Below are 57,248 nucleotides of genomic sequence, written 5' to 3'. Positions count from 1 at the left end.
TCACCCACATCCACATGTCGGTGCTGCCGATCCTGGCCGGCCAGGGCATGATCTTCCTCGACTCGCAGGCCCACAAGACCATCTACGACGGCGCGGTCTACGCCCGCGGGATGGGCGCGACCCTGCAGCGCTTCCGCAGCGGCGACGCCGAGCAGCTCGCCGAGCTGCTGCGGGCCGCGCCGGCCGGCATGAGCCGGCTGGTCTGCATGGACGGCGTCAACAGCATGACCGGCAACGCGCCCGACCTGGCGACCTTCGCCCGCATCTGCCGGGAGAACGACGCGCTGCTGTACGTCGACGACGCCCACGGCTTTGGCGTGCTGGGCGAGCGCGCGGCCAACGAGACCTCCCCGTACGGCATCAAGGGCAACGCGATCGTCAAGTACGCCGGCGAGACCTACGACAACATCGTGCTGGTCGGCGGCTTCTCCAAGTCGTACTCGTCGCTGCTGGCCTTCCTGGCCCTGCCGACCTGGCTGAAGAACCACCTCAAGGTCTCCGCGCCGCCGTACCTGTACTCGGGCCCGGCGCCGACCGCCTCGCTGGCCACCGTCCTGTCCGGCCTGTCGGTCAACGCCAAGCGCGGCGACGCCATCCGGGCCGACCTGTACCGCAAGAGCATGAAGGTGCTCGACCACGTGCGCGCGCTCGGCGTCTTCACCCCGAACGTGGGCAACACCCCGGTCATCGAGCTGCCGCTGGCCGAGGGCGAGGACATCGACGTGGTCGGCAAGCTGCTCTGGGAGCGCGGCATCTACGTGACGCTGGCCGCGTACCCGCTGGTCCCGCGCGACCAGGTCGGCTTCCGGGCCCAGGTCACCGCGGCCAACACCGACGCGGAGATCGACGAGCTCAACGCCGTCATCACCGAGCTGGCCGCGGCCGGGCGGCTGCGCAAGGCCGGCTGACGTGGGCGCCCTCGCCCCGCTGCGGAACCGCGAGTTCCGTCTGCTGTGGACGGGCATGACCACGTCGCTGATCGGCAACGGCATCCTGCTGGTGGCGCTGGCCTGGCAGGTCTACGACCTGTCGGGCCTGCCCGCCGCCATGTCCGCGGTCGGCGTGGCGCTGTCGCTGCCCCAGGTGGTGACCCTGCTGATCGGCGGGGTGGTCAGTGACCGCTTCGACCCGCGGCACGTCATGCTGCTGTCGGACCTGGTCCGGGCCGCGGTGATGGCGACCCTGGCCGCGCTGGCCCTCACCGGCGCGATCCGGCTCTGGCAGATCATCGGGCTCACCGCGGTCTACGGCGCGGCGGCCGGCTTCTTCGGGCCGGCGTTCGACGCGCTCGTGCCCCGGATCGTCGCCGAGGAGGACCTGGTCAAGGCGAACGCCCTGGACCAGTTCATCCGCCCGGCCGGCATGCAGATCTTCGGCCCGATGCTGGGCGGCGCCTTCATCGCCCTCGGCGGCGCGGGCTGGGCCTTCGCCGCCGACGCGGGCACGTTCGTGGTGTCGGTGGCCTGCCTGCTGGCCATGCGCCGCATCGCCGCGCCGGTGGCCGGGCCGGCCCCGGACGAGGAACCCGCCGCGTCGTTCTGGCAGGAGCTGCGCGAGGGCGTCGCGTACGTGCGCAGCCAGGTCTGGCTGTGGGGCACGTTCCTGTCCGCGACGTTCACCTACCTGCTGTTCGTCGGCCCGACCGAGGTGCTGCTGCCGTACGTGGTCAAGACCGAGCTGGGCGGCAGCGCCACCGCGCTCGGCCTGGTCCTGACCTCCGGCGGGCTGGGCGCGATCGTGGCGGCCCTCGCGGTCGGCTGGACCGGCATCCCGCGCCGGTTCATGACCTTCATGTACGGGACCTGGGCGGTCGCCACGCTGGCGGTGGCCGGCTACGGGCTGGCCACGGCGACCTGGCAGCTCGCGGCGGCCTGCGTGCTGGTCAACGGCCTGGAGGCGGCGGGCACGGTGGCCTGGGCCACGGCCAAGCAGCGGCTGGTGCCCGGCCGGTTGCTCGGCCGGGTCTCCAGCGTCGACTGGTTCGTCTCGACGGCGCTGCTGCCGCTGTCGTACGCCCTGGTCGCGCCGGTCGCCCACGGGATCGGCGTCCGCAACACCCTGCTCGGCGCGGGTGTGCTCGGCGCGGTCGTCACGTTCGGCTTCCTGTTCCTGCCCGGCATGCGCGCCCCCGAGCGGCCGGCCCCGGCGGCGCCGGCCGGCCGGCACCGGGCGACGGTCGGAGCGGCGGCGTGAACCCGGTCCTGGCTGCGGCGGCGCAACTCAGCGCGGCCTTCGCGGCCCGCGACGCCGCCGCGGCGCTGGCCTGCTTCGTGACCGGCGACGACATCGCGTACGTCGGCTCGGAGCACGCGGAGTCGGCGACCGGCCGGGAAGCGGTCGCGGCGCTGTTCGCGGACGTCTTCGGCCGGGACGAGGCGTACTCGTGGGAGGTGACCACGGCCGCGGTCCGCGAGTACGGGGACTGCGCCTACGTGATCGCCGAGGCGGACGCGTACGCGCACCCCGACGCCGGTGGCGTCGTGCCGTTCGCGTACCGGATCTCGGGCCTGCTCGAACCCACCGGGACCGGCTGGCGCTGGCGCTACTGCCACGGTTGCGAGCCCGCCCCGGGCTGAGCGGCCGGTGGGTCAGCGCTCGGTGAGGGCGGTCAGCACGGCCGGGTCGAGCGGCTGGTCGCTGTAGAGCAGCCGGACCGCGCCGGCGTCGGGGTTGCCGGCGTCCGGGCCCCGCCAGACCCGGCTCAGCCCGGTCCGCTCGACCGCCCGCAACGACCGGTCGTTGCCCTCCAGCAGGTACGCCGTGACGGCAAGCTCGGGGCGGCGCCGGCGTGCGGCGGCGCTGGCCGCGGCGCTCAGCTCCTGGGCGTACCCCCGTCTCCAGCAGGCCGGCCGCAGCCGGAAGCCGAGGTTCCAGGCCACGCCGTAGCGCACGAAGCAGCCGCCGATGCCGACGAACTCGTCGCCGTTCCAGGCGGTCCACATGCCCAGGCCGTCGCGCTCCCACGCGGCCCGCCAGGCGCCGATCATCCGCCGGGTCTGCGCCGGGTCCTCGTGCCGGGACAGCGGGTCCGGCGCCCACACCTGCGGGTCCGAGTAGAGGCCGAACAGCCGCTCGAGGTCGGCGGGGACCGGGACACGCAGCAGCAGCCGCTCGGTCGAGCCGACCGGGGGCGCCTCGGGATCGATCACGGAGACGATGATGCGCGACGGGGAGCCGGTCGGCACGCGGTTTTCCGCGCCGGTCTTGCCTGACGCGTAACCCAGTGGTTACGCTTCCGCCCGTGGACGAGGTGGCCGGCGCGATCGCCGATCCGGTGCGGCGGGAGATCCTGCTGCTGCTGCGCGACGAGCCGCTCTCCGCCGGCCAGCTCGCCGGCCGGTTCCCGATCAGCCGGCCGGCGGTCAGCCGCCACCTGCGCGTGCTGCGCGAGGCCGGCCTGGTGCGCGACACCGCCGAGGGCCGCCGCCGGGTCTACACCCTGGTCACCGCGCCGCTCGATGAGCTGGCCGGCTGGCTGGGCCGGCTGCGGCGCCCGGCCGGCTGGCAACACCGCCTGGACGCGCTGGAGACCGAGGTCTACCGCACCCGCCGCGAGCGGCACACCGCCGACCGGCAGCACCCACCCCAGAAGGAGACCGCATGAGCCCGACACCCACCGGCCGGCTGTTCGGCGACGACCTCGTGCTGACCCGCACGTTCCGCGCGCCCCGGGCCGACGTCTGGGCGAGCCTGACCGACCCGGCGCGCACGGCGCGCTGGTTCGGGCCGTGGGAGGGCGACGCGGCGCCGGGCGGCACCGTCAAGGTGCAGATGGCGTACGAGGAGGGCGAGCCGTGGATGGACATGACCATCGACGCGTGCGAGCCTCCCCGCCGGCTGGCGATCTCCAACGTGGGCGAGCACGGCAGCTGGCACCTGGAGCTGGTGCTGACCGAGAGCGCGGGCGTGACCGAGTTGCGGTTCACGCAGCACCTGGCCGGCACCGAGGGCGTCGGCGAGGTCGGGCCGGGCTGGGAGTACTACCTGGACGCGCTGGTGGCGGCGCGCGAGGACCGGCCGATGCCGGACTTCGACGACTACTACCCGTCGATGAAGGAGCACTACGAGGCGCAACGATGAGCACGGCGACCGCACCCGGCGGGACGTCGCGCGGCCGGCCTCAGGGAATGCTCCCTCAGGCAGCCATCACGTACTGCACCGGCGGATCGGCCGGCTTCAGCGCGGCCGGGGCGGGTTCCGCGGGCGCTTCGGCGACGACGGCGTTGTGCGCTCGGGCCCAATCGGCGACGAAGTCCTGCGTCTCGGCGGGGCTCGTGTGGGCCAGCAGCGCGGTCAGCGCGTCACGCAGCGCCCGTACGCCGGCGGTGGTCATCGCCAGGGTGGTCGTGGCGTAGTCGCCGATCTCCAGCGCGTACGGGTACACCGGGTCCGCGGTCGGCTCGACCCGGATCGGCGGGTGGCCGCCCTGCTGCCAGGGCCGGGTGGGGCTCGGCTGGGCCGGACGCTCGAGTGGTACGGCGGTGGCGGGCTGGTCGGTCATGACAGTTCCTCGGGACCTGAGAGCGGTTCTCTTGCCGAGGACCATCGTTCGGGCGGTTCGGAGCGGGCGCCGGTGCGTGCGGGGAGCGGTGCGGTAGCAGACGAGGGTGGCCGGTCTTCCCCGCAATTTCACTGGTCTGCTCACTATTTGCCTGATTCGTCCTAAGGTCGATGAGGGAAAGCTCGCCACCCCTGAAGGTCACCAGGAGGGTTCCATGGCACAGGCCATGTCCCCAGCGTCCGCCCCGGCGGTTCGCTCGGCCCGGATCGCTCGCCTGCTCGCGCTCGTGCTCGTGGCCGCGGGCGCTGTCATGGTCGTCGCCGGTGCGGTGACGTGGACCATGGTCAGCAGCAAGCTCGCCGAGGAGAAGATCACCGTGGCCGACGACGCCAAGTGGTTCGCCGGCGACGAGGTGGACGGCCCGCTGACCGCCTATTCGCAGGCTGACATCATCGATCACCACTCGCGCGCCATCAGCGGCGGAAAGACCTACGCTGAACTGGCGAAGGACGACCCGGTCCGCGCCACCATGATGAACGCCTCTTTCCTGCGCGCGTCGTTGTTCACCTCCGTGCTGTCGTTCGGTGTCTCCGCGATGGCCATCGGCCTGGGTCTGCTGACCGCGCTGATCGGCTACGCGCTGCTGGTGATCGGCAGAGGCGTGGCCGCTCCCGCAACGGGACGTGCGCCCACGGACGGTTGATCTCGCGGCGGCGCTCGTGAGCCTCGCCGACGATCACCGCGGGAGCGGCGGGGCGGCGGGCTGGTCCTGTGCCACGTGCGTTGGTCACCGCGGCGGCCGCCCTCTATCCTGCCCATGCCATGAGCGACGACTCCCTGATCACCAGTCTCACCGGCGCCATCGAGGCGCGGCCCGACGATCTGACGCTGCGCCTGCACCTGGGCGGCCTGCTGGTGGACGCCGGCCGGGCCGTCGAGGCGGTCGCGCAGGCCGGGCTGGTCCTGGCCCGCGACCCGGGCAACACCGCCGCGCAGGCCCTGATGCAGCGGGCGCTCGCCGCGGCCGCGCCGGGGGCCGCGGTCGCCGGTCCGGAGGCGGGCGCGCCGGCCACCGGCCCCGGTGCGGAGCCGCCGGACGACGGCGACCCGCTGGCCGCCTACGAGCAGGAGCTGGCCCCGGTGGTGCCGCCCCGCTACGTCTCCTCCGAGCAGGCGCCCGGCCCGCTGCCGGCCGGCGGCCCGCCCGAGCCGGTCCGGGGCGGGGAGGACCGGGCGTTCGACGTCGAGTCGTCGGGCGTGCGGCTGGCCGACGTCGGGGGCATGACCGAGGTCAAGGAGCGCCTCGAGCTCGCGTTCCTGGGCCCGATGCGCAACCCCGAACTGCGCAAGCTGTACGGCAAGAGCCTGCGGGGCGGCCTCATGCTGTACGGCCCGCCGGGCTGCGGCAAGACGTTCATCGCCCGGGCGGTGGCCGGGGAGATGGGCGCCCGGTTCATGTCCCTGTCGATCGTGGACGTGCTCGACATGTGGCTCGGCAACTCGGAGCGCAACCTGCACGAGCTGTTCCAGACGGCCCGCCGGAACGCACCCTGCGTGCTGTTCCTCGACGAGATCGACGCGCTCGGCCAGAAGCGCTCCCACCTGCACTCCCAGTCGATGCGGACGGTGGCCAACCAGCTGCTCGCCGAGCTGGACGGCGTGGACACCGACAACGAGGGCGTGTTCGTGCTGGCCGCGACCAACACCCCGTGGCAGGTCGACCCGGCCCTGCGCCGCCCGGGACGGCTCGACCGGATGGTGCTGGTGCTGCCGCCCGACGCCGAGGCGCGCCGGGCGATCATCGAGCGGAACCTGCGCGACCGGCCGATCGCCGGCATCGACCTGCCCCGGATCGTCGCGGCGACCGAGGACTTCTCCGGCGCCGATCTCACCCACCTGTGCGAGTCGGCGGCCGAGTACGCGATGGCCGACTCGGTCCGCAGCGGCAAGATCCGCATGATCGAGCAACGCGACGTGCTGCGGGCGCTGAAGGAGGTACGGCCGTCCACCGGCCCCTGGTTCGCCACCGCCCGCAACGTCGCGATGTTCGCCAACGAGGGCGGGGCGTACGACGACCTCGTCGCGTACCTGAAGAAGCGGAAGCTGCTCCGGTGACCGCGGCCGGACCGGCGGACGACCTCGACGCCCGGATCCACCACCTGCTGGCCGCAGGGCGGCCGGACGACGCCGCCCGGATGGCCGAGCGGAAGCTGGTCGACGACCCGGACGACGTCACCGCGCTCGTGCTCCTCGCCGCCTGCCGGCAGGCCGCCGGCCGCTACGACGACGCGCTGGCGGCGGCCAACCGGGCCCTGGCCGTGGCTCCGGAGCTGGCCGTGGCCCACCGGCAGGCCGCCGCGGCGCTGTTGCGCAGCGGGCGGGCCGGGGAGGCGATCCAAGCCGCCCGGGCCGCCCGGGATCTGGCGCCGGTCGATCAGCACGGCGAGCTGATCCTGGCCTACGCGCTGCTGGAGGCGGGCGGGACCGGCAACATCGTCGCCGCCCTGGAGGCCGCCCAGCGGGCCCGGCGCCTCGCCCCGGACGACCCGATGGTCCACGTGGCGGAGGGTGACGCGCTGCGGCGGACGGCCCGCTTCGACGCGGCCCGGGAGGCGTACGAGCGGGCCCTGGCCCTGGCCCCCGACGATGCCGTCGCGTTGTACTCGCTGGCGGAGCTGGACGCCGGGCGGGGGCGGGCGCTGAGCGCGGCGCCGGCCCTGGCCGCCGTCCTGGCCGCCGAGCCGGCCGACGCCACGGTCCTCCGCGTCGCGACCCGCAGCGCCCGCGGAGCGCTGTGGCTGGTCACCGACGTGGCGAGCCTGCTGCTGGTGATCGCGTCGGTGGCCACCAGCCTGCTGCGGCTGGGCGTCGACGGCCCGGCCGGCTCCGCGGCCGGCGTGGCGACGGCCGTCGGCGGCATCGGGTGCGCCGCGGCGTTCCTGCGGTGGCGGCTGCGGGCGCTGTCCCGGCCGACCCTGACGCTGATCCGGCAGCACCTGCGCCGTCCCACCTTCGCCGTGGCCGTGCTGCGGCTGGTCGCCACGGCGGTCGCCGCGCTGCTGTTCGCCGTCGACCCGGACCCCGGCGGCTCGGGCGGGCTCAAGGTGTTCGCCATGCCGGCGACGTCGCTGCCGTTCATCCTGCTCCTGCTGCGGGCCCGGAACTGGTTCGCCCGCGAGGTCAGCTGGCTGCTCCGGCGCGGCTGGTTCGGCGTGGCCCGCGGCGCCGGCCGGCCGCGACCCTGACCGCACCAGCCCGCGGGCGGCCCCGGCGTGACACGGGCGGACGCCGTGTCCGGGGTCGTGTCAGCGCCATGGCGGAGGGGTGACAGGCCGGCCGCCGATCGTGGTGGCATGAGAACGACAGCGATTGAGGTCTCCGGGCTGCGCAAGGCCTTCGGGGACCGGACCGTGCTCGACGGCATCGACCTGACCGTGCCCGCCGGCACGGTCTTCTCCCTGCTCGGGCCGAACGGTGCGGGCAAGACCACAGCGGTCAACGTGCTGACCACGTTGATGAGGGCGGACGGCGGGACGGTACGCGTCGCCGGGCACGACGTCGCCTCCGAGGCCAAGGCGGTGCGCGCGGCGATCGGGGTCACCGGCCAGTTCGCCGCGGTGGACGAGCTGCTGACCGGGCGGGAGAACCTCCAGCTGATGGTGGATCTCCACCGGGTGGGCGCCGGACCGGGCCGGCGGATCATCGCCGAGCTGCTGGAACGCTTCGAGCTGGCGGAGTCGGCGCAGCGGCGGGTGGCCACCTGGTCCGGCGGCATGCGCCGCAAGCTGGACCTGGCCATGACGCTCGTCGGCGACCCGCGGATCATCTTCCTGGACGAGCCCACGACCGGCCTGGACCCGCGCAGCCGCCGCACCATGTGGGCCATCATCCGGGACCTGGTGGCCGGCGGCGTGACCGTCTTCCTGACCACCCAGTACCTCGAGGAGGCCGACCAACTGGCCGACCGGATCGCGGTCCTCGACCACGGCAAGCTGGTCGCCCAGGGCACCCCCGACGAGCTCAAGCGCCGCATCCCCGGCGGTCACGTCCGGCTGCGGTTCGCCGACCCCGGCGACCTCGACGCGGCCGCGCGGATCCTGGCCGGCGCCACCCGCGACGACGAGGAGCTGAGCCTGAAGGTGCCCGGCGACGGCGGGACGGAACCGGTGCGGGTCCTGCTGAACCGGCTGCACGACCAGGCGATCCACGCCGCGGAGTTCTCCGTGCACACCCCCGACCTCGATGACGTCTTCCTCGCCCTGACCAGCCACCCGAGCACGGAGGTACCGGCGCCATGACCACCCCTGCCACCCCGCTGGGCGACGCGGCGATCATGCTGCGCCGCAACTTCCGGCACACCGTCCGGAACCCGACCTCGGTGTTCAACGCGGTCCTGTTCCCGATCGTCATCATGCTGATGTTCGTGTACCTGCTCGGCGGCGCCTTCGACGTCGGGGAGAAGTACGTCGACTACGCCACCCCCGGGATGATCCTGCTGGCCATCTGTTACGGGCTGAGCGCCACCTCGACGGCCGTGAACTCCGACATGACCAAGGGCATCATCAACCGCTTCAAGGTCATGGACGTCTCCCGCGGCGCGCTGCTGAACGGGTACGTGGCCACCACCGTCGTCACCAACCTGATCGCCGTGGCGGCCGTCGTCGCGACGGCCCTGCTGCTGGGCTTCCGCTCGCCCGCGGGGCCGCTCGACTGGCTCGGCGTGCTCGGCCTCGTGCTGCTCACCGCGCTCGCCACCGGCTGGCTCACGGTCGCCCTGGGCCTGGCCGCCAAGACCCCGGAGGGGGCGGGCATGGCCACCGTGCCGCTGATCATGCTGCCGTTCTTCAGCAGCGCGATCGTGCCGGCCGAGAAGATGGGGCCCGGCGTCCGGCAGTTCGCCGAGTACCAGCCCTTCACCCCGATCATCGAGACCCTGCGCGGGCTGCTGGCCGGCGCCCCGTCGGCCGGCGACGCGATCACCGCGGTCGCGTGGTGCGCCGGGATCGCCCTGGTCGGCTACGGGTGGGCGCTCGCCTCCTTCAGGAAGCGAGCGTGACCGCGATCAGCTGATCCCAGCTCGTCCGGGCGCCGTCCCGGGCCGCCTCGGCGAACCGCGCGTCGCCGAGGCGGCGCCGCGCGTCCCGCTCGACCCGGGCCACATCCGGGTGGGAACGGGCCGGCAACCCGCGGACGCCGTCGCTCGCCGCGAGCAGCCGCGCGGCCTGCTCGTCCTGCCCCCGGCGCAGGGCCAGGTCCGCGGCCCCCACCAGCACCTGCGCGACCAGCAGGGGGAATCCGCTCTCGACGGCCGCGGCAAAGGCCGCGGCGTGGTGCTCGCGGGCCGCGCCCGGGTCTTCGGCCAGGTAGCCGAGCAGGGTCCGGATCGTCGCTCGGGTGTGCGGCCGTTCGGCGCCGCCGCCCAGCAGGGTGGTCGCGACGCCGAGCTGCCGGCGGGCCTGGCCGGGGTCGCCGGCCCAGCGGGCCAGCTCCGCCCGCGCCAGGGCGAGCTCGGCCAGCGCGTCCGGCCAGGTGACCCGTTCCGCGAGCCGCTGCGCCTCGGCGATCGCCGCCGCGCCGCCCGTCCGGTCGCCCCGCATCCAGCAGAGCTGCGCCAGCCGCGACCGCAGGACGATGACGTCCTCGACCGCGCCGACCTCGGTGAGGATCGCGATCGCCTCCTCGTAGTGCGCGCAGGCGGCGGCCAGCCGGCCGCGCATGGCGATGCGGTCGGCCAGCTCGGTCAGGGCGAACGAGGTTCCCAGCCGCTCGCCGAGCGCCCGGAACTCGGCCAGCGCCCGCTCCACGTCCGCGTCGGCGTCCCGGCCGCCGTGGCCCGCGTTGATCAGTGTCTTGCCGAGTAGCAGCCGGGTCTGGGCGCGGACCCAGGGATCGTCGTCGTCCAGCAGCGGCTCGAAGGCGGTCTTGAACGCCGCCGGCTCCCGCAGGACCCGTTCCAGCGGGGCGACAAAGCTCATCAGCGGGTGGCCGGGCCGGCTGCGCCGGTGGAACCGGTACGCCTTCTCGATCCACTCGCCGGCGTCGCGTTCATCGCCCCGGCCGGAGGTCAGGAAGAGCACCACGAAGGCGTACACGGTGGCCCGGATGTCGTCGGCCGCCGCGCCGGGCAGCGCGGTCGCCGCCGTGATCAGCTCGAGGCCCTCGGCCTTGTGCCCGCCCAGCCACCAGTACCAGCCGGCCGCCGCGGCCAGGCGCATCGCCGCGGGCGCCTCGCCGGCCGCGAGCGCGCCCCGCATCGCGGCGCCGATGTTGTCGTGCTCCGCCCGCAGCGTGGCCAGCCAGACCAGCTGTTCGGCCCGGCGCAGCTGCGGCTCCGCGGTCTCGGCCAGCCCGGTGAAGTGATCCAGATGCGCCCGGCGGGCCCGCTCCGACTCCCCGGCCTCGGCGAGCCGGTTCCCGGCGTACTCCCTGATCGTGCCCAGCATCCGGTAGCGCGGCGCGCCGCCGCCCCGGGTGAGCAGCAGCGACTTCTCGGCCAGCGAGGTGAGCACCTCGAGCACCTGCTCCGGCGCGACGCCGCTGCCGGCGCAGACCCGCTCGGCCGCCTCCAGGCTCGCCCCGCCGGAGAACACCGAGAGCCGGCGCAGCACCGTCCGCTCGGCGTCGGTGAGCAGCTCCCAGCTCCAGTCGATGACCGCGCGCAGCGTGCGGTGCCGCGGCAACGCGGTGCGGCTGCCGTTGGTCAGCAGGCGGAACCGGTCGTCGAGGCGGTCGGCGAGCTGATCGAGGGACATGGTGCGGAACCGGGCCGCGGCCAGCTCGATCGCCAGCGGCATCCCGTCCAGCGCCCGGCAGACGCGCGCCATGGTGGACAGCGTGGCCGCGTCGATCGCGAGGTCGGGGCGGACCGCGCCGGCCCGGTCGCGCAGCAGCTGGACGGCCGGGGAGGACTTGATCTCGCCCGGGTCGGCGTCGCGCTCCGGCAGGCCCAGCGGCTCGACCAGCCACAACGCCTCGCCGGTGATGCCCAGCGGCTCGCGGCTGGTGGCCAGGATCCGCAGCCGCCGGCACTCCCCGAGCAGCCGGTGGGCGAAGGCCGCCGCCGCCTCGACGACGTGCTCGCAGTTGTCCAGGATCAGCAGCGCCTCCCGGTCGCGGATGGCGGCGACGAGCCGGTCGGCCGGATCCGCGTCGGGCGCCCCGCCGAGCAGCGCGTCGCGCAGCCCCAGCCCGGCGAGCGTCGCCTGCGCCACGTCACCGTCGGCGCCGATGGCGGCCAGCTCCACCAGCCAGGCGCCGTCGGGCAGCTCGGCCAGCAGCGCGCGCCCGGTCTCGCAGGCCAGCCTGGTCTTGCCCGAGCCGCCGGGCCCGATCAGGGTGGTGAGCCGGTGCCCGGCGACGAGGTCGCCGACCGCGGTGATGTCCTCGCCGCCGACGAAGCTGGTCAGCTCGGCCCGCAGGTTGGTCCGCCGCTCCCGCTCCCGCTCCCGGCGCCCGGCGTCGCCGCGCAGCAGGGCGACGTGCAGGGCGGACAGCTCGGGGGAGGGGTCGGCGCCCAGCGCGTCGGCCAGGGCCTCGCGGGTGCGCTGGTAGACCAGCAGCGCCTCGCTGGCCCGATCGGCCGCGGCCAGGGCCCGCATCAGCGCCGCGGCGAGGCGTTCCCGCACCGGGTGCGCGGCCACCAGGTCGGTGAGCTCGGCGATCAGCTCCGGGCCGGGGCGGACGGCGGCCTCCGCGTCGAGGCGGTCCTCCAGGGCGGTCAGGCGTAACCGCTCGAGCCGGGCCACCGCCGCACCCACCGCCGGGCTGTCCGCCAGGCCGACGTCCTGCAGGGCGGCGCCGCGCCACAGGGCCAGGGCCTCGCGCAGCAGTTCGGCGCGCCGGGGGGCGTCGTCGCGGACCCGGGCCGCGGTCACGAGGCGTTCGAACCGTACGGCGTCGACGGCGTCGGGCGCCACGGTCAGCCGGTAGCCGTCCGGCTGCCCCTCGACGGCTCCCTCCGGCACCACCTTGCGCAGCCGGGAAACGAGGCGGTGCAGGGCGTTGGTCGCGTCGGCGGGCGGTTGTCCACCCCAGATCCAGTCGATGAGCGCGGACTTCGGGACCACGTGGCCGGCCTCGAGCGCGAGGGCGGCCAGCAGTCCGCGCAGCCGGGCGCCCGGCACGTCGGCGACGGCGCCGTCGTTTCCGCGTACCTCGAACGATCCGAGCAGCCCGATCCGCACCGGCAGATTGTGCCACGGGCGCGGGGTTGCATCCGGTACCCAGGTACAGGCTTATCGTCGAGCGGACGGCGCCGACGGCGCCCGTTCCGAAGGAGGCCAGCCATGTCGTTCCCGGCACCGGACGCCTGCACGCTGCCGACGGCGGACCAGCCGTTGCGGCTGGCGGAGTTCGACGACCTGTTCGCCACCGCCGTCCGGCAGGTGGACCGGGCCGGCGCGACCCGCGCCCGGTTGCACCTGGCCGGTCGGGCCGGGCTGGCCGCCCGGGTGCGGGATCTGGCCGCGCGGGAGACCGCGTGCTGCTCGTTCTTCCGCTTCACCGCCACCGCGCGGGCGGCGACCGGCGGCGAGGCGGTGATCCTCGACATCGAGGTGCCGGCCGCGCACGCCGACGTGCTCGCCGCCCTGGTCGGGCGGGCCAGTGAGCTGTCCGCCGGGGCGAGGCCGTGACCGGCGGCGGCGTGCGGGACGGCCTGCGCACCGGCGAGGTCGCCGAACGGGCCGGCGTCAACATCCAGACCCTGCGCTACTACGAGCGTCGCGGCCTGCTCGCGGCGCCGGGCCGGTCGAACGGCGGGCACCGCCTCTACCCGCCCGGCACGGTCGCCCTGCTCGCGGTCATCAAGGCGGCGCAGCGGCTCGGCTTCACCCTCGACGAGGTCGCCGAGTTGCTGGCTGCCGGTAGCCGCCGGCACCCGCCGCCGGACCTGCGGCAGCGCGCCGTCGACAAGATCACCGAGATCGACCGGAAGATCGCCGACCTGACGGCGATCCGCGCCACGCTCGCCGAGGTGGTCGACGCCCGCTGCGACAGCCTCACCAACTGCACCTGCGCCGACTGCCCGCTCCCGTACCTGACCATCGGCTCCGCGCCACGACCCTGGGGAGACCCCGCATGAACCCGATCGTCCCGCTCCCGGCCCGGACCGCGCCGCCGCGCCGCAGCAAGGTCGCCGGCGGCCTGGCCGCGCTCGCGTGTGCCGCCTGCTGCGCCCTGCCGCTGCTCATCGCGGCCGGCGTGCTCACCGGCGCCGGCGCCGCGCTGGCGCAGCAGACCCTGCTCGCGGTGGCCGCCGGGCTGGCGGTGGTCGCGCTGGGCACGTGGTGGGCCGCCCGGCGCCGGGCCGCCTCGCGCGTCGCGGGGACGGGCTGCGCATGCGGCAGCGCGGGCTGCGGCTGCTGAGCCGTCGCGGTCAGCCGGGCCGCCGGGCCGGCGGCGGTGCGGGGGCCGGGTCGGCGTGCCTTCCGCGGCAGTCAGCCGGGCCGCCGGGCCGGCGGCGATGTGGGGCGGGCCGGCGTGCCGTCCGCGGCGGTCAGCCGGGATGGTGGCCCGGCAGTGGCGCCGTGGCGCGGGTGAGGATGCCGGCCGCGGCGGTCAGGCTGGCGGCGCCCACGACGGTCAGCACCGGGGTGTAACCACCGGTGAGGCCCAGCAGGGCGGCCGCGCCGAGCGGGGCGCCCGCCTTGACGAGCGTGACCGGGGTGGCCAGGGCGCCGGCGATGCCGGCGTAGGCGGTGGTGCCGTACCGCTCGGCGAGCAACTGGGGGGTGGCGAGACTGGCGATGCCGAAGCCCAGCCCGAACGCGGTGACCGTGAGCACCGCGCCGGTCCGGCTGCCGGCCAGCAGGGGCATGCTCAGGGCGGCGGTGGCCTGGACGGCGAACACCGCGGCGACGATCCGGTGCAGGCGGACGCGTCGCTGGGCGGCGGTGAGCACCAGCCGGCCGGTGACCGACAGCAGGCCGAGCAGCCCCGCCACGGTGGCGGCGAAGGTCGCCGGGTGGCCCCGGCTGACCAGGAATCCCACCAGGTGCACGGTCATGGTGCTCATGGCGGCGCCGTGCGCGACGAAGGCGACGGCCAGGCACCAGAACCGGCTGTCGCGCAGGGCCGTGCGCACCAGCCGGCGCCGCTGCGCCGGCGTCGCCGGCGGGCCCGCGGACGGCCGGGCCGGCGGGCGGCGGACGACGAGGGCGTGCAGCGGCACGGCGACGGCGGCGTACAGGGCGGCGAGGACCAGCAGGGTGGTGCGCCAGCCGAGGCGGTCCTCGAGCAGGCCGGTCAGCGGCATGAAGACGGTGCTGGCGAACCCCGCGACGACGACCATGGTCAGCAGCGCCCGGGGCCGGCGGGCGGGATCGAACCAGGAGACGATCACGGCGGTGGCCGGCTCGTACAGGGCCATCGCCATCGTGACGCCGAGGCCGGCGAAGACGGCGTAGAGCTGCCACACCGCGTGGACCCGGGACCAGGCGACCAGCAGGGTGGCGCCGCCGAGCGCGCCGAGGGTCAGCACCGCGCGGCCGCCGTGGCGGTCGAGCCACCGGCCGACCGGGACGGCCATGGCCGCCCAGGTCAGCACGGCGGTGGTCAGCGCGCCGGTGACCGTGGTGGGGGAGGTGCCCAGGTCCCGGGCGATCGGGTGGAGCAGGACGGCGAAGGCGTAGTAGAGGGTGCCGTACCCGATGGTCTGGGTGACCGCGAAGACGGCGACGATGCGCCAGCCGTGGAACACCGCCGGCCGTGCGGGCGTCGCCGGACCGGCGGCGACCGGCGTGGTGGGCACAGGGTGGCTCCGATCCGGGCGGCGGGCTCAGGTGATGTACGGGCTGCGGCGTTCGATGAAGACCACGTCCCGCCACCGGTTGCCCTGGGCGGGGTGGCGGCCGACGCGTTCGCGGATGCCGACGGTGCGGAAGCCGGCGGCGTGGTGCAGCGCGAGGCTGGCGGTGTTCTCGGGGAAGACCCCGGACTGGATGGTCCAGATGCCGGCGGCCTCGGTGGCGGCGATGAGCGCGTCGAGCAGCGCGCGGCCCACCCCGCGCCGGCGGGCGCCCGGGTCGACGTAGACCGAGTGCTCGACCACGCCGGCGTACACCGCGCGGGCGGAGACCGCCGAGACCGCGACCCAGCCGAGCACCGTGCCGGGATCGCCGGGCTCGACGGCGACGAAGCGATGGGCGGGCAGCCGGCCCGCGTCGAACGCCGGCCAGGTGGGGGCGGTGTGTTCGAAGCTGGCGTTGCCGGCGTCCATGCCGGCCTGGTAGATCGCGAGCACCCGGGCGGCGTCCGCGGCGCGCATGGCCCGGATCGCGACGGCGGTCACGAGCACCCCATGGAGCGATTCGGCGCCGGGCGGCCCATCACGACGTCGGCGGCGGACGGGAAGCAGGCGACGCAGCGGGCGTTGATCCGGTAGTGCCGGGCCGTGCCCACCGGCTCGACCAGGACGAAGCGTGCCTCGGTGAGGACCTTGAGGTGTTGCGAGACGGTGGACTGGGCCAGGCCGACCGCGGCGACGATCTCCGCCACCGGCAGCGGCCGGTCCCGCCGGGCCAGATACTCCACGATCTGCACCCGCGTGGGGTCGGCGAGGGCCCGGAACCAGGAGGCGTACTCCTGGGCGGTGCCCCGGTCGAGCAGGTCTGCCATGGCCCCGCCTTCATCGTCGATCGCCGATTACCGATGAAGTGTAGCGGGTGGCGCCGGCGGTCAGTCCGGCGCCGGCGCGGACCCGTCCGCGGGCGGGCAGCAGCAGGCCAGGTAGCCCTGCAACTCGGTCAGGCGAGCGCCGATGGTGGCCGGGTCGGCCCGGTAGCGCACGAGCTTGCCCTGCCGGGTCGCGGTGACCAGGCCGCCGCGGCGCAGTACGGCCAGTTGCTCGCTGGCGGTGGACTGGCCCAGCCCGCAACGGTCGGCGATCTCGCCGACGGTGAGCTCCTGCCCACCGGCGAACATGGTCAGGATCTGCTGGCGGGTCTCGCTGGCCAGGGCCTTGAGGAAGTCGCGGGCGGACCCGTCGAGGGTCGGTGGCGTGGTCATCGGGTTCCAGTCTGCCCCATCGGGGCGCCGCCCGGGGACAACATTTCGTCATTACGCGATTTGACGATACATTGACGCCATGGAAACCGCGGACCTGCTCGTCATCGGCGCCGGCCAGGCCGGCCTGGCCACCGCCCACCTCGCCGCCGGCCTCGGCCGGCGGCCGCTCGTGCTGGACGCCGCCGCCGGACCCGGCGGTTCGTGGCCGTCCTACTACGACAGCCTGACGTTGTTCTCGCCGGCCCGGTTCTCGTCGCTGCCCGGCTTCCCGTTCCCCGGCGACCCCCAGCGCTACCCGCGCCGCGACGAGGTGGTCGACTACCTCGCCGCCTACACCTCTCGCCTGGCGGCCGACGTGCGCTTCGCGAGCCCGGTCGAGCAGGTGCTGCCCGACGGGGACGGCTTCCGGGTCACGACGGCCGGCGGCGCGGTGGTCACGGCCCGTACGGTGGTGGCCGCGACGGGTGGGTTCCGGGCCCCGTACCGGCCGCCGCTGCCGGGCCTGGGCGATTTCACCGGGACCGTCCTGCACTCCGCGCAGTACCGCGACCCCGCGCCCTTCGCCGGCGCCCGGGTGCTGGTGGTCGGCGGCGGCAACTCGGCCGTGCAGATCGCCGTCGAGCTGGCCGCGGTGGCCCGGGTCAGCCTGACCACCCGCGGACCGCTGCGCTTCCAGCCGCAGCACCTGCTCGGCCGCGACTTCCACTGGTGGCTGCACCACACCGGCCTCGACACCGCGTCGCTGGGCCCACGGCTGATCAAGGGCTCGGTGGCGGTGATCGACGACGGCCGGTACCGGGCGGCGATCCGCGCCGGGCGGCCCGATCACCGGCCGTGCCCCGCCCGGCTCGACGGCGACCGCGCGTGGTGGCCCGACGGGAGCTCCGAGCGGGTCGACGTGGTCCTGCTGGCCACCGGCTACCGGCCGCACCTGCCGTTCCTGCGCGAGGCCGGGGCGCTGGACGCCGCGGGGGCGCCGCGGCACGATGGCGGCGTGTCGACGACCGTGCCGGGCCTGGGCTACGTGGGTCTCGAGCGGCAGCGCAGCTTCGCCTCGGCCACCCTGCGCGGCGTCGGCCGCGACGCGGCCCACGTGCTGGGCGTCCTGCGCCGCCGGGCCGCGCGGCCGGCCGCGGCCCGCCGGTGAGCACGGTCGCGGTCGCCGCGCTGCTGATCGCCTCGATGCTGGCCATCGGTACGGCGCTGACGGCCGGCGACTTCCGCACCCTGGCCCGCCGTCCGGCGGTCCTGGCGGCCGCCGTGGTCCTCAACGTGATCGTCGTGCCGGGCGCGGCCGTGGCGCTGACCCGGCTGGCCGGTCTCGCCCCGGACGCCGCGCTGGGCATCGTGCTGGCCGCCGCGTCGCCGGGCGGCGGAACCGGCGCGTTGCTGACCCTGCACGCCCGCGGGGACCTGGCCGTCAGCGCCGCCCTGCAGGGCATCCACGCGCCGCTTGGCCTGATCAGCGTCCCGGTCTGGGCGTCGGTCGCCGGCCACGATCTGCTCCCGGCCGGCGGCGGAGGTGCGCTGCTGGTCGGCGCCGCCCTGGTCGCCCAACTGGTGCCGCTGGCCGCGGGCATGGTGCTGCTGCGCCGCCGGCCCCGCCGCGCCCACCGGGTGCACCGGGGCGCGCGGCGGGTCGCCGACGTGCTGCTGGCGGCGCTGGTGGCGTACTTCGTGGTGACCGGCGCGGGCCGGCTGCCGCTGCTCGGCGGGAGGGCCGTCGCCGTCGTCGCGGTGCTCGTGGCGGCGTGCCTGGCGTCCGTGCTGCTGCCGTGGCCCGGCCCGGCGGCGGTGGGCCGGGCCGTGGCGATGACGACCACCGTACGGAACCTGTCGCTGGCCCTGTTCGTGGCGTCGGCCGCCTCCGCCACGGTGGTGCTGGCCCTGCTCGCCTACGGGCTGCTGATGTACGGGTTGTCGGTGCCGGTGGCCTGGCTGCTGGCCCGGTCCGCCCGCCCCGCGCGGGGGACACCCATCGGATTGGGATAGGGGATGACCACCTCGGCCGCGGCGGCCAGCGGGGTCAGCAGCTCCGCCAGCCGGGTCCGGTCGGCGGGGCTCAGCGGGGACCACGGCTGGGCGGCCAGCTGATCGGTGCGGTCCTCGACGACGCGGTGCACGTCCGCCCCGGCGGCGGTGGGCCGGCCGTCGTCGTCCAGCCACCCGCGGTGCGCCAGCGCCCGGCGGGCGTCGTCCCACTCGGCGTCGGTCCAGCCGCGGTTGGGCTGCAACTGGTCCCGGCCGCCGTACAGCGCGTCGCGCAGCACGAGAGCCTCGCGGCCGGTCAGCCCGGCGGTCACCAGCGCGGCGATGTGCCCGTCGCCGCGATGCTCGCGCAGCACCGTGGCGGCCAGCCACAGCCGCGCGAGCGCGTCGTCCGGGCGGGGCAGCGCGGCATTGGCCGCGCCCAGCGCGCGGCCGTCGGTCGCCGCGGCCCGGGCCGCGGCCTCCAGCAGGTCGGCGGCCTCCGCCCAGCGCGGCGGATCGGGGGGCAGGAGCGCCCGCAGCGCGGCCACCGCGCCGTCGGTACGTGCGGCCAGGGTCTGCTCGGGTGACGCGCGCTGCCACACGTCGGGCAGGGCCCGGGCCACCATGGCGGGCGCGAAGGAGAAGAACAACGCGGTGACGGGCGCCGCCGGCACCGGGCCGAGCGGGGCCGCCCGGCCGGCGAAGTAGCCCCGCCAGAACCCGCGCAGTCCGGCGTCGACGAAGGCGGCCCGGGCCTCGGGCGCGAAATAGGTGACGGCGTGCAGCGGCTCGTAGAGCTCCCACAGGCGGCGGGCGACGGCATCGGTTCCCATGGTGACGATTCAAGGGCCGGCGCGGCCGGCGGTAAACGGCCAATCGGCCGGGAGCGGCCTGCGTGACAGCCGGCGGGCGTGGTGGCAGCTAGCTGTCAAGGGCGCGCCGGTACCCTCCCGGGCGTTTTAGGGTGACGGTGCGGCCACCTTTTTCCGGTGCCTTTCCGGCAATAAGTTGTCATTGACTCAAGCCGATGTCATTGCGGTATCTTCGGTCTTACCTCGAGGGTTCTGAAAGGCAATGTCGAAACGAGGAGGAAAAGTCATGGACAACGAGAACAACGTCGACAACGAGCTGTTCGAGAACAACGCCTACGAGGCTCCGGCCCTGGTCGACCTGGGCGACTACACCGAGCTGACCAAGGGCGTCGGCCCGGCGCTGCTCGACTTCTTCGTCGCGCTCGACTGACGACCGAAAGCCCCGTAAAGGTGCGGCGGACGCGGCCGTCGGGTCGCGTCCGCCGCACCCTCCTCGAGCGAGGTGAGTGGTGACAGATACTGATTCCTGGTTCCTGGTGCTGCCGGACCACCCGGCCGCGGCCGCCGTGGCCGCCGCCGTGCGTCCCGGCGCTGAATTCGTCCACCCGCACGCCTCCGGCCGGCCCTGGCTGATCGGCCGGCTGCCGGCCGGCCCGCAGCACGGCCGGCTCGTGCGGGCCGCGGCGGGCGACGTACGGCTCGCCGTCATCGGCCACCACGACCTCGACGAGGACCAGCTGCGCTCCTGGGCCGGGCGCATCCGCGACACCGCCGGCGTCGACCGGCTGGCCCGGTCGCTCGCCGGCAGCAGCCACCTCGTCGCCAGCATCGCCGGCCGTGTCCGGGCGCAGGGCACGGTCTCGCAGGTCCGGCAGGTGTTCCACGCCCGGCACGGCGGCATCACCGTCGCCGCCGACCGGGCCGCGGTGCTCGCCGCGCTGACCGGCGCGCCGATCGACCCGGTGTCGCTGGCGTCGCGGCTGCTGGTCATCACCCCGACGCTGCTGGCCCAGCCGCTCTGGAGCGGGATCAGCGCGGTGCCGCCGGACAGCTGGCTCTCGCTCACCGGTGACGGCGGCGCCCGGGTGCACCGCTGGTGGCAGCCCCCCGAGCCGCACCTGAGCGTCGCCCGCGGCGCGGACGGCCTGCGCGACGCGCTCGCCGCGGCGGTCGACGTCCGGACCGCCACCAACGCCGACGTGGGCACCGACCTCTCCGGCGGCCTGGACTCGACGCCGGTGAGCTTCCTGGCCGCCCGCAGCCTCGAGCGCACCGCCGGGCGGCTGACCACCGTCCGCATGGGCGTCGCCGACCCGGTGCACGACGACCACGTGTGGGCGGCCGGCAGCACCGAGGTCCTCACCGCCGGGCACATCACCCACCAGGTGTTCCGGCCCGGTGAGCTGCCCGAGATGTTCGACGGGGTGGCCGAGCCGGTGACCGGCCTGGACGAGCCGATCCGGTGGATCCGCACCGTCTCGCGGATCCGGCGGGTGTCGGCCTGGCTGGGCGCGAACGGCGCCACCGCGCACCTGACCGGGCACGGCGGCGACGAGGTCGTCATGGCCAAGCCGAACTACCTGCACGGCCTCGTGTGGCGCCGGCCGCTGCTGGCCCGCCGGCACATGGTCGGCTTCCGCTCCCTCAAGCGCTGGTCGCTGGGCGCCACCCTGGCCGCCCTGACCGAGCGGCACAGCTACCGGTCGTGGCTCGCCGAGCAGGCCGGCAGCCTCGTCGCGCCGTTCCCGCCGCTGACCCGGCCCATGTTCGCCTGGGACTACCCGCTGCGGATGCCGCCGTGGGTCAACCGCGACGCCGTGGGCGCGCTCGAGGCCCGGATCCGCGAGCTCGCCGCCGGGGCCGAGCCGCTCGCCCGGGACCGGGCCGGGCACCTCGGGCTGGACATCGCCCGTCAGCTCGGCTCGGTGGTCCGGCTCGCGCAGAGCCTCACCGCCGCGCAGGGCGCCACCCTGCACGCGCCCTACCTGGACGACCGCGTCATCGAGGCCTGCCTCGCCGTCCGGCCCGAGGAACGGACGACGCCATGGTCGTACAAGCCGCTGATGGTCGCGGCCATGCGCGACACCCTGCCGGTGGAGACGCTGCGGCGGGCCACCAAGGGTGAGTTCTCCGAGGACTACTTCCGGGGCCTGCGCCGGCACCGCGACCAGGTGGCCGAGATCTTCGACGGACCGCTCGTCGCCGAGCACGGCCTGGTCGACACCGCCGCCCTGCGCCACGCGGCACTGGCCGCCTACCCACCCGGCGTGCCGCAGATCGCGCTCGACGCCGCCATGGCCACCGAGAACTGGCTCAGGAGCCGGCAGCAGAAGCCGGTTCCGGTCCCGATGTCAGGAGCGTGACATGTCCACAGTGATCAACGAGAGCGTCTCGATCGCGGAGACCGACCACGGCGTGGTCCTGCTCGACGAGCGGACCGGCCGGTACTGGCAGCTCAACCGCAGCGGCGCCGTGGTGCTGCGGGAGCTGCTCGCCGGGCGTACCCCGCGGGACGCCGGCGCGGCGCTGGCCGGCGCCTTCCCGGTGAGCCCGGAGCAGGCCGAGGCGGACGCGCACGCGCTGCTCGGCCGGCTCCGCGAGGCGGGACTGCTGGCGGCATGAGCATCCAGGTCGCGATCACCGAGCGTCCCCGGCTGTCCTGGTACCGGCGCCCGGCGCCGCTGCTCGCCGTCGGGCTGGCCCGGCTGCTCGCCGGCCGGTCCCCGGCCCGGATCCGCCGGGTGCTGGTCGCGCTGCGGACCGGCGCCCGGCCGGCCACCGCGGCCGAGGCCGCCGTCGCCCGGGCCGCGGTCGTCGCGGTCAGCGTGCGGTGCGCGGGGGAGGGCTGCGTGCAGCGGGCCATCGCCGTCGCGCTGCTGTGCCGGCTGCACGGCGCGTGGCCCACCTGGTGCTCGGGCATCCGGATGAACCCCTTCATGGCGCACGCCTGGGTGGAGGTCGACGGCGCGCCGGTCGACGAGCCGTACCCGGCGGGCTATCACCGGGCGCTGATCACGGTGCCGCCGCCGGACCGGTCGGGGAGGCGCTGAGATGCTGCGCCTGGAGGCCGTCACGGCCGCGACGCGGGACCGGGACCGGGTGCGGGCCCTGCTGCGCCGGCACGGGGTCCTGCACCTGACCGGCTTCACCGGCGGGGACGGCGGGCTGACCGAGCTGGCCGGCTGGTTCGGCCGGCCCGACGTGGTGTTCCCGCGCGAGCACCAGGTGCCGGGCCGGCCGGTGCTGCGGTTGCAGTCCAACGTGCCCGGGCTCGGCGCCAACGCCGGCGGTCAGTACTGGCACGCCGACGGCTCGTACGCCGAGGTGCCGACGGAGGTCACGCTGCTGCACTGCATCGAGGCGCCGGCGGCCAGCGGCGAGACGTTGTTCGCCGACATGCGGGCCGCGTACCGGGCGCTGGACCCGGAGCTGCGCGAGCTGATCGACGGGCGTACCGCGTTCTACCCCTGCCGGCGGATCGCCGCCCGCAGCATGGCGGTGGCCTCGGCGATGAAGACGGTGCGGATGTCGCCGGAGGAACAGCGCAGCAAGCTGGCCGAGCTGCGCGACGTGCATCGTCCGCTGGTCCGCGAGCAGCCGGACACCGGCGAACGGGCGCTGCACCTCAACGAACGCTGGCTGCGCACGATCGACGGCCTGGACGAGGCCCGGGGGGCCCGGGTGCTGTCCCGGCTCTACGCCACCGCGACCGCGCCGCAGCGGCTGTACCGCCACCGCTGGACCGTCGGCGACCTGCTGATCTGGGACAACTACGCGGTGATGCACAAGGCCGTCCCGGTGGCCGGCGCCGGCCGCAAGGTGACCCACCGCGCCACCGTGGCGGGCCGGCCGTGACCGCGCCGGCCACCCGGAGCCCGGGCCGGCTGGCGTTGCGCCGCAACCAGCGCAGCATGCCCCCGGCCCGGATGCTCACCCAGGGCATGGACTTCACCGACGTCTTCGAGCTGCAGGAGCGCACCGGCGCCGGCGAGGACTGGTCCGCCACCCTCGTCGAGCTCGGCGACCGTCAGTCGGCCCGGGCGGCCGCGGCCGCGGCGCGCGCGCACCCGGCCACGGCCGCGGAGGCGTTCCTGCTCGCCGCGGCCTGCTACCGCTGCGCCCACAGCACGCTGATCCGCGACGACGAGCAGATGCGCGACCTGTTCGGCCGGTCCGCGGCGGCGTTCGCCCGCGCGATGGCGCTGCGCCGGCCGGCCGGGGAACGGATCATGATCGAGGGCTGGGTGCACGGCTGGCGGCTGCGCGGCAGCGCCGGCGGGACCGCCCCGGCCTGTGTCGTCGTGCTCGGCGGGAACACCGGCTGGGCCGAGAGCCACGAGACCTCCGCGCGGCACCTGCTGGCCCGGGGGCTGGACGTGGTGCTCGCGGACATCCCCGGTCAGGGCGGGGTGCGCCTGGTCGACGGCGTGCCCTTCCGCGACGACGAGCAGCAGGTCGAGGCCCTTCGCCGGGTCGTGGCGGCCGCCCGGCGGTACGGCTACCAGCGCATCGGCATCCTGGGGCACAGCGCCGGCGCGTACTGGGCGGCCCTGGGCGCCGCCCGGATCGCGGCGATCGACGCCGCCTGCTGTGTGAGCGGCTCGGATGTGCCGGGCGCGCCGGTGGTGCGGTTCGCGAGCGGGGCGCACGTCTTCGGCGCGATGTGCGGCCTCACCGACGCCGCCGCGGCCCAGGCCCGGGCCGCGGCCTGGCGCTGGCCCGAGGACGCCCGGGTCGACCGGCCCACCCTGCTGCTGCACGGCGGCAAGGACCTGATCTATCCGCTGGGGCACGCCGGCCAGCTCGCCGGGCGGGTCCGTCCCGGCCTGGCCGAGACCGTCGTGTTCGCCCGGGGCGGCCACTGCCTCTACGAGATCCAGAGCGAGAAGATGGCCTGCCTGGCGGACTGGCTGCACGACCGTCTCGGGTGACCGGACGAGGGCGGCCGGGGGTGTGGTTTTCCACAGTGCGGCGGTGCGGATGACCACCGACAAGTCAACGGCGCAGCTCATGGTGGCTGCCGAGGGCGCGCCATAGCGTCGAGACCATGGACACCACGTGGGCGTTGTTCGACCGGACCGCCGTACTGGCGGCAGAGACGTCAACCGAGCAGGGCGGCATCGTCGGCTTCGTGACCGATCTGGTGGAGAAGCTCGGGGGCCCGGGCGCCGGCATCGCGGTAGCCCTGGAGAACCTCTTCCCGCCGATCCCCAGCGAGGTCATCCTCCCGCTGGCCGGCTTCGCCGCCAGCCGCGGCGACATGAGCCTGGTGAGCGCGATCGTCTGGACCACCCTCGGCTCGGTGGTGGGCGCGGTGGCGCTCTACTACGTCGGCGCGCTGCTCGGCCGCGACCGGGTACGCCGCATCGTCGAGCGGCTGCCGCTGGTGAAGCTGGCCGACGTCGACCGGACCGAGGCCTGGTTCGCCAAGCACGGCGTCAAGGCGGTCTTCTTCGGCCGCATGATCCCCATCTTCCGCAGCCTGATCTCGATCCCGGCCGGCCTGGAACGGATGCGGCTCAGCACCTTCCTGATCTTCACCACGATCGGCAGCCTGCTCTGGAACTCGATCTTCATCTTCGCCGGCTACGGCCTCGGCGAGAACTGGACGGAGATCCAGGACTGGGTGGGCACCTACCAGAACGTCGTCATCGTGGTCTGCGTGTTGCTCTTCGGCTGGTTCGTGGTGAACCGGACGATGCGGGCCCGCCGCCGGGCCGGCGGGACGCCGGCCGACGACGGCTTCCTGCCGGCCGTGGACCCGGCTCCCGACGGTCGCACCGAGCCGCGGGGCCACCAGGCCCCGCCGCGTTCCGGTGACGGCGGCGCCGCCGGCCGGGTGTACGGCTCACGCCGCTATCCCGACCAGCCGTGACTGTCATTCGATTTCCCGAAGGGTGGCCGTCACCCTGAATTCATTGTCCACAGCATTGCGGAAGCGTCGCCGGGGCACCGTCCGAGGCTGAAACAATTGCGCATAACAGCAGACCTAATACGGTTGCCGGGCCGCCGGCCGCGGGATCCCTCCAGGACCCGCGGCCAGCGGCTCGTGCGTTTTGCGGCCGGTCCGCGAGGATCCCCGGGCCCCGCCGCACGTCATCTCGTATTCAGTTTGTTCACAGGTTTACCGCGGTGCTGAATAATCTCCGACAAGTGACGTACGTCAACGTCTTAGTCTTGACCCAGATGTGTCGACTATGTACGCTCGGTGCCGTTGGTGGGTGCTTTTGACGCCTACGACATCACGGGGGTTCTTATTGATTAATTCTCTGGCTGACGTGTGCCCGCCGCCGCCCGGCCGCACCGTCCGCGACTCCGCCACGCTGCCGAAGCCCGGCCTCACCGCTGGTCCGGCGCCGGTCTGACGTCGCGTACCGCCCTCCCACCGGGGGCACCACATCCGATCTAGTCAAGCTTGAGGGGAAGCTGTGACAAGATTTCTCGATGGCGTTCGCGCGTCCAAGGGTGAACGCGGGCATGCCGTTCCGGCCGCCGTGCCGTCGTCCGGCTACGAGATCGAAAACATGCTGCTCCAGGCCCGCGCCCTGGTCGAGGGCGCCGTGGGCAAGCACCGCAACTATCTCAACGAGCACTCCGTGACGGCGCTCGACACCGGCGGGACCGCGGTCGCCGACGCGGCCCGGAGCCTGGCCGGCGCCGCGCGCGGCTTCGTCGGCGTGGTCCTGCCCGGCGAGGGGGCCCGGTCCCTGCTGCCGCTGCTGGACGTGCTGACCCGGGCCGGCGCGACCGGCCTGGACGCCCGGATCCTGGTGGCCACCAGGGTCCTGGACGACGCCGACGCGGTGACCCGGCTGGAGCGGGTCGCCCACCGGGCGCGGATCCGCCTGGTGGCCGCGCCGCTGCAGGAGATCCTGTTGGTGGACAACGCCTCGGCGCTGGTGCGCACCCAGGGCCCCACCGGCACGGGCGACGAGGCGTGCGTGGTGCGCGCCCCGGCGCTGCTGCGCAACCTGCGCGCGTTGTTCTCCGCGTCCTGGCAGGGCGGGGTGCCGCTGGCCGACTACCGCCGGCTGAGCGAGAAGTCGCGCACCGTCGTGGCCCGGCGCATCCTGATCGCGCTCAACTCCGGCGTCACCGACGAGGCCGCTGCGCGCAATCTCGGCATGTCGGTGCGCACGTACCGGCGCAACGTCGCCGACATCGCGCGCGAGCTGGGCGCGCGGTCCCGGTTCCAGGCCGGGGTGCGCGCGGCCGAGCTGGGACTCCTGCAGCAGGACGTGGGCGCGGCCTGACCGGCGGCAGTCCTCGCCGGTCCGTAATGGTTCTTCCCGGCCGGGGCGCACCCGCGCCCCGGCCGGGCGGCGAACAATCGCGCAAGCGCCATTCCGCCCGCCCGGCTCGGGCCGCTGCCGGCGAACGCGGTGACTTGTGGCCACGCCGGCCGGCGCCGCGCACCGGATGTCGTTTCGGCTGGCAGGTAGTTGCCCGGGCCATTGCCGGGCGCCGCGGAAACGCAGTAGAAATAGCCCGTACGCAGCCCCGCTGTTTCGTTTCCCACCAAGAATGGCGCACCGTGATAACTGCGGCTGTCGAAGCTATCGCAATAAGCCGGAAATTCGGTGGCCGTACGGTTGTCGACGACGTTTCCCTGCGGCTGGACAAGGGCGAGATCCTGGGCCTGCTCGGCCACAACGGCGCCGGTAAGAGCACCCTGGTGAAGATTCTCGCGACCGCGTTGCCGCCGTCGTCGGGCTCCGCCCGGGTGGCCGGTTTCGACGTGCTGAGCCAGCCGGCGCAGGTGCGCAGCCGGATCGGCCTGGCCGGGCAGTACGCCTCGGTCGACGAGAACCTCAGCGGCCGCGACAATCTCGTGCTGCTGGCCCGGCTGTGCGGCGCCTCCCGGCGCGAGGCCCGCGACCGCGCCGGTGAGCTGATCGAGACGTTCGCGCTGGGCGAGGTGGCGGGCCGGGCGGCCCGGACCTACTCCGGCGGCACCCGGCGCCGGCTCGACCTGGCCGCCAGCCTGGTGTCCTCGCCCGCCGTGCTGTTCCTGGACGAGCCGAGCACCGGTCTCGACCCGGTCAGCCGCACCGCGCTCTGGGACCTGATCCGCCGGACCGCGCAGCAGGGCACGGCGGTGCTGCTGACCACGCAGTACCTGGAGGAGGCCGAGCGGCTGGCCGGCCGGATCCAGCTGCTGTCCGACGGCCGCACGGTCGCCTGCGGCACCGTCGACGAGCTCAAGCGCCGGGTCGGCGGGAGCTCGGTGCACGTGGTCCTGGCCGACCCGGGCACGGCCGCCGCCGCGGTCGCCGGCCTGCGGCGGGCGCTGGGCCGGGACGCGTCGACGGTTCCCGGCGGCGGCGGGCGGCTCAGCGTCGCCGTGGCGAGCGCCGTGGACGTGGCCGCGGTCGTCCGGACCCTCGACGGCGCGGGCATCGGGATCGCCGACCTCTCCGTCGCCAAACCCACGCTGGACGACGTCTATCTGTCCCATGTCCGACCACACCACCGGGGGAGCACGTCATGACGGTCACCACCGCCTTGTTCGACGAGATCACCGAGGCGCAGATGATGCCGCGCCTCGTGCGGCTGGGCCCCAACCTCTACGGCGCCGTCTTCACCCTGATGAAGCTGCTGCCGGCCCGCTACATCCTGCGCCGCGCCATCGAACGCGGCGACCTGGAGCCCGGCACCACGGTCGTCGAGACCACGTCCGGCACCTTCGGCCTGGCCCTGGCCATGCAGTCCGCGCTGCTGGGCCGCGAGCTGGTCCTGGTCAGCGACCCCGCCATCGACGTGCACCTGCACCGGCGGCTGCGGGACCTGGGGGCCACCGTCGAGATCTGCCGCGAGCCGGCGCCGGTCGGCGGGTACCAGCGGTCCCGGCTCGACCGGCTGGCCGAGGTCCGCGCCGAGCGGGCCCGGACGTTCTGCCCCGAGCAGTACAGCAATCCCGACAACCCCCGCTCGTACGGCGTGGTCGCCGATCAGCTGGCCCGCGCGCTCGGTCAGGTCGACTGCGTGATCGGGCCGGTCGGCTCCGGCGGCTCGATGTGCGGCACGGTGCGCGGGCTGCGCGCCGCCACCCCGCACACCCGGGCGGTCGGCGTGGACACCCACCACAGCGTGCTGTTCGGCCAGCCCGACGGGCGCCGTTCGCTGCGCGGCCTCGGCAACAGCCTGTGGCCGGCCAACCTGGACCACACCGTCTTCGACGACGTGCACTGGTGCACCGCGGGGGAGGCGTACGCGGCCACCCGCCGGCTGCACGGCCGGCACGCGCTCTACCAGGGCCCCACCAGCGGCGCCGCGTACCTGGTGGCGGAGTGGTACGCCCGCCGCCACCCCGGCGAGCTGTGCGTGGTGCTGCTGCCGGACGAGGGCCACCGCTACCAGAGCACCGCGTACGACGACGGCTGGCTGGCCGCCAACGGCTACGCCCTGGGCGACGCGCCCGCCGGCCCGGTGGAGACCGTGACCGCCGACCGCCCGGCCGACGCCTGGTCCTGGCTGCGCTGGAACCGGCGCCGCTACGACGACGTCCCCGGCACGGTGGCCCGTACCGCCGAACCGGTGCCGGCCGAGGCCGCCCGATGAGCGGCACCGGCCGCCTCACCGCGACGATCGGCCCGCGCACCCGGCGCATCGTGTACGGCGCCCCCGGCCCGGCGGAGATCCGCGACGAGCTGGGCCAGATCAGCACCGTCGACCTGGCGCACGTGGTGATGCTCGCGGAACAGAAGCTGCTGCCCGGCGACGTGGCCGCCCGGCTGCTGGGGCGCATCACGGCGCTGCGCGCGTCCGGCTTCGCCGAGCTGGCCGGGGTGCCGGCCCCGCGCGGGCTCTACCTCGCCTACGAGAACCTGCTCGCCGCCGAGCTCGGCGCCGAGGTCGGCGGCAAGCTGCACACCGGCCGGTCGCGCAACGATCTCAAGGCCACCACCTCGGCCCTGCGGCTGCGCGAGCAGGTGGGCGACCTCGCCGCGGAGCTGCTGCGCCTGCAGGCCGTGCTGCTGAACCGGGCCCGGGCCCACCGGGACACGGTGATGCCGATCTACACCCATTTCCAGCCGGCCATGCCGGTCACCTACGGCTACTACCTGACCGGCATCGCCCTGGCCGCCGGGCGCGACGTGCTCGGCCTGCGCCACGTGCTGGCCGGGCTGGACCGCTGCCCGCTGGGCGCCGGCGCGGTCGCGGGCACGGACCTGCCGATCGAGCCGGCCCGGACGGCCGCGTTGCTCGGCTTCGAGGCCGCGCCGGTGCACGCCACCGACGCCGTGGCCAGCCGCGACGGCGTGCTGCGGGCGCTGGCCGCGGCCGCGACCGCGGCGGTGACGCTGAGCCGGCTCGGCACCGACCTCCAGCTCTGGAGCACCCAGGAGTTCGGGTTCCTGTCCTTCCCGGACCGGCTCGTCGGCGGCAGCTCGGCCATGCCCCAGAAGCGCAACGCCTTCCTGCTGGAGCACCTCAAGGCCGCGGCGGGCGGCGCGATCGGCGCCTGGACGGCGGCGGCCGCGACGATGAAGTCCGCCCCCTTCACCAACTCGATCGAGGTGGGCACCGAGGCGGTCGCCGGGGCCGGCGCCGCGCTGGCCGCCGTGCGCGACGCCGTGCAGCTGGCCCAGGTGCTGGTCAGCGGGGCCCGGCCGGACGCCGCGCGGATGCTGCGGCGGACCCACGAGGGTTTCGTCACCGCCACCGTGGTCGCGAACCGGCTGGTCCGCCGGGGCGTGCCGTTCCGGGCCGCGCACCACGCGGTGGGCGCCGCCGTACGCGCCGCGGTCGAGGCCGGTGCGACCACCCTGCCGCCGATCGCCGACCCGGGCCGGGCCGCACCGGCCGCCGAAGTGACGCTGCCCCCGCTCGCGGAGCTGATCGCCGAGCAGGTGCACGGCGGCGGGCCGGGCGGGTTCGACGCCGCCCAGGCCGCCGCGCTGACCGAGCTGGCCGGGCACGCCGAGTGGTTCCGCGCGCGGCAGGCCCGGGCCCGGGCGGCGGCGCGCGCCCTCGACGACGCCGTGCGCGACCTGATCCGGACGGGGGCCCCGGCATGACCCGGCCCTGGTTCGCCCTGCTGGAGAGCAACACCACCGGCACCGGCCGGCAGTTCGCCGCCGCGGCCCGGGCCCGCGGCCTGCGGCCGGTCCTGCTCGCCCGCGACCCGGCCCGCTACCCGTACGTCGCCGACGACGGGCTGGACAGCCGGACCCTCGACACCGCCGACCCGGCCCAAGTCCTGGCCGTCTGTGCCGGGCTGGCCCGGGACGGCGGCCTGTCCGGCATCACGTCCAGTTCCGAGTACTACGTGGCCGCGGCCGCCCGGGTGGCCACCGCGCTGGGGTTGCCCGCGCCCGACGCCGAGGCCGTGGCCCGGTGCCGCGACAAGAGTCACCAGCGCCGGGCCCTGGCGGCCGCCGGCGTCGCCGTGCCGGGCTTCCGGGCGGTCACCTCGGTCGCGCAGGCCGTGGCCGCCGCGGCCGACCTGGGCCCGCCGGTGGTGGTCAAGCCGGTCACGGGGTCCGGCTCGGCCGGGGTCCGGCTGTGCGCCGACGCCGGCGAGGTGGCCGAGTGGGCCGCCCGGCTGCTCGGCGGGGACGGCGGGCCGACCGGGCCGATCCTGGTGGAGACCGCCGTGCGGGGCCCCGAGTTCTCCGTCGAGACGTTCGACGGCGTGGTCCGGGCGGTGGTGGGCAAGCGGCTCGGTCCCGAGCCGTGGTTCGTCGAGATCGGTCACGACGTGCCCGCGCCGGTGCCCGCGGCGGTTCGCGCCGAGCTGGGCGAGACCACCCGCCGGGCGCTGGCCGCGCTGGGGCTGGGCTGGGGCGCCGCGCACACCGAACTGAGGCTGTCGGCGGCCGGCCCGGTCGTGATCGAGGTCAACCCGCGGCTGGCCGGCGGCATGATCCCGGCCGCGGTCCGGGCCGCGACCGGCCTGGACCTGGTGGACGCGGTGATCGCCCGGGCCAGCGGCGGGGCCCCGCGCGCCGCCGCGCCGGCCGCCGGGCACGCCGCCATCCGGTTCCAGCTGCTGGCCGCCGAGGGCCGGGTCGCCGCGGTCCGCGGCCGGGCACAGGCCGTGGCCAGCCCCGGCGTGGTCGCGGCGCACGCCCTGACCGTGCCGGGCGCCGTGGTCACCCGGACGCACTCGTTCCAGGACCGGCTGGCCTGCGTGGTCGCCGCCGGACACGACGCGGCGGCCGCCCAGCGCAACGCCGAGCGGGCGGCGCCGCTCTTCTCGATCGACATCCAGGCTGTGCAGGACGGGTACGAAGGGGGACGAGGACGATGACGAGCGCCGGCAAGCAGGCGACGGGGACCGCCGCGCCACGGTGGACGGAGGCGGCGAACACCGCGACCGGCCCGGGCCTCCAGCGCGTACGGCTGGACGACGAGCTCGTCGCCGGGCTGCCCGCGGCCGGGCCCGGCCGGGCGGCGACGCTGCTGGCCGTGCACGCCCGGGTGCTGGCCACGGTGGCGGCCGAGCGGGAGGTGCACTTCGGCTTCGTCGCGCCCGGCGAGTCGGCGCCCACGGGCCGCCGGATCGAGGTGGCCAACTCCTCCTGGACGGAGCTGATCGAGGTGGCCCGGGCCGCCGCGCCGGTGACCGGCGACTGCGAGATCGTCCTGGATCTGTCCGCCCTCGGCGGCCCCCCGGCGCCGGCCGGCGCGGCGCCGCTGTGGGTCTCGTACGACCTCGGCGCCACGCCGCAGCTGATCGTGCGGCACGACCGGGCCGTGCTCGACGACGGGTACGCCCGGCGTTTCGCCGGCTACCACCTCGCCGCGCTGCGGGCCGCCGCCGAGGACCCGTCCGCCCCGCACCACCGCCGCAGCCTGCTGTCCGACGCCGAGATGGAGACCCAGCTGTACCGGCTCGCCGGCCGCCGGGCCGAGCTGCCCCGGACCACGTTCCACGAGCTGTTCGAGCAGCGGGTACGCGCCGATCCCGCCCGGCCGGCGGCGAGCCACGGCCCGGCCACCCTGACGTACGGCGAGCTGAACGCCCGGGCCAACCGGATCGCGCACGCCCTGCTGGCCGCCGGGCTGACCGCCGAGGCCCCGGTGGCGGTGGTGCTGGACCGCACGCTGGACTGGCTCGCGGCCGCGCTGGGGGTCTTCAAGGCCGGCGGGGTCTACCTGCCGGTGCGCCCCGACTTCCCGGCCGACCGGGTCGCCGCCCAGCTCGAGCGCAGCGAGTGCCGGTTCGTGCTCGCCGAGCCGGGCAGCGACGACCTGGCCCGCGCGGCGGTCGCGGCGGCCGGCGTGGACGCCGCGGTGCTGTCCGTGCCCGGGCTGCTCGCCGGGGCCGGCCCCGGCACCGATCCGGGCGTGCCGGTGGCTCCGGAGCAGGCCGCCTACATCTACTTCACGTCCGGCTCGACCGGCGCGCCCAAGGGGGCGGTGTGCGAGCACGCCGGGATGCTCAACCACCTGCTGATGAAGATCGAGGACATGGGCCTGGCCGGGCGGGACGGCGAGGTCGTCACCCAGACCGCGTCGCAGTGCTTCGACATCTCGCTCTGGCAGTTCGCCGCGCCGCTGATGGCCGGCGGCAGCGTCCGGATCGTCGACACCGAGGTGCTGCTCTCGGTCGGCGGCTTCCTCGACGAGCTGACCGCCCACGACGTCACGGTGGCCCAGGTGGTGCCCTCCTACCTGGAGGTGATGCTGACCCACCTGGAGCAGTGGCCCCGCCCGCTGGGCCGGCTGCGGTCGCTGTCGGTCACCGGGGAGGCGCTCAAGCTGGAGCTGGTCCAGCGCTGGTTCGCCGCCTACCCGCAGATCGCCCTGGTCAACGCGTACGGGGCGACCGAGGTCTCCGACGACACGATGCACGAGATCCTGGACCGGGCGCCCGAGCGCGACTTCGTGACCGTCGGCACGTCGCGGCGCAACATCAACACCTACGTCGTGGACGAGAACCTCGCCCTGGTGCCGCTCGGTTCCCCCGGCGAGATCGCGTTCTCCGGCGTCTGCGTGGGGCGCGGCTACATCAACGACGAGGAGCGCACCCGGCAGGCGTTCGTCGCGGACCCGTTCCGCCCCGGTACCCGGATGTACCGCACCGGCGACTTCGGCCGCTGGCTGCCGGAGGGCCGGATCGAGTTCCTCGGCCGGCGCGACGAGCAGGTGAAGATCCGCGGCTTCCGGATCGAGATCGGCGAGATCGAGAACAAGCTGCTCACGTTCCCCGGCGTGCGGGAGTCCGCGGTCGTCATCGACGACGGCGCCGGGCAGATGCGCAACCTCGTGGCGTTCTACAGCGGCGACGGGCCGGCGCCGGAGCAGCTGCGGGACTTCCTGGCCGGCCTGCTGCCGGAGTACATGGTCCCGACCTACTTCCACGGGCTGGACCAGCTGCCGCTGACCGAGAACGGCAAGATCGACAAGAAGGTGCTCAAGCGGCTGGCCGGCACCCTCGGCCACGGCGGCGCCACCTACGTGGCCCCGACCACGCCGACCGAGCAGCGGCTGGCCATGCGCTGGGCCGAGGTGCTCGGCGTGCCGCTGGAGCGCATCGGCCGTGACGACGACTTCTTCGAGCTGGGCGGCACGTCGCTGGCCGCCGTACGGATGCTGATCGGCATGAACGGCGCGCTGTCGCTCAAGCAGCTCGTCGGCACGCCGCGCCTGGGCGAGCTGGCGACCGTCCTCGACGGCCACCGCGGCGCCGCCGGGGCGGCCCGCGCCGGCCTGGTGCAGCCGCTGTCCAGCGTGACCAACCCGCACCACGCGCTGATCTGCTTCCCGTACGCGGGCGGCAACGCGGTCAACTTCCGCGCGCTGGCCACCGCGCTGCGCCACGACGGGATCGCGGTCTACGGCGTCGAGCTGCCCGGCCACGACCTGGCCGCCGAGCGCGAGCCGATGGCCGACGTGCCGCAGGTGGCCGCGCGGGTCGCCGCCGAGATCCGGGAGCGGGTCAAGGCGCCGGTGCTGCTCTGGGGTCACTGCGCCGGGGCCGCCGCGGCGCTGGCCACGGCCCGGCTGCTGGAACAGGCGGGCACGCCGGCGGAACGGGTGTTCGTCGGCGCCCTGCTGGTGGAGAGCGCCGGCGAGCTGCGCCGGGAGTCGGCGGCGGCCGAGGCGGCCGACAACGCCACCCTGCTGGCCCGGCTGCGCGAGGACAGCGCGTACGTCGAGCTCGACGGGTTGCAGCCGGAACGGGTGGACGTCGTCGGCTCGGCGTACCGGCACGACGTGGTGACCGCGAACCGGCACCTGCTCGGGATGCTCGCCGAGCCGGACCGGCACCGGGTCGGGACGCCGGTGCACGTGGTGGCCGCCGCCGACGATCCGAGCACCCCCGGCTACGAGACGCGCTACGCGGACTGGAAACTGATCACCGACCGGGTGGAGCTGCACGAGATCGCCGACGGCGGCCACTACTTCGCGGGGTCCCGCCCGGAGGCCGCCGCCGAGCTGGTCCGGGCCGCCTGCGCGGTGCAGCAGCCGGCCCGGGTGGGAGGAGCGGCATGACCGTCACGAGCACGACCCCGGCCCGGGCCGGGGCGACCGGGGTGAGCTCGGCGTTCGGCACGTTCGGCGAGTTGTTGCAGGGGGTGCTGCCGGAGGACGACGGCGACTTCCTGGTCACCCTGCCGGTGGCCCGGTGGACGATGGCCCGGTTCCAGCAGACGCCCGGTTCCCGGCGGCTCGCGGTGTGGCCGCCGCACAAGTCGAAGGCCCTGCGGCTCACCGCGATGATCATGGAGGACGTGCCGGACCCGGTCGGCGGGCTGCTGACCATCGACAGCACGCTGCCCGAGGGCAAGGGCCTGGCCAGTTCCTCCGCCGACCTGGTGGCGACGGCCCGGGCAGTCGGCAACGCGCTGGGCGTGCCGATGCCGCCGACCCGGATCGAGGCGTACCTGGCCCGGATCGAGCCGACCGACGGGGTGCTCTACCCGGCCATCGTCGCGTTCCACCACCGCAGCGTGCGGCTGCGGGCCCGGCTGGGCTCGCTGCCGTCGATGGCGGTGGTCAGCATCGACGAGGGCGGCGCGGTCGACACCGTGGCCTTCAACCGGATCCCGAAGCCGTTCACCGCGGCCGACCGGCGCGAGTACGCCGCGCTGCTGGCCGAGCTGACCGACGCGGTGGCGGCCCAGGATCTGACCGCGGTCGGCCGGATCGCCACCCGCAGCGCGCAGATGAACCAGGTGCTGCGGCACAAGCGGTCGCTGCCGGCGATGATCGAGATCTGCCGGGCCGTGGGCGGCCTCGGCGTGGTGGTCGGGCACAGCGGCACCACCCTGGGCATCCTGCTGGACAGCACCCACCCGGCGGGCGCCGGCCGGCTGACCGCGGCGGCCCAGGCCTGCGAGCGGCTGGCCGGCAACGTCACCGTCTTCCACACGCTCAGCTTCGGCTGACCGTACGCGCCCGCAGGCCGCGCTCAGCTCGCTGAGCGCGGCCTCGGTCCGCCGGGGGAGGCGCCGCCTCAGACGGGCTCGACGCGGACCGGCTCGCCCATCCCGACCAGGATCTCGCGGCTGCCGCGGTACGGCTCCCGGCTGTGCGCGGTCAGGATGTTGTCGAGCACCAGCACGTCGCCGCGCTGCCACGGCTCGCGCACGGTGTGCTTGTCGTAGACCTCGTTGATGTGGTCGACGGTGTCCCGGTCGAGCGGGCTGCCGTCGCCGTAGGCCGTCGTGAACGGCAGGCCCGCGGGGCCGAACTGGCCGACCAGGAAGTCGCGCACGTCCGGGTCCATCGTCCACTCGTTGAGGAACGCCAGCTGGTTGAACCAGCACGCCTGCCCGGTCACCGGGTGCCGGACCACGGCCGGGCGGCGCTGGGTGGTGCGCAGGGTGCCGTCGGCGTCCCAGCTCGCCTCGATGCCGTGCGTGGCGCAGTACGCCTCGGCCGCCGCCCGGTCGGTGGTGCCGAACGCGTCCGGCCAGCCGATCCCGACCACCCCGGTGTAGCTGCGCAGCAGCCGCCAGCCGGTTTCGGCGCAGCGCCGCACCAGCTCAGCCGGCAGGTCGGCGAGGACCGCGCGGGCGTCCGCGAGCGCCGTGGCGCCGCCGTCGGCCGGTGCGGTGACGCAGGCCAGCACCAGCTGCCGGGGCACCTCGGCGCGGTAGCTCAGCTCGTGGTGCATGCACATCGGCTGGTCCGGCGGCCATTCGCTGGAGGAGTGCACGCCGTCGCCGTGGGCGGTGCGCGGGGCGAACCCCTCCCGTTCGGTCAGCGGCTCGTCGGTCAGCGCCCGGATCGCGGCGGCCGCGTCGGCCCGGCCGGCGATCGGCAGGCCGCGGATCCGAACCCAGCCCTCGGTGGCCGCCCGGGACCGGATCTCGTCCCGGTGCGCGGCCAGCCAGCCCGGTTCCCCGCTCGCTGCCAGTGTGGTCATCGCTGGTTCCTCCTCAGCTCAGCGGGCGCCGGAAGCCGCGCACCGCGACGGTCGCGCCGGCCACCGCGACCAGCAGGCTCGTGCCGAGAGCCAGCCAGATCCGGTTGCCGACGGGCAGATCCAGGGCCAGGCCGCGGGCCGCGTCCATGGCGTACGTCAACGGGTTGACCGTGGCCAGCGCCTGCAGCCAGCCCGGCAGCCGTTCCCGGGGCACGAACGCGCTGGAGGCGAACATCAGCGGGAAGGTGACCAGGAAACCCGCGCTCTGCAACGCCTCGGCGTTGCGCAGCCAGGCCGCCAGGGCCAGGAAGATCCAGGTCAGCGCCCAGATCACGAAGCAGGTCAGCAGCAGGGCGGCGAGCAGGCCGGCCGGGCCGCCGCGCGGGTCGGCGCCGAGGAACAGCACCGCGCAGAGCACCAGGATGACCAGCTGGACCGCGGTGCGCAGCAGGTCGCTGAGGCTGCGCGCGAACAGCAGGGTCGCGGCGTTCACCGGCAGCGTGCGCAGCCGGCCGGCCAGGCCGTTCTCCATCTCACGGACCAGGCCGAGGCCGGCGGCGACCGCCGGGCCGATGCCGGTGGTCACCAGCAGCGCGGGCAGCAGGAAGTCGATGTAGGGCAGGTTCTGCGGCAGGTGGGCGCGGTCCACGATGACCCCGAAGACCTGGCTGAGCAGCAGCAGCATGAAGACGGGCTGGAGCAGGTTGAGCACCAGGGCGCGCGGGTTGGCCAGCTGGGCCCGGACCGAGCGCGCGGTGAGGACGAGCAGCTGGGTGTGCGGCGCCGCGCCGGTCCAGCGGGCGGGGAAGGTCTCGGTCAGCGGCGGGGCGATCTCGGCCTGGGCGGTCATCGGGCTCCTTCGTCGTACCGGCGCTGCACCCCGGAGAGCGCGGCGAGCAGGCCGGCGGCGGTCAGCCGGCCGGTCGGGCGGCCCGGCCGCGCGGCCGGGATCGGCATCGCGCCGGTGTCGGACCAGCGCAGCCAGCCCCGGTCGTCGACGTAGCTGCGGGTCCGGCCGGCGTTGTCCGGGTGCAGGCAGAACGGGACGTCGAGCAGGCCCCGGCCGAACGCCGTGAGCAACGCGCGCCCGACGTCCGGGTCCAGGCCGGCGACCGCCTCGACCAGCGCCCGGGCCTCCAGGTAGACCTCGTCGTCGGGCTCGTCGCCGGGCCCCCGGTCGTCGCGGCGGGCCGCCCGGGCCGCGCGGCCGGCCGCCAGCTCCAGGGCCTCGACGTTGTCGGCGATGGTCGGGATGCGGTGCGCCTCGGCGGCGGTCTTGACGATGAGCCGGGCCGCGCCGGCGCCGACCGCCAGCTCGGCGGCCGCCCCGAGCAGGCGCATCGCCCCGCCCTGGGTGCGCGGGTAGACGCCCATGTACGCGTAGAGCACGATGTGCCACTCGACGCCGGGCAGCAGCTCACCGGCGAGGCGGCGCAACGCCGCGAGGGCCTGCCGGTCCTGCTCGGGATTCTGCTGCTGGGCGTAGCTGAGCGAGATGCTGCGCAGCCCGTGCTGGACGAAGAACAGCGCCTCCAGCAGGGTGATGGCCACGAGCAGGCCGGGCGGGCAGAGCTGGCCCAGCATGCAGCCGCCGAACGACTCCAGGTGCGGCGCCGCCCCGCGCCCGGCGGTGGCGGCCAGCAGCCGGCAACTGCGCCGCCAGCTCGCGACGGCCTCCCGCAGCGGCGTCCGGCTGTACGGCAGGCAGTACGACACCGGCCCGCCCTCGGTGGCGTCCAGGCCGAGCTCGATGAGCGCGGCGAAGATGCGGTCCGGCGTCGCCGATCCGTGCCGCACCTGAACCGGGAACGTGGCGTCCCGCAGGCCGTCGAGCACGGCCTGCGAGGTGGACCGGGGCAGCGCCACGATCGGGTAGCCGTTGAGCGGGGTCCGCTCGCGCAGCGCCCGGGCCACCGCCTCGTCGTCGCCGACCCGGGTGTAGCTGTCCAGGGTGATGGTGCCCACCGTGGTCGCCGCGGCGGCCTTCGTCGCCGCCAGCCCGGCGCGCATCGTCGCCGGGTCGCTGAAGCCCATCCGCGGCTGCACGACCAGGGCGCCGCCGGCCTGCGCGCGGGCGACGAACTCGCCGAGGGGCGCCGCGGCGGTCACGACGCGACTCGGGCGCTCAGCCGTGAGATCAGCGTGCGGAACCGGGCGAGGTCGCCGTTGTCGAACACGGCGTCGTAGCCGGCCGCCCGCAACCGGCGGACCAGGCCGACGTTGCGCAGCCCGTCGGTGGCCAGCTTGCCGCCGATCACCACGGGGGTGCCGGCCAGGTCGGGCTGGGCCCGCAGCACCTCGATGAGCCGGAGGCCGTCGGCCCCGCCGTGGCCGTTGACGCTGCTCACCACGACCAGGTCGGGGTCGCGGGCGAGGCACTCGGCGGCCACCAGGACGGGTGGCACGCAGGCGCCGAGATTGGTCACCCGGCAGCCCGCCTCCTCCAGCAGCAATTGCAGATAGACGAGATTCCAGGTGTGTGAGTCGGACGATGTCCCGGTGACCAGAATGGACGGCCCGGCCGGGCTTTGCGTGATATTCATGAGCGACCCGAAATTGTGCGGCGATAAGCCGGGGATCAATTGGTTTCGGCCCGACTCTACTGTGTCCGGAGCGCGCCCGGCGGCCCCTGCGGTGGCCGCAACCGGTCGCCTCACCGCGGGAAGACCGACCGATGTGGGCGATTCGCCCCGCCCTTGGCGGCGCTCCGGTCCGCCGCAGGCAGTTTGCTGTCAGAGGCTTCCCCGTGCTCGGCCCGCCCCGGTAGAAGTGACTGCAGCCGCCGTCACCGATCTTCGGCGTGGCGGCGCCCATCGATGAACGGGGAGCGGGGAAATGGTGGAGCTGGGCTCGGCCGAAAGCATTCCGGCGGTGCTGCGCCGGCACGCGGAGAATACGCCCGACCGCGCCGCCCACGCCTTTGTCACCGACCTCGACGAGGCCGGCGGCGTCGCCTGGCTCAGCCACGCCGAGCTGGACCGCCGGGCCCGGGCCGTGGCCGCGCAGCTGTCCGCGCACGCCGCTCCCGGCGACCGGATGCTGCTGCTGCACCCGGCCGGCCCGGACTTCCTGATCGCGCTGCTCGGCTGCCTGCACGCCGGTCTGATCGCGGTGCCGTCGCCGCTGCCCGGCCGCTACGCCCATCAGCGGCGCCGGGTCCGGCTGATCGCGGCCGACGCCGACGTGACGGCCGTGCTGACCGACCGGGCCACCCGCGCGGAGGTCGTCGAGTGGGCCGCCGAGCAGGGACTGCCCGACATCGCGGTGCTGACCCCCGACCCGGAGGCCGACCCGGGTGACTGGCAGCCGCCGCCGCTGAGCCGGGACACGGTCGCCGTCCTGCAGTACACCTCCGGCTCCACCGGCAACCCCAAGGGCGTGGTCATCGACCACGGCAACATCCTGAGCAACGCCGCCACGATCATCGCGGTGACCGGGATCCGGCCCGGCACCGTGATCGGCGGGTGGCTGCCGCACTTCCACGACATGGGCCTGATGGGCCTGCTGCTGCCGCCGCTGCTGGCCGGGGCGACGACGGTGCTGAGCAGCCCCGTCTCGTTCCTGAAGCGCCCGCTGAGCTGGCTGCGGATGATCGACCGGTACGGCGTCGAGATCACCGCCGCCCCCGACTTCGCCTACGACCTGTGCGTCGCCAAGGTCACCGACGCCGAGCTGGCCACGCTCGACCTGTCCCGCTGGCGGGTCGCCATCAACGGCTCCGAGCCGGTCCGGGCCGCCGTGCTCACCCGGTTCCGGCAGCGCTTCGCCGCCGCCGGGCTGCGGCCCGAGGTGCTGACCCCGAGCTTCGGCATGGCCGAGGCGACGCTGTTCGTCTCCGGCGACCCGGCCACCCCGTTCGTCGTCCGCCGCGTCGACACCGACCGGCTGGCCCGGCACCGGTTCGAGCCGGCCCCGGACGGCGGGCCGGGCCGCGACGTGGTGGCCTGCGGCGCGCCGGCCGGCGTCGAGGTGCGCATCGTCGACCCCGGCAGCGGCGACCCGTTGCCGGACGGCGCCGTCGGCGAGATCTGGCTGCGCGGCCCGTCGATCGGCCGCGGCTACTGGGGGCGCGCCGCGAACACCGCGGGCTTCGGCGCGGTCACCAGCATCGGCGACGCCGGGTACCTGCGGACCGGCGACCTGGGCACCCTGTACGAGGGCCAGCTCTACGTCACCGGCCGCCGCAAGGACATGCTGGTGCTGCGCGGCCGCAACTACTACCCGCAGGACATCGAGCACGAGCTGCGGGCGCACCACCCCGAGCTGGCCGGGCGCGTCGGCGCCTGCTTCGCCGTGCGATCGCGCGACGGGGCGGGCGGCGGCGAGGAGGTCCTCGTGGTCACCCACGAGGTGCGCGGGATCTCCGATCCGGACCGGCTGCGTACCCTTGCCGGGGCCATGCGGCTCACGGTGGCCCGGGAGTTCGGCGTGCCGAGCGCTGCGGTGCTGCTGCTGCGCCCCGGCGCGGTGGCCCGTACCACCAGCGGCAAGATCCAGCGCTCGGCGATGCGGGAGCTGTTCGAGACCGGCGCGCTGGAGCCGGTCGGCGGCGAGGTGGACGACCGGCTGGTCGCCACCGCGGCGCTGGGCGCGGCCCGATGACGGCGACCGTGGCCGACCCGCTCGCCCGGCTCGGCGCGCTGCTGGACCGCAGCCCCGCGTTCGATCCGGCGACCCTGGCCGCCCTCGACCGGGCCGAGCGGTTCCCGGCCGACGCCTGCGCCGCCCTGGACGCGTTCGGCCTGCCCGCCCACTACGTGCCGGTCGAGCACGGCGGCCGGCTGCACGGCTTCGGCGCGGTCGCCGCCCTGCTGCGGGCGGTCGCGCGCCGGGACCTGACGGTCGCGGTGGCGCACGGCAAGACCTACCTCGGCGCGGTCGCGACCTGGATCGCCGGCGACCCGGCCGCCGCGGCCCGGCTCGGCGCGCGGATTGCCGCGGGCGCCGTGGTGTCCTGCGCCCTCACCGAACGCGCGCACGGCAGCGACCTGCTCGGCGGGGAGCTCACGGCCCGGCCGCGGGCCGGTGGCTGGACCCTCGACGGCGAGAAGTGGCTGATCAACAACGCCACCCGGGCCGAGCTCGTCACCGTGCTGGCCCGCACCGACCCCGGCGGCGGCCCGCGCGGCTTCACGCTCTTCCTGCTCGACAAGGCCCGGCTGGCGCCCGGCGCGCTGACCCCGGCGCCCAAGGTCCCCACCTACGGCGTGCGCGGCGCCGACATCAGCGGCATCGTCCTGCGCGGGGCGCACGTCGGCGCCGACGCGGTGATCGGGCCGGTCGGGCACGGCATCGAGATCATCCTCAAGGCGCTGCACCTGACCCGGACCGCCTGCGTGGCGATGTCGCTCGGGGCCGGCGACCACGCGCTCGAGCTGGCGACCGCCTTCGCCGCCGAGACCGTGGTGGCCGGCCGCCCGCTGGCCGACCGGCCCGAGGTCCGCCGGGTGCTCGCCGACGCCGCCGCGGCGCTGGACCTGGCCGAGGCCGCCGCCACCGTGGCGGTCCGGGCCATCAACGGCCTGCCGCGCGAGCTGAGCGTGCTGTCCGCCGTGGCCAAGGCGTTCGTGCCGGCCCAGGTCGACGACCTGATCGCCCGGCTGACCGACGTGCTGGGCCCGTACGGCCTGCTCGGGCCCGGCTTCCGGCACGGCGCGTTCGGCCGGCTCGAACGCGACGCCCGGATCGTCGGCATCTTCGACGGGTCCAGCCTGGTCAACCGCAACGCCCTGATCGACCAGTTCCGGCGCCTGGCCCGGGCCTGGCGCAAGGGCGCCCGCGACGACGCCGGGCTGGCCGAGGTGACCGATCCGGACGCCCCGCCGAGCGCGTTCCGGCCGGCCGCGCTGTCCCTGGTGGCCGGGGGCAACTCGGTGCTGGCGGCGCTGCCCGACGCGGCCCGGCGGGTGCGGGCCACCGGGCCGGCCGAGCTGGCCGGGCTGGTCGACCGGCTGGTCGCGGCCACCGGCGAGGTGCACGCCGAGATGGCGGCGTTCGACCTGCGCCCGCACGCCGTGCCGCCGGCCGCGTTCGAGCTGGCCGAGCGGTACGAGCTGTGCTTCGCCGCCGCGGCCGGCGTCCAGCTGTGGCTGCGCCGGCCGGTGGACGCGCCCCGGCTGCGGGCCCTGCTGGTGCGGGCGCTCGACGCGATGGGGACCCGATGACCGGCGGGCTGGAACAGCGGCTCGGCGACCCGTACGACGCCGGCAACCCGTACGGCTTCCGGGCGGTGTGCGCGGCCGCCGAGGCGGGCGGCACGGTGCCCCTGCCGGCCGGCGCGGGCACCGGGGCCGACCTGCGGGCGCTGTACCGGCGTTCGCCGCGGGCGGCCCGGGCGGCGCATCCGGACGTGGCCGACGGGGAGTGGATCGGCGCGGCGGTCGGCGCCGTGGACAGCGGCCTGCGCATCGCCGTCCGGCATCTGCGCGCCCGCCGGCTCTACGACCGGCCGGCCTTCGAGATCCCGTACCTGCGCGCGGCCCTGGCCGGCGTCCTGGCCGACCTGCTGCTCTGCGACCGGCTGCTGGCGCCGGATCACGAGCGGGTGGCCCACGGGTTCGTACCGCGGGCCCTGCGCGCGGCGATGGACACGCTGTCGGTGCTGCTCGGCTCCCGGTTCTACATCCGGGTCGGTGAGCCGGCGGCCTTCGCGGTCCTGTTCCGCGAGGCCCAGGAGCACCTGCTCGCGCTGTCCACCATGCCGCCGGTGCCGGCCGCGGCGGTCCGGGACCTGCTGCCCGGGGCCGAGGCGCCCGCCCTGCACCGGGCCCGCGGCGGCTGGCGGACCCCGCCGGCGCCCGCCGCCGGGCTGGTCGACGACCTGATCGACCGCTACCGCGACAACCGCTCGTTCGACCTGAGCCGCCGGCCGTTGCCGGACCGGCCCGGCTGACCCGCCCACCCGGAGGAGTCCTCATGTCCGACCTCACCGCCGTCCCCACGCCGGAGAGCCTGCGCGCCTGGCTCGTCGACTGCGTCGCCGACCACCTCGGCCGCGCGCCCGCCGGCATCGCCACCGACGTGCCGCTGACCACGTACGGCCTGGACTCCGTCTACGCGTTGTCGATCGCCGCGGAGCTCGAGGACCACCTGGACGTCTCGCTCGATCCGACCCTGATCTGGGACCACCCGACGATCGACGCCCTCAGCGCGGCCCTGGTGGCCGAGCTGCGTTCCGCCTGAGCGTCACCGCCCGACCGCGAGAGGACCCCGCCACCATGACCGACGTTCGCGTGGATCGTCGTCCCGTCTCCGCCGCCCAGCTGGGCATCTGGGTCGCGCAGCAGGTGCTGCCGGACAGTCCTCTGTACAACTGCGGCTGCTACTACGAGATCGGCGCGGCCGATCCCGGGCTGCTCGACCGCGCGGTCCGGCACACGCTGGCCGAGACCGAGGCGCTGCGGTCGCGCTTCGAGACGATCGACGACCAGCTGTGGCAGCTCGTCGGGCCGGCCGACCCCGAGCCGCTGGAGGTCGTCGACCTGCGCGCGGAGCCCGACCCGGAGGCGGCCGCCCGGCGCTGGATGGGGGCCGCGATGGCCGAGGTCCGGCCCCTGGGCCGGGCCCCGCTGAGCCGCCAGGCCGTGCTGCTGCTCGGCGCGGACCGCCGGCTGTGGTTCCACGGCTACCACCACGCCGTGCTGGACGGCTTCGGCCAGTCCGTCTACGCCGCCCGGGTGGCGCAGGTCTACGCCGCCCTGGCCGCCGGCCGGACCCCGCCGGAGCGGGTCTTCGCGACGCTGGACGAGGCGCACGCCGACGCCGCGGTGGACCCCGCGTCCCGCCGGTTCGCCGCCGACCGGGACTACTGGCTCGGCGCCTTCGCCGACCGGCCGGAGCCGGTCGGGCTGGCCGGCCGGGCCGGCGCCGCCGGGCCGACCCAGCTGCGCCGGATCCGCCCGCTGCCGCCGGGGTGCGCCGCCCGGTTCGCGGCGGCGGCCGAGGCGGTGGGCAGCACCTGGCCGGCCGCCGTGATCGCCGCGGTGGCCGCCTACTACCACCGGATGACCGGGCGCGAGGAGATCGTCTTCGCGCTGCCGCTGGCCGGCCGCCGCGGCCGGGCCTCGCTGAGCACGCCCGGGGCCCTGGTCAACGTGCTGCCGATCCGGCTCTCGGTGAGCTCCCGGGCCACCTTCGCCGAGCTGGCCCGGCAGGCCGGCCGCCGGCTGGCCGACGTGCTGCGCCATCAGCGCTTCCGCGGCGAGCAGCTGTTCCAGGAGCTGGGCCTGTCCGGCGAGCGCGCGTTCTGGGGGCCCACGGTCAACGTGATGGGCTTCGGCGGCGACCTGGCCCTGGGCCCGGTCACCGCGGTGCCGCACCCGCTCGCGACCGGCCCGGTCCAGGACCTCAAGATCAACTTCTACGGTACGCCGGCCACGGGCGTCCGCCTCGAACTCGACGCCGACCCGGCCCGCTACGACGCGGTGGCCGTCGCGGAGCACCAGGACCGGCTGATCCGGCTGCTGACGGCGCTCGGGCACGACCCGGCGACCCGGATCGGCGCCGTCGACCTGCTCGACCCCGCCGAACGCGACCGCATCCTGCACGCCTGGAACGAGACCGCGCCCCTGCACCCCGGCCGCGACCTGCCCGGCCTGTTCGCCGAGCAGGTCGCCCGCACCCCCGACGCCGTCGCCGTCGAGCACGCCGGCACCACCCTGACCTACGCCGAACTGGACCGGCAGGCCAACCGCCTCGCGCGCCACCTGATCGCCCGCGGCGCCGGACCCGAGCGGCTGGTCGGGGTCCGGCTGCCCCGCTCGGCCGAGCTGATGGTGGTGCTGCTCGGGGTGCTCAAAGCGGGCGCCGGCTACCTGCCGCTCGACCCGTCGTACCCGCCGGACCGGGTCGCCGCCGTGCTCGCCGACGCCGAGCCGGTGCTGGTCATCGACGACCCGGCCGTGCTCGCCGACTCCGCCGGCCGGCCCGCGACGCCGGTGACCGACGCCGAGCGGTCCGCGCCGCTGCTCCCGCAGCACCCGGCGTACGTCATCTACACCTCGGGGTCGACCGGCCGGCCCAAGGGCGTGCTGATCGACCACCGCGCGCTCGGCGAGTTCCTGACCACCTGCCGGGACCGGTACCCGCAGGCCGCCGGCACCGCCCTGCTGCATTCCTCGATCTCCTTCGACCTGACCGTCACCGCGCTGTTCACCCCGCTGGTCGCCGGCGGCCGCGTACGCGTCGCCGACCTGCCCGGCGACGGCCCGGCGGCGGGCCCGCCGCCCACCTTCGTCAAGGCCACGCCGAGCCACCTGGCCCTGCTGGAGGGCCCGGGGGACGCCGCGTCACCGACCGGCGCGCTGGTGCTGGGCGGCGAGCAGCTGCTCGGCGAGGCGCTCGCTCCGTGGCGCGCGCGGCACCCGCAGGCCGCGGTCTTCAACGACTACGGCCCCACCGAGACCACCGTCAACTGCGCCGACTACCTGCTCGCCCCGGGCGACCGGACCCCGGCCGGCGCGGTGCCGATCGGCCGGCCGCTGCCCGGCAACCGGCTGTACGTGCTGGACCCGGCGCTGCGGCCGGTGCCGGCCGGCGCCACCGGGGAGCTCTACATCGGCGGCACCGGGCTGGCCCGCGGCTACCTCCACCGTCCCGCCCTGACCGGGCAGCGGTTCGTCGCGGACCCGTACGCGGGCCCCGGCGCCCGGATGTACCGCTCCGGCGACCTGGCCCGGTGGCGGCGCGACGGCAACCTGGAATACCTGGGCCGCGTCGACGACCAGGTGAAGATCCGCGGCCACCGGGTCGAGCCCGGCGAGATCGAGGCGGTGCTGGCCGGGGCCGGCCCGGTGGCCCGCTGCGCCGTGGTCGTCCGCGAGGACCGGCCGGGCGACCAGCGGCTCGTCGCCTACGTCGTGGCGGCGCACGGGACGGTGGACCCGGCGGCGCTGACCGGCTACCTGGCCGAGCGGCTGCCCGCGTACATGGTGCCGTCGGCGATCGTCGAGCTGGACGAGCTGCCCTGGACGCCCAACGGCAAGCTGGACCGCCGGGCGCTGCCCGTGCCCCCGCGGCCCGCCGCCGCCGGCCGGGCGCCCGCCTCGCCGCGCGAGGAGATCCTGGCCGGGTTGTTCGCCGAGATCCTGGGCGTGGCCCGGGTCGGCGCCGACGACGACTTCTTCGCCCTGGGCGGGCATTCCCTGCTCGCCACCCGGCTGGTCAGCCGGGTCCGGTCGGTGTTCGGCGCCGAGCTGAGCCTCGGCCGGATCTTCGCCGCCCCCACCGTCGCCGCCCTCGCCGCGGCCCTGGACGGGGCCGGGACCGGGCGGTCCCCGATCACCGCACGGCCCCGGCCCGACCGGCTGCCGCTGTCCTCGGCCCAGCAGCGGCTGCGCTTCCTCGACATCCTGGAGCGGGACAGCACCGCCTACCACGCGCCGGGCGCGCTGCGGCTCACCGGGCCGCTGGAGCCGGCCGCGCTGGCCGCCGCGCTGGCCGACCTGGTGGCCCGGCACGAGAGCCTGCGGACCGTGTTCGCCGCGGACGACGACGGCTTCCACCAGGTGATCCTGCCGCCGGAGCGGGCCCGCCCGGCGCTGCCGGTGGCCGTCATCGAGGAGGCGGAGCTGCCCGCCCGGCTGGCCGCGGAGGCCGCCCGGCCGTTCGACCTGACGGCCGAGCCGCCGATCCGGGCGCGGCTGTTCGGGCTCGGCCCGCAGGACCACGTGCTGCTGCTCGTGCTGCACCACATCGCCGGCGACGGCTGGTCGATGCGGCCGCTGGCCCGCGACCTCGCCGCCGCCTACCGGGCCCGGCTGCGCGGCGCCGAGCCGGACTGGCCGGCCCTGCCCGTGCAGTACGCCGACTACGCCCTCTGGCAGCAGGAGTTCCTCGGCGCCGACCGGGACCCGGCCGGCGAGGCGTCCCGGCAGCTCGGCTACTGGCGGCGGCAGCTGTCCGGGCTGCCCGCCGAGCTGGCCCTGCCGGCCGACCGGGACCGCCGCGACGACATGGCCCGCCACGCCGAACGGGCGGGCGTCGACCTGCCGGCCGCGTTGCACGAGGGGCTGCACGCGCTCGCCCGCGGCCACGGCGCCAGCCTGTTCATGGTCGTGCAGGCCGCGCTGGCCGCCCTGCTCACCCGGCTCGGCGCGGGCGAGGACATCCCGCTCGGCACGCCGATCGCCGGCCGCACCGACGCCGCGGTCGAGGAGCTGGTCGGCTTCTTCGCCAACACGCTGGTCATCCGGGCCGACACGGCCGGCGACCCGGCGTTCGGCGAGCTGCTCGCCCGGGTGCGCGAGACCAGCCTGGCCGCGTACGCCCACCAGGACGTCCCGTTCGAGCGGCTGGTCGAGGAGCTCAACCCGCCGCGCTCGCTGGCCCGGCACCCGCTGTTCCAGGTCTGCCTGACGCTGCACAACGCCGACCCGGCCGCCGTGGTGGCCGAGGTCGCCGACCTACCCGGGGTGACGGTCGGCCTGCTGCCGGTGCCCGGCGGCGACGCCATGTTCGACCTCAACCTGGAGCTCACCGAGAGGTTCGGGCCCGACGGCCGGCCCGCGGGCGTGCGGCTCGACCTGGACGCCGCCGCCGGCCTCTTCGACGCGGCCACCGCCCGGGCCCTGGCGGACGCGTTCGCCGCCGTGCTCGCCGCCGTCGCCGCGGATCCCACCCGGCCGATCTCCGCGCTGGAGGCGCCCGCCGTGGGGCAGCGCCGCGGCCCGGGCGTCGCCGGGGCCGGGGCGGCGGCCGTGGTGCGGTCCCGGGGCCCGCGCACCCCGCAGGAGCAGATCCTGTGCACGTTGTTCGCCGAGACCCTGGACGTGGACGCCGTCGGCGTCGACGACGACTTCTTCGCCCGCGGCGGGCACTCGCTGTCGGCCGTGCGGCTGCTCAGCCGGATCCGCGGCGAGCTGGGCGTGGAGGTCTCGATCCGCACGCTGTTCGCCCACCCCTCCGTCGCCGGGCTGCTCCCGCACCTGCGCGGCGCGGCCGGCGGCCGGCCCCCGGTCGTCCCGGCGGTCCGGCCGGCCCGGCTGCCGCTGTCGTACGCCCAGCAGCGCCTGTGGTTCCTGCACCACCTCGAGGGCCCGAGCGCCACCTACAACATCCCGGTGGCGCTGCGGCTCACCGGCCGCCTCGACCGGGACGCGCTGACGGCGGCCCTGGGCGACCTGGTGCTGCGGCACGAGAGCCTGCGCACCGTCTTCGCCCAGGACGACTCCGGGTCGTACCAGGTGGTGCTGCCCCCGGAGCGGGCCCGGGTGCCGCTGACCGTCCGCGCGTTGCCGGCCGTCGCGGACGACGGGACCCTCCGCGCCGCCGCCGCCGAGCCCTTCGACCTCGGGCGCGACCTGCCGGTACGGGCCACCCTGTTCGCCGGCCCGGACGAGCACGTGCTGCTCGTCGTCATCCACCACATCGCCGGCGACGGCCGGTCGCTGGGCCCGCTCGCCCGCGACCTGGCCACCGCGTACGCGGCCCGGGCGGCCGGGGCGGCGCCGGGGTGGAGTCCGCTGCCCGTGCAGTACGCGGACTACACCCTGTGGCAGCGCACGATGCTCGGCGCCGAGGAGGAGCCGGACAGCGAGTTCGGCCGCCAGCTGCGCTACTGGCGGGAGACGCTCGCCGGGTTGCCCGAGGAGCTGACCCTGCCCACCGACCGGCCGCGCCCGCCGCGGCAGTCGTACCGCGGGGACCGGGTGCGCCGGGAGGTGCCCGCCGAGCTGCACCGCGCGCTGCGGCAGCTGGCCCGCGACACCCGGTCCAGCCTGGTGATGGTCGTGCAGGCCGCGCTCGCCGCCACGCTGAGCCGGCTCGGCGCGGGCGCCGACGTGCCGATCGGCATGCCGATCGCCGGGCGCACCGACGCCGCGGTGGAGGACCTGGTCGGCTTCTTCGTCAACACGCTGGTGCTGCGCAACGATCTGCGCGGCGACCCGACCTTCCGCGAGCTGGTGGCCCGGGTCCGCGACACCAACCTGGGCGCGTACGCCCACCAGGACGTCCCCTTCGAACGGCTCGTCGACGTGCTCAGCCCGGCCCGGTCGCTGGCCCGGCACCCGCTCTTCCAGGTGTTGCTGGGCTTCGACGACAACACCGAGGCGCTGGCCGCCCTGCGCCTGCCCGGGCTCACCGTGCGGGCCGAGGCGCCGGAGACCGGCCGGGCCAAGTTCGACCTGTCGTTCTTCTTCGACGAGGCGTACGGCCCGGACGGCGCCCCGCGGAGCCTCACCGCGGCGCTGGAGTACAGCACCGACCTGTACGACCGCGACACTGCCGAGGCCGTGCTGGCCACGCTGCTGCGGGTCTGCGCGGCGGTGGCCGCCGACCCGGACGTCCCGGTCGGCCGGATCGAGGTGCTGACCGGGGCCGACCGCGACCGGGTGCTGCGGGACTGGAACCGGGCCCCGCACCCGGTGGCCTACGAGCTGGTGCCCGACCGGCTGGCCCGGCAGGCGGCCCGGCGGCCCGGCGCGCTCGCCGTGCTGGCGGACGGGGCGGCGCTGACCTACGGCGAGCTCGACGCCGCCGCCAACCGGCTGGCCCGGCACCTGATCGCGCGGGGCGCCGGCCCGGAGACGGTGGTGGCGATCGCGTTGCCGCGTACCCCCGGGATGGTGGTGGCCATGGTCGCCGCGCTCAAGGCGGGGGCGGCGTACCTGACCCTGGATCCCGCCGCGCCGGACCAGCGGCTGCGCGCGGTGGTCGCCGACTGCGGCGCGGTCGCCGTGGTCACCGACGCGCGCACCGGCGACCGGCTGCGGCCGGGAACGCCGCAGGTGGTCGTGGACGACCCGGCGACCGCCGGGGCCGTGGCGGCCGCATCGGGCGCCGCTGTCACCGACGCCGACCGGCGCGGCCCGCTCGACCCGCGCCACCCCGCGTACGTCGTCTACACCTCGGGCTCGACCGGCACCCCCAAGGGCGTGGTCATGCCGATGGGTGCGCTGACCAACCTGCTCGCCTGGCACACCGGCACGTACCGCGGGGTGCCCGGCACCCGGGTGGCGCAGTTCCTGGCCGTCTCGTTCGACTTCGCCGTCCAGGAGATCCTGCAGGCGCTGGTCGCCGGCAAGACCCTGGTGCTGCCGGCCGAGCACGTCCGGCGCGACGCCTACGAGCTGGCCGCGTGGATCGAGGAGTACGCCGTCAACGAGCTCTTCGCGCCCCGGCTGGTGATCGACGCCGTGCTGGCCGCCGCGGTGGACCGGGGCAGCGCGCTGCGCACCCTGACCGACGTGTTCCAGGGCGGCGAGGCGTTCCAGCTCGGCGAGGAGTTGCGGGCCTTCTGCGCGGCCGACGGCCGCCGCCGCGCGCACAACGTCTACGGACCGGCCGAGACCCACGCGGTGACCACCGCGACGCTGCCCGCGGACCCGGCCGCCTGGCCCGCCACCGCACCCATCGGACGTCCACTGTGGAACGCCACGGTGTACGTCCTGGACGAGCGCCTGCGGCCGGTCCCGATCGGCGCCCCGGGCGAGCTCTACGTGGGCGGCGCCCAGCTGGCCCGCGGCTACCTGAACCGTCCGGCGCGCACCGCGGAACGGTTCGTCGCCTCGCCGTTCGGCCCGCCCGGTGACCGCCTCTACCGCACCGGCGACCTGGTGCGCTGGACCCGCGACGGGCAGCTGCGGTTCCTCGGCCGCGGCGACCACCAGGTCAAGATCGGCGGCTTCCGGGTGGAGCCGGGCGAGGTGGAGGCGGTGCTGGCCGCCCATCCGGCCGTGACGACCGCGGTGGTCGTGCCCCGCGACGACCGGCCGGGCGGGACCCGGCTGATCGCGTACGCCGTGCCCGACCCGCGGCACGACCTCGGCCCCGACGGCGGCCGCCGGCTGCGCGCCCACCTGGAGGAGCAACTGCCCGGCTATCTCGTCCCGGCCGCCGTGGTGCTGGTCGACGGGCTGCCGCTGACCGCCAACGGCAAGTTGGACCGGGCGGCGTTGCCGGTGCCGGAGTTCGGGGCCGGTAATGGGCGGGGTCCGCGGGATGAGCGGGAGAAGGTGTTGGCGGGTTTGTTCGCCGAGGTGCTGGGTGTCTCCGAGGTGGGGGTGGACGAGGGGTTCTTCGATCTGGGTGGCGACAGCATCATGTCGATCCAGTTGGTGAGCCGGGCGCGTCGGGCGGGTCTGGAGTTGTCGGTGCGGGAGGTCTTCGAGCACCGCACGGTCGAGGCCCTCGCGCCGGTCGTCCGCCGGCTCGCCGCCGTCCCGCCGGAGGAGCCGGGCGCCGCGTACGGCGACGTCCCGGCCACGCCGATCCTGCGCTGGCTGGCCGACCGGGTCGCCTCGCCCGCGGTCGTCGGCACCTTCAACATGTCGATCGTGCTGCGGGTGCCGGCCACCCTGGCCCTCGAACCGCTGACCGTCGCCGTGCGAGCGGTCGTCGACCGGCACGATGCGCTGCGGGCCCGGCTGGACACCGGCGGGTCCTGGCGGCTGACGGTGCCACCGCCCGGCCCGGTCGACGCCGCCGCCCTGGTGTCGCGGGTCGACGCGACCGGCCTGGACGAGCCGGCGCTGACCTCGCTCGTCCGCCGGCACGGCCACGCCGCCCGCGCCCGCCTCGACCCGGCCGGCGGCGTGCAGCTGCAACTGGTCTGGTTCGACCGCGGGCCGGGCACCGCCGGGCTGCTGCTGGTGCTGGTGCACCACATCGTGATGGACGGCGTCTCCTGGCGGGTGCTGCTGCCCGACCTGATGGAGGCCTACCGCGCCGCCGAGGCCGGCGCCGAGCCCGTCCTGCAGCCGGTCGGCACGTCGCTGCGGCGCTGGGCCCGGGGGCTGCACGCGACGGCCGCCGACCCCCTGCGCGCCGGTGAGGCCGGCTGGTGGCAGGACGTCCTGCGGCGGGGCGACCCGCCGCTGGGCCCGCGGCCGGTGGACCCGGCCGTCGACACGTACGGCACCGCGGGCGCGCTCACCCGGCGCCTGAGCCCCGCCGTCACCGAGGCCGTGCTGACCCGGGTGCCCGCGCTGTTCCACGCCGAGATCAACGACGTGCTGCTGGCCGCCTTCGTGCTGGCCTGGACGCGCTGGCGCGGGCGCGCCGGCGCCGGGCTGCTGCTCGACCTGGAGGGGCACGGCCGCGCCGAGCACCTGGTCGAGGGGGCCGACCTGACCCGCACGATCGGCTGGTTCACCACGGTCTTCCCGGTCCGGCTGGACGGCGGCGCGTTCGACGTCGACGACGCCCTCGCCGGCGGCCCGGCCGCCGGCGTGGTCCTCAAGCGGGTCAAGGAGCAGTTGCGCGCCGTCCCGGACCGGGGCCTGGGATACGGGCTGGCGCGCTACCTCGACCCGGACACCGCCCGCGGCTTCGTGGGCCTGGCCGCGCCGCAGGTGGGCTTCAACTACCTGGGCCGCTTCGCCGCGCCCGCGGCCGGGTCGGCCGACTGGACGCCGGTCTTCGGCCTCGAGGCGGTGCCCGGCGAGGAGGACGGCATGCCGCTGCCGCACGCCCTGGACCTGAACGCCCGCACCGAGGAGACCCCGGACGGCCCCAGCCTCACCGCGATGTGGACGTGGGCCGGGGCCCTGCTCGGCGACGCCCAGGTGGCCGAGCTGGCCGGGCTGTGGTTCCGGGCGCTGGAGGCGCTGGTCGCGCACGCCGACGGCCCGGACGCGGGCGGGCTCACCCCCTCCGACGTGCCGCTGGCCGTCACCCAGGACGAGATCGACGCCTTCGAGAACGAGTTCGACGCCGAGGAAGAGGACGAGCTGTGAGCCGTAGCCAGCGCAAGATCGAGGACATCCTGCCGCTCACCCCGCTGCAGGAGGGCCTGCTCTTCCACAGCGTCTACGACGGCGACGACCTCGACCCGTACGTGGTGCAGGTGTCCTTCACCATCGGCGGCAGCCTGGACGCGGGCGTGCTGCGCCGGGCCGCCGAGGCCCTGCTGCACCGGCACCCCAACCTGCGGGCCGCGTTCCGCCAGCGCCGCAACGGCGACTGGGCCCAGCTGGTCGTGCGGGACGCGCCGGTGCCGTGGACCGACGTGGACCTGTCCGGGCTGACCGGCGCCGAGCAGGACGCGGCCGTCGCCGAGGTGCTGACCGCCGACCGGCTGCGGCGTTTCGACGTGGCCCGCCCGCCGCTGCTGCGCTTCACCCTGATCGATCTCGGCGCCGGCCGCCACCGGTTCGTGCTGACCAACCACCACCTGCTGCTGGACGGCTGGTCGCTGCCGGTGCTGATGGGTGAGCTGCTCGCCCTGTACGGCGCCCGCGGCGACGACAGCGCGCTGCCGCGGGTCCGGCCCTACCGGGACTACCTGAGCTGGCTGGCCGCCCGCGACGACGACGCCGCGCGCGCCGCGTGGGCCGCCGCGCTCGCCGGGCTGGAGGAGCCGACCCTGGTCGCGCCGGGCGCGCCGCGCGCCGCCGTGCCCGGCGCGGAGGTCGAGACGCTGCTGTCGGCGCCGCGGACCGAGCGGCTCACCGCCCTCGGCCGGGCCCACGGCGTCACCCTGAACACGATGGTGCAGACCGCCTGGGGCATCGTGCTGGGCCAGCTCACCGGCCGCGACGACGTCGTCTTCGGCAGCACCGTGTCCGGCCGGCCGCCCGAGCTGGACGGCGTGGAGACCATGGTCGGCCTGTTCATCAACACCGTGCCGACCCGGATCCGGCTGCACCCGGCCGAGTCGGTGGCGGCCCTGCTCACCCGCGTGCAGGAGGGCCTGGCCGCCCGGACCCCGCACGAGCACCTCGGCCTGGCCGAGATCCGCCGGCAGAGCGGGCTCGGCGAGCTGTTCGACACCTCGATGGTGTTCCAGAACTATCCGGTCGTCCCGGCCGCCGCCGCCGGCCGGGAGCTGGGCCTGGACATCGCCGTCGCGGCCGGCGCGAACCGCGAGGCCACCCACTACCCGCTGCTGCTCATCGCCGCGGCCCGCGACACCGTGCAGCTGCGCCTGAGCTACCGGCCCGACCTGTACGCGGAGGCGGCCGCCCGGCGCGTCGTCGAGCGGGTCGCCCGGGTGCTGGACCAGTTCGCCGCCGGCCTCGACCGCCCGGTGGGGCGCCTCGACCTGCTGACCGCGGCCGAACGGCAGACGGTGCTGCGGGAGTGGAACGACACCGCGCGCGAGGTGCCCGCCGCCTCGGTGCTCGACCTGTTCCGCGAGCAGGCCGCCCGGACCCCGCAGGCGCCCGCCGTGCAGGCCGGGCCGGAGGTGCTGACCTACGCCGAGCTCGACGCCCGGTCCACCCGGCTGGCGTGGACGCTGATCGAGCGCGGCGCCGGCCCGGAACGGTTCGTCGGCATCGCCCTGCCCCGCGACGCCCGGCTCGTCGTCGTGCTGCTCGCCGTGCTCAAGACCGGGGCCGCGTACCTGCCGGTCGACCTCGGCTACCCGGCCGACCGGATCGCGTTCATGCTCGCCGACACCGAGCCGGCGCTGATCGTCACCACCGCGGCGTCGGCCGGCGCGCTCCCGCCCGGGGCGGCGCCGCTGCTGCTGGTCGACGAGCTCGACCCGGCGGCGCCGGCCGGCCCCGGGGCGCTGCCGCCGGTGCGGCTCGGCCACCCCGCCTACGTGATCTACACGTCGGGTTCGACCGGGCGGCCCAAGGGCGTGGTCATCGAGCACCGCTCGCTCGGCGCCTACCTGCAGTGGGCCCGGCAGGCGTACCCGGCGATGGCCGGCACCTCGCTGCTGCACTCACCGATCTCGTTCGACCTCACCGTCACCGCCCTTTACACCACGCTGGTCTCCGGTGGCCTGGTCCGGGTGGCCGGCCTGGACGAGCGGGCCGCCGCCGACGGTCCGCGGCCCACGTTCCTCAAGGGCACCCCGAGCGTGCTGGCGATGCTGGACGCGCTGCCCGCCGAGGTCTCGCCCAGCGAGCTGCTCATGCTGGGCGGCGAGCTGCTGCTGGGCGAGGCCGCCGACCGCTGGCGCGCCCGGCACCCCGGCGCCGACCTGCTCAACGTGTACGGCGCCACCGAGGCGACCGTGAACAGCGTCCAGTACCGGCTGGCGGCCGGCGATCCCGCCCCGGCCGGCCCGGTGCCGGTCGGGCGCCCCTTCTGGAACACCCGCGTCTACGTGCTGGACGCCGGGCTGCGGCCGGTACCGGCGGGCGTGCCCGGCGAGGCCTACATCGCGGGCACCGGCCTGGCCCGCGGCTACTGGCGGCGTCCGGCGCTGTCCGCGGAACGCTTCGTGGCGAACCCGTTCGACGGGCCCGGCTCGCGGATGTACCGCACCGGCGACGTGGTCCGCTGGAACGCCGCCGGCGACCTGGAGTTCGTCGGCCGCGGGGACGGCCAGGTCAAGCTGCGCGGCTACCGGATCGAGCTGGGTGAGATCGAGGCCGTGGTGGCCGCCGACCCCGCGGTCGCCCAGGCCGCCGTCCTGGTCCGCGAGGACCGGCCGGGCGACCGGCGCCTGGTCGCCTACGTCCGCGGCGACGCGACCGGCCTGCGCGAACGCGTGGCGCGGGAGCTGCCCGACTACATGGTTCCGGCCGCGTTCGTCGTCCTGGACACGTTCCCGCTGACTCCCAACGGCAAGCTGGACCGCCGCGCCCTGCCCGCGCCCGCGTACGACGGGGAGGCCACGCTGCGGGCCCCGCGCAACCCGCGGGAGGAGCTGCTGTGCGGGTTGTTCGCCGAGGTGCTCGGGGTCGGGACCGTCGGGATCGACGACGACTTCTTCGCCCTGGGCGGGCACTCGCTGCTGGCCACCCGGCTGGTCAGCCGGGTGCGCTCGGTGCTGGACGTCGAGGTGGGCGTGCGGCAGCTGTTCGAGACGCCGACCGTGGCCGGCCTCGCGGACGCGCTGGACGCTGCCGACCCGGACCGGGTGCGGGCCCGGGTGGTCGCGGTCCGGCCGCGCCCGGCGCGGGTCCCGGTGTCGTTCGCGCAGCAGCGGCTGTGGTTCCTGCACCAGTTCGAGGGCCCGAGCGCGGCGTACAACTCGCCGGTGGCCCTGCGGCTGACCGGCGAGCTGGACGCGACGGCGATGCGCGCGGCCCTGGACGACGTCGTCCGGCGGCACGAGAGCCTGCGCACGGTCTTCGCCGAGGACGGCGCCGGACCGGTGCAGATCGTGCTCCCGGTCGCCGCGGTGGCCCTGCCCGTGGTGCGGGTCGACGAGGCGTCCCTGCGGGACGAGCTGGCCGCGGCGGCGCGGCACCGCTTCGACCTGGCCGCGGAGATCCCGGTACGGGCCGTGCTGTTCGCCCTCGGCGCGCGGGAGCACGTGCTGCTGGTGCTCACCCATCACATCGCCAGTGACGCCTGGTCCCGGGCGCCGCTGGCCCGCGACCTGGCCACGGCGTACGCCGCCCGGGTGGCCGGCGAAGCGCCGTCCTGGTCGCCGCTGCCGGTGCAGTACGCGGACTACAGCCTGTGGCAGCGCGAGGTGCTGGGCGAGGCGGAGCTGGGCCGCCAGCTGGAGTTCTGGCAGCGGGCCCTGGCCGGCGTGCCGGAGGAGCTGGAGCTGCCCGCCGACCGGGTGCGGCCCGCGAGCCCGTCGCACCGCGGCGGCCGGGTCGAGTTCACCGTCGAGCCGGAGCTGCACGACCGGCTCACCGCCCTGGCCCGCGACCACCGGGCCAGCCTGTTCATGGTGTTGCAGGCGGCTTTGGCGACCCTGTTGACCCGGCTCGGCGCCGGCACGGACGTCCCGATCGGCACGCCGATCGCGGGGCGTACTGACGATGCGTTGGAT

Annotated in this window: 47 protein-coding genes (1 of these 47 running past the window's edge); 35 read left to right on the top strand and 12 right to left on the bottom strand. The window is 75.7% G+C overall.

Annotation, left to right across the window (positions count from 1 at the left end):
- The 3 genes in view from Ani05nite_RS39930 to Ani05nite_RS39920 are tightly spaced (at most 1 nt apart) and all read left to right on the top strand, a layout consistent with a single transcriptional unit that may run on beyond the window.
- Positions 1–908 carry the 3' portion of an aminotransferase class I/II-fold pyridoxal phosphate-dependent enzyme gene (locus Ani05nite_RS39930; RefSeq protein ID WP_203777279.1) on the top strand. The gene continues 334 nt to the left of window position 1, outside the view, so the window shows 908 of its 1,242 coding nt (coding positions 335–1,242); its start codon lies beyond the left edge, outside the window; its stop codon occupies positions 906–908.
- A 1-nt stretch (position 909) separates the two neighbouring features.
- Complete coding sequence (locus Ani05nite_RS39925; protein WP_203777277.1) at positions 910–2,193, top strand: MFS transporter; 1,284 nt, start codon at positions 910–912, stop codon at positions 2,191–2,193.
- A complete protein-coding gene (locus Ani05nite_RS39920; protein WP_203777275.1) occupies positions 2,190–2,576 on the top strand; it encodes a nuclear transport factor 2 family protein in 387 nt (128 codons plus the stop codon). The genes Ani05nite_RS39925 and Ani05nite_RS39920 overlap by 4 nt, the downstream gene beginning before the upstream one ends.
- Positions 2,577–2,588: 12 nt before the next feature.
- On the opposite strand, the gene Ani05nite_RS39915 is transcribed toward Ani05nite_RS39920, so the two are convergent.
- Positions 2,589–3,149 carry a GNAT family N-acetyltransferase gene (locus tag Ani05nite_RS39915; RefSeq protein WP_203777273.1) on the bottom strand — a complete coding sequence of 187 codons (561 nt, stop codon included), beginning with the start codon at positions 3,147–3,149 and terminating at the stop codon, positions 2,589–2,591.
- 92 nt (positions 3,150–3,241) lie between these two features.
- On the opposite strand from Ani05nite_RS39915, the gene Ani05nite_RS39910 reads away from it, so the two are divergent.
- On the top strand, positions 3,242–3,604 hold the full coding sequence (locus Ani05nite_RS39910) for a metalloregulator ArsR/SmtB family transcription factor (RefSeq protein ID WP_203777271.1): 363 nt from the start codon (positions 3,242–3,244) through the stop codon (positions 3,602–3,604).
- Positions 3,601–4,080, top strand: coding sequence for an SRPBCC family protein (locus tag Ani05nite_RS39905; protein ID WP_203777269.1), 480 nt, complete (start codon positions 3,601–3,603; stop codon positions 4,078–4,080). Before Ani05nite_RS39910 ends, Ani05nite_RS39905 begins: the two co-directional genes overlap by 4 nt.
- Positions 4,081–4,135: 55 nt before the next feature.
- On the opposite strand, the gene Ani05nite_RS39900 is transcribed toward Ani05nite_RS39905, so the two are convergent.
- On the bottom strand, positions 4,136–4,501 hold the full coding sequence (locus Ani05nite_RS39900; RefSeq protein ID WP_203777267.1) for a hypothetical protein: 366 nt from the start codon (positions 4,499–4,501) through the stop codon (positions 4,136–4,138).
- A gap of 214 nt (positions 4,502–4,715) precedes the next feature.
- Between Ani05nite_RS39900 and Ani05nite_RS39895 the strand changes: the two genes are divergently transcribed.
- The 5 genes from Ani05nite_RS39895 (at position 4,716) to Ani05nite_RS39875 (ending at position 9,557) form a co-directional block, all read left to right on the top strand.
- Positions 4,716–5,204 carry an aromatic ring-opening dioxygenase LigA gene (locus tag Ani05nite_RS39895; protein ID WP_203777265.1) on the top strand — a complete coding sequence of 163 codons (489 nt, stop codon included), beginning with the start codon at positions 4,716–4,718 and terminating at the stop codon, positions 5,202–5,204.
- A 119-nt stretch (positions 5,205–5,323) separates the two neighbouring features.
- Positions 5,324–6,616: an ATP-binding protein gene (locus tag Ani05nite_RS39890; protein WP_203777263.1), complete on the top strand. Its 1,293-nt coding sequence runs from the start codon at positions 5,324–5,326 to the stop codon at positions 6,614–6,616.
- Positions 6,613–7,746 (top strand): tetratricopeptide repeat protein, encoded by a 1,134-nt coding sequence (locus Ani05nite_RS39885; RefSeq protein WP_203777261.1) that lies wholly within the window; start codon positions 6,613–6,615, stop codon positions 7,744–7,746. Before Ani05nite_RS39890 ends, Ani05nite_RS39885 begins: the two co-directional genes overlap by 4 nt.
- 108 nt (positions 7,747–7,854) lie before the next feature.
- Entirely contained in the window at positions 7,855–8,799 is a 945-nt protein-coding gene (locus Ani05nite_RS39880) for an ATP-binding cassette domain-containing protein (RefSeq protein ID WP_203777259.1), read from the top strand.
- Positions 8,796–9,557 carry an ABC transporter permease gene (locus Ani05nite_RS39875; protein WP_203777257.1) on the top strand — a complete coding sequence of 254 codons (762 nt, stop codon included), beginning with the start codon at positions 8,796–8,798 and terminating at the stop codon, positions 9,555–9,557. The genes Ani05nite_RS39880 and Ani05nite_RS39875 overlap by 4 nt, the downstream gene beginning before the upstream one ends.
- Here the strand turns inward: Ani05nite_RS39875 and Ani05nite_RS39870 are convergent.
- Complete coding sequence (locus tag Ani05nite_RS39870) at positions 9,541–12,684, bottom strand: AfsR/SARP family transcriptional regulator (protein ID WP_203777255.1); 3,144 nt, start codon at positions 12,682–12,684, stop codon at positions 9,541–9,543. The genes Ani05nite_RS39875 and Ani05nite_RS39870 overlap by 17 nt on opposite strands.
- Before the next feature lie 102 nt (positions 12,685–12,786).
- Here Ani05nite_RS39870 and Ani05nite_RS39865 point away from each other — a divergent pair, with 102 nt between their 5' ends.
- Genes Ani05nite_RS39865 through merT form a run of 3 tightly spaced genes read left to right on the top strand, consistent with a single transcriptional unit; the run spans position 12,787 to position 13,867 of the window.
- Entirely contained in the window at positions 12,787–13,134 is a 348-nt protein-coding gene (locus tag Ani05nite_RS39865; RefSeq protein WP_203777253.1) for a hypothetical protein, read from the top strand.
- Complete coding sequence (locus Ani05nite_RS39860; protein WP_239131092.1) at positions 13,131–13,583, top strand: MerR family transcriptional regulator; 453 nt, start codon at positions 13,131–13,133, stop codon at positions 13,581–13,583. The genes Ani05nite_RS39865 and Ani05nite_RS39860 overlap by 4 nt, the downstream gene beginning before the upstream one ends.
- Positions 13,580–13,867 carry a mercuric ion transporter MerT gene (gene merT / locus Ani05nite_RS39855; RefSeq protein ID WP_203777251.1) on the top strand — a complete coding sequence of 96 codons (288 nt, stop codon included), beginning with the start codon at positions 13,580–13,582 and terminating at the stop codon, positions 13,865–13,867. The genes Ani05nite_RS39860 and merT overlap by 4 nt, the downstream gene beginning before the upstream one ends.
- A gap of 130 nt (positions 13,868–13,997) precedes the next feature.
- Here merT and Ani05nite_RS39850 read toward each other — a convergent pair whose 3' ends face one another.
- Genes Ani05nite_RS39850 through Ani05nite_RS39835 form a run of 4 tightly spaced genes read right to left on the bottom strand, consistent with a single transcriptional unit; the run spans position 13,998 to position 16,507 of the window.
- Positions 13,998–15,251, bottom strand: coding sequence for an MFS transporter (locus Ani05nite_RS39850; RefSeq protein WP_203777249.1), 1,254 nt, complete (start codon positions 15,249–15,251; stop codon positions 13,998–14,000).
- Between the two features lie 27 nt (positions 15,252–15,278).
- A complete protein-coding gene (locus tag Ani05nite_RS39845; RefSeq protein WP_377882956.1) occupies positions 15,279–15,791 on the bottom strand; it encodes a GNAT family N-acetyltransferase in 513 nt (170 codons plus the stop codon).
- Positions 15,788–16,117: an ArsR/SmtB family transcription factor gene (locus Ani05nite_RS39840; RefSeq protein ID WP_203777247.1), complete on the bottom strand. Its 330-nt coding sequence runs from the start codon at positions 16,115–16,117 to the stop codon at positions 15,788–15,790. Before Ani05nite_RS39840 ends, Ani05nite_RS39845 begins: the two co-directional genes overlap by 4 nt.
- A gap of 60 nt (positions 16,118–16,177) precedes the next feature.
- On the bottom strand, positions 16,178–16,507 hold the full coding sequence (locus tag Ani05nite_RS39835; RefSeq protein ID WP_203777245.1) for an ArsR/SmtB family transcription factor: 330 nt from the start codon (positions 16,505–16,507) through the stop codon (positions 16,178–16,180).
- A gap of 79 nt (positions 16,508–16,586) precedes the next feature.
- Here Ani05nite_RS39835 and Ani05nite_RS39830 point away from each other — a divergent pair, with 79 nt between their 5' ends.
- Complete coding sequence (locus Ani05nite_RS39830; protein ID WP_203777243.1) at positions 16,587–17,654, top strand: flavin-containing monooxygenase; 1,068 nt, start codon at positions 16,587–16,589, stop codon at positions 17,652–17,654.
- Entirely contained in the window at positions 17,651–18,499 is an 849-nt protein-coding gene (locus Ani05nite_RS39825; RefSeq protein ID WP_203777241.1) for a bile acid:sodium symporter family protein, read from the top strand. The genes Ani05nite_RS39830 and Ani05nite_RS39825 overlap by 4 nt, the downstream gene beginning before the upstream one ends.
- Here Ani05nite_RS39825 and Ani05nite_RS39820 read toward each other — a convergent pair.
- Positions 18,403–19,311, bottom strand: coding sequence for an SCO6745 family protein (locus Ani05nite_RS39820; RefSeq protein WP_239131091.1), 909 nt, complete (start codon positions 19,309–19,311; stop codon positions 18,403–18,405). The genes Ani05nite_RS39825 and Ani05nite_RS39820 overlap by 97 nt on opposite strands.
- Before the next feature lie 265 nt (positions 19,312–19,576).
- Between Ani05nite_RS39820 and Ani05nite_RS39815 the strand changes: the two genes are divergently transcribed.
- The 14 genes from Ani05nite_RS39815 to Ani05nite_RS39750 all read left to right on the top strand — a co-directional run bounded on the left by Ani05nite_RS39815 (position 19,577) and on the right by Ani05nite_RS39750 (position 35,633).
- Complete coding sequence (locus Ani05nite_RS39815; RefSeq protein WP_203777239.1) at positions 19,577–19,720, top strand: lasso RiPP family leader peptide-containing protein; 144 nt, start codon at positions 19,577–19,579, stop codon at positions 19,718–19,720.
- A 79-nt stretch (positions 19,721–19,799) separates the two neighbouring features.
- Positions 19,800–21,653, top strand: a complete 1,854-nt coding sequence (locus tag Ani05nite_RS39810; protein WP_203777237.1) for an asparagine synthase-related protein — start codon at positions 19,800–19,802, stop codon at positions 21,651–21,653.
- A gap of 1 nt (position 21,654) precedes the next feature.
- Positions 21,655–21,912 (top strand): lasso peptide biosynthesis PqqD family chaperone, encoded by a 258-nt coding sequence (locus Ani05nite_RS39805; RefSeq protein ID WP_203777235.1) that lies wholly within the window; start codon positions 21,655–21,657, stop codon positions 21,910–21,912.
- Entirely contained in the window at positions 21,909–22,340 is a 432-nt protein-coding gene (locus Ani05nite_RS39800; protein WP_203777234.1) for a lasso peptide biosynthesis B2 protein, read from the top strand. The genes Ani05nite_RS39805 and Ani05nite_RS39800 overlap by 4 nt, the downstream gene beginning before the upstream one ends.
- A gap of 1 nt (position 22,341) precedes the next feature.
- The gene (locus Ani05nite_RS39795; RefSeq protein WP_203777232.1) at positions 22,342–23,145 is read left to right on the top strand and encodes a TauD/TfdA dioxygenase family protein; all 804 of its coding nucleotides are present in this window, start codon (positions 22,342–22,344) and stop codon (positions 23,143–23,145) included.
- Positions 23,142–24,221, top strand: a complete 1,080-nt coding sequence (locus Ani05nite_RS39790) for an alpha/beta hydrolase (RefSeq protein ID WP_203777230.1) — start codon at positions 23,142–23,144, stop codon at positions 24,219–24,221. The genes Ani05nite_RS39795 and Ani05nite_RS39790 overlap by 4 nt, the downstream gene beginning before the upstream one ends.
- 116 nt (positions 24,222–24,337) lie before the next feature.
- Positions 24,338–25,165, top strand: coding sequence for a DedA family protein (locus Ani05nite_RS39785; protein ID WP_203777228.1), 828 nt, complete (start codon positions 24,338–24,340; stop codon positions 25,163–25,165).
- Positions 25,166–25,718: 553 nt separating this feature from the next.
- A complete protein-coding gene (locus tag Ani05nite_RS39780) occupies positions 25,719–26,543 on the top strand; it encodes a helix-turn-helix domain-containing protein (protein WP_203777226.1) in 825 nt (274 codons plus the stop codon).
- Positions 26,544–26,824: 281 nt separating this feature from the next.
- Complete coding sequence (locus Ani05nite_RS39775; protein WP_203777224.1) at positions 26,825–27,781, top strand: ATP-binding cassette domain-containing protein; 957 nt, start codon at positions 26,825–26,827, stop codon at positions 27,779–27,781.
- Entirely contained in the window at positions 27,778–28,851 is a 1,074-nt protein-coding gene (locus Ani05nite_RS39770; protein ID WP_203777222.1) for a cysteine synthase family protein, read from the top strand. Before Ani05nite_RS39775 ends, Ani05nite_RS39770 begins: the two co-directional genes overlap by 4 nt.
- Positions 28,848–30,311: an argininosuccinate lyase gene (gene argH / locus Ani05nite_RS39765; protein WP_203777220.1), complete on the top strand. Its 1,464-nt coding sequence runs from the start codon at positions 28,848–28,850 to the stop codon at positions 30,309–30,311. Before Ani05nite_RS39770 ends, argH begins: the two co-directional genes overlap by 4 nt.
- Positions 30,308–31,546 (top strand): ATP-grasp domain-containing protein, encoded by a 1,239-nt coding sequence (locus Ani05nite_RS39760; RefSeq protein WP_203777218.1) that lies wholly within the window; start codon positions 30,308–30,310, stop codon positions 31,544–31,546. Before argH ends, Ani05nite_RS39760 begins: the two co-directional genes overlap by 4 nt.
- Entirely contained in the window at positions 31,543–34,737 is a 3,195-nt protein-coding gene (locus Ani05nite_RS39755; RefSeq protein WP_203777216.1) for a non-ribosomal peptide synthetase family protein, read from the top strand. The genes Ani05nite_RS39760 and Ani05nite_RS39755 overlap by 4 nt, the downstream gene beginning before the upstream one ends.
- On the top strand, positions 34,734–35,633 hold the full coding sequence (locus tag Ani05nite_RS39750; RefSeq protein WP_203777214.1) for a GHMP family kinase ATP-binding protein: 900 nt from the start codon (positions 34,734–34,736) through the stop codon (positions 35,631–35,633). The genes Ani05nite_RS39755 and Ani05nite_RS39750 overlap by 4 nt, the downstream gene beginning before the upstream one ends.
- Positions 35,634–35,701: 68 nt before the next feature.
- Here the strand turns inward: Ani05nite_RS39750 and Ani05nite_RS39745 are convergent, their stop codons facing one another.
- From Ani05nite_RS39745 to Ani05nite_RS39730, 4 genes are read right to left on the bottom strand one after another with little or no spacing between them, the layout of a single operon-like run.
- Positions 35,702–36,616, bottom strand: a complete 915-nt coding sequence (locus tag Ani05nite_RS39745; RefSeq protein ID WP_203777212.1) for a TauD/TfdA family dioxygenase — start codon at positions 36,614–36,616, stop codon at positions 35,702–35,704.
- A gap of 13 nt (positions 36,617–36,629) precedes the next feature.
- On the bottom strand, positions 36,630–37,466 hold the full coding sequence (locus Ani05nite_RS39740; RefSeq protein ID WP_203777210.1) for an ABC transporter permease: 837 nt from the start codon (positions 37,464–37,466) through the stop codon (positions 36,630–36,632).
- A complete protein-coding gene (locus tag Ani05nite_RS39735) occupies positions 37,463–38,725 on the bottom strand; it encodes a methylaspartate mutase (protein ID WP_203777208.1) in 1,263 nt (420 codons plus the stop codon). The genes Ani05nite_RS39740 and Ani05nite_RS39735 overlap by 4 nt, the downstream gene beginning before the upstream one ends.
- Positions 38,722–39,159 carry a cobalamin B12-binding domain-containing protein gene (locus tag Ani05nite_RS39730; protein WP_203777206.1) on the bottom strand — a complete coding sequence of 146 codons (438 nt, stop codon included), beginning with the start codon at positions 39,157–39,159 and terminating at the stop codon, positions 38,722–38,724. Before Ani05nite_RS39730 ends, Ani05nite_RS39735 begins: the two co-directional genes overlap by 4 nt.
- Positions 39,160–39,451: 292 nt before the next feature.
- Between Ani05nite_RS39730 and Ani05nite_RS39725 the strand changes: the two genes are divergently transcribed.
- The 6 genes from Ani05nite_RS39725 to Ani05nite_RS39700 form a co-directional block, all read left to right on the top strand.
- Positions 39,452–41,218: a fatty acyl-AMP ligase gene (locus tag Ani05nite_RS39725; protein WP_203777204.1), complete on the top strand. Its 1,767-nt coding sequence runs from the start codon at positions 39,452–39,454 to the stop codon at positions 41,216–41,218.
- Entirely contained in the window at positions 41,215–42,780 is a 1,566-nt protein-coding gene (locus Ani05nite_RS39720; protein WP_203777202.1) for an acyl-CoA dehydrogenase family protein, read from the top strand. Before Ani05nite_RS39725 ends, Ani05nite_RS39720 begins: the two co-directional genes overlap by 4 nt.
- Positions 42,777–43,508, top strand: coding sequence for a hypothetical protein (locus Ani05nite_RS39715; protein WP_203777200.1), 732 nt, complete (start codon positions 42,777–42,779; stop codon positions 43,506–43,508). The genes Ani05nite_RS39720 and Ani05nite_RS39715 overlap by 4 nt, the downstream gene beginning before the upstream one ends.
- 23 nt (positions 43,509–43,531) lie before the next feature.
- Positions 43,532–43,798 carry an acyl carrier protein gene (locus Ani05nite_RS39710; protein ID WP_203777198.1) on the top strand — a complete coding sequence of 89 codons (267 nt, stop codon included), beginning with the start codon at positions 43,532–43,534 and terminating at the stop codon, positions 43,796–43,798.
- A 35-nt stretch (positions 43,799–43,833) separates the two neighbouring features.
- Entirely contained in the window at positions 43,834–53,292 is a 9,459-nt protein-coding gene (locus Ani05nite_RS39705) for a non-ribosomal peptide synthetase (protein ID WP_203777196.1), read from the top strand.
- The coding region (locus Ani05nite_RS39700; protein WP_203777193.1) for a non-ribosomal peptide synthetase at positions 53,289–57,248 on the top strand (3,960 nt) is incomplete at its 3' end. The genes Ani05nite_RS39705 and Ani05nite_RS39700, both read left to right, overlap by 4 nt.

Origin of the sequence: Actinoplanes nipponensis, assembly GCF_016862275.1 — a bacterium.
GTDB lineage: Bacteria > Actinomycetota > Actinomycetes > Mycobacteriales > Micromonosporaceae > Actinoplanes > Actinoplanes nipponensis.
The sequence above is the reverse complement of the archived record's forward strand: the minus strand, read 5'-3'. Positions and strand labels throughout refer to the sequence as shown.

Coding starts and splice junctions, on each gene's coding strand:
- Ani05nite_RS39905 (WP_203777269.1), top strand. CDS start 3,601: ATGAGCCCGACACCCACCGGCCGGCTGTTCGGCGACGACCTCGTGCTG.
- Ani05nite_RS39900 (WP_203777267.1), bottom strand. CDS start 4,501: ATGACCGACCAGCCCGCCACCGCCGTACCACTCGAGCGTCCGGCCCAG.
- Ani05nite_RS39895 (WP_203777265.1), top strand. CDS start 4,716: ATGGCACAGGCCATGTCCCCAGCGTCCGCCCCGGCGGTTCGCTCGGCC.
- Ani05nite_RS39890 (WP_203777263.1), top strand. CDS start 5,324: ATGAGCGACGACTCCCTGATCACCAGTCTCACCGGCGCCATCGAGGCG.
- Ani05nite_RS39880 (WP_203777259.1), top strand. CDS start 7,855: ATGAGAACGACAGCGATTGAGGTCTCCGGGCTGCGCAAGGCCTTCGGG.
- Ani05nite_RS39875 (WP_203777257.1), top strand. CDS start 8,796: ATGACCACCCCTGCCACCCCGCTGGGCGACGCGGCGATCATGCTGCGC.
- Ani05nite_RS39865 (WP_203777253.1), top strand. CDS start 12,787: ATGTCGTTCCCGGCACCGGACGCCTGCACGCTGCCGACGGCGGACCAG.
- merT (WP_203777251.1), top strand. CDS start 13,580: ATGAACCCGATCGTCCCGCTCCCGGCCCGGACCGCGCCGCCGCGCCGC.
- Ani05nite_RS39840 (WP_203777247.1), bottom strand. CDS start 16,117: ATGGCAGACCTGCTCGACCGGGGCACCGCCCAGGAGTACGCCTCCTGG.
- Ani05nite_RS39835 (WP_203777245.1), bottom strand. CDS start 16,507: ATGACCACGCCACCGACCCTCGACGGGTCCGCCCGCGACTTCCTCAAG.
- Ani05nite_RS39830 (WP_203777243.1), top strand. CDS start 16,587: ATGGAAACCGCGGACCTGCTCGTCATCGGCGCCGGCCAGGCCGGCCTG.
- Ani05nite_RS39820 (WP_239131091.1), bottom strand. CDS start 19,311: ATGGGAACCGATGCCGTCGCCCGCCGCCTGTGGGAGCTCTACGAGCCG.
- Ani05nite_RS39815 (WP_203777239.1), top strand. CDS start 19,577: ATGGACAACGAGAACAACGTCGACAACGAGCTGTTCGAGAACAACGCC.
- Ani05nite_RS39805 (WP_203777235.1), top strand. CDS start 21,655: ATGTCCACAGTGATCAACGAGAGCGTCTCGATCGCGGAGACCGACCAC.
- Ani05nite_RS39800 (WP_203777234.1), top strand. CDS start 21,909: ATGAGCATCCAGGTCGCGATCACCGAGCGTCCCCGGCTGTCCTGGTAC.
- Ani05nite_RS39795 (WP_203777232.1), top strand. CDS start 22,342: ATGCTGCGCCTGGAGGCCGTCACGGCCGCGACGCGGGACCGGGACCGG.
- Ani05nite_RS39785 (WP_203777228.1), top strand. CDS start 24,338: ATGGACACCACGTGGGCGTTGTTCGACCGGACCGCCGTACTGGCGGCA.
- Ani05nite_RS39770 (WP_203777222.1), top strand. CDS start 27,778: ATGACGGTCACCACCGCCTTGTTCGACGAGATCACCGAGGCGCAGATG.
- argH (WP_203777220.1), top strand. CDS start 28,848: ATGAGCGGCACCGGCCGCCTCACCGCGACGATCGGCCCGCGCACCCGG.
- Ani05nite_RS39760 (WP_203777218.1), top strand. CDS start 30,308: ATGACCCGGCCCTGGTTCGCCCTGCTGGAGAGCAACACCACCGGCACC.
- Ani05nite_RS39755 (WP_203777216.1), top strand. CDS start 31,543: ATGACGAGCGCCGGCAAGCAGGCGACGGGGACCGCCGCGCCACGGTGG.
- Ani05nite_RS39750 (WP_203777214.1), top strand. CDS start 34,734: ATGACCGTCACGAGCACGACCCCGGCCCGGGCCGGGGCGACCGGGGTG.
- Ani05nite_RS39745 (WP_203777212.1), bottom strand. CDS start 36,616: ATGACCACACTGGCAGCGAGCGGGGAACCGGGCTGGCTGGCCGCGCAC.
- Ani05nite_RS39740 (WP_203777210.1), bottom strand. CDS start 37,466: ATGACCGCCCAGGCCGAGATCGCCCCGCCGCTGACCGAGACCTTCCCC.
- Ani05nite_RS39730 (WP_203777206.1), bottom strand. CDS start 39,159: ATGAATATCACGCAAAGCCCGGCCGGGCCGTCCATTCTGGTCACCGGG.
- Ani05nite_RS39725 (WP_203777204.1), top strand. CDS start 39,452: ATGGTGGAGCTGGGCTCGGCCGAAAGCATTCCGGCGGTGCTGCGCCGG.
- Ani05nite_RS39720 (WP_203777202.1), top strand. CDS start 41,215: ATGACGGCGACCGTGGCCGACCCGCTCGCCCGGCTCGGCGCGCTGCTG.
- Ani05nite_RS39715 (WP_203777200.1), top strand. CDS start 42,777: ATGACCGGCGGGCTGGAACAGCGGCTCGGCGACCCGTACGACGCCGGC.
- Ani05nite_RS39710 (WP_203777198.1), top strand. CDS start 43,532: ATGTCCGACCTCACCGCCGTCCCCACGCCGGAGAGCCTGCGCGCCTGG.
- Ani05nite_RS39705 (WP_203777196.1), top strand. CDS start 43,834: ATGACCGACGTTCGCGTGGATCGTCGTCCCGTCTCCGCCGCCCAGCTG.